This window comes from Bacteroides sp. NGMCC 1.200775 (assembly GCF_040798045.1).
Classification (GTDB): domain Bacteria; phylum Bacteroidota; class Bacteroidia; order Bacteroidales; family Bacteroidaceae; genus Bacteroides; species Bacteroides hominis.
Map to the genome: position 1 here is coordinate 14663 of NZ_JASCQK010000005.1, position 57671 is coordinate 72333.

Sequence of the window (57671 nt, forward strand, 5' to 3'; positions counted from 1 at the left end):
TATAGGTCTGCAATGTGTCTTTGATACGATTATTCACTTTAATATCATAGTATATGAATAGAACTTTTATTACGCGAGAGTGTCTCGGTAAAGCCTTATGGCTGTGTTTGTGCCTTTCGATAGCAGGATGTGCGGAAGATGACAGAATGACTCCCCTGTCTGCTGACAGCGGGGATACTGCCGACGAGTTAATCCCCATCCAAATCAGTCTGACGGGTGACAACGACTATCATTCTTCCTCTTTTAATGACGCTTCGACCCGTAACCACTCTCCCCTGATCGCCGAATGGGTGGGGGTAAAAGCTTTCTCCCCTACACGCACGGGAGAGCAACCGGACTATGAAGGTCCCCGGATAGCCTCGATGGAACTGACGGAAGATACCCTACCCCGTGCAAATACCCGTGCAACAGTATCTTCAGGAGTCTATTTCCGGCTAATTGTTTTCTGGAAGTCCGGAAATAACTATGTCTTCCAGTCGGCGGCCGATTACACCTCAAATGGTACGGGCACTCCTGTACTCAAACAAGGGAAATTGCTGACACGCTCGGGAACGATACGTGTAGTTGGTTACTCCTTTAATACCGCTACAGCTGCCGACTTGGGAACTATGCCTTCCACGTATGCCTACAACAGCAGCACAGTTTCTATCCCTAACATGAGCAAGGACTTCATGACCTTCGATTCCGGAGATATAACGAATGTAAACAGCCTCAGCCACAACCTTCCGGTGAGTTTCAGTCAGAAGTTGTGTAAACTGACAATTTCCATTAGTCCCACCGGATACCCGAGCAATGCGATCAGTAATTGCACGGGTGTATACGTAAAGCAAGGGGGAAACTCCACATCATGGACAATCGGTCCTTCGAGCAATGTGGTAGCTGCCAACACGAATAATACGGCAGCATTCAATCCGAACACGACCCTGAGTACAACCATACGCATGGTTCCGTTTGCAGGGGCCAGAACGATTACAGTGCATTTCAATACGCTGACGGTAGGAGGACGGATTGTGAACAACAACACCGAAATCACGTCCACCCAAAGCGTACAGTTGAAAGAGGGAATGAGCTATACACTAAAAATACAGTTTAAAAAAGGTCCCGGCATCAATGTGTTGGAGAGTGATATTAATCTTACGCAAAACGGATGTACGGCTCAGGATAAGAAAGACCTGGCCAAATTAATATGGGCGGATGGGAATCTGAAAAGTACAGGAGCGAGTAATAATTATGTGTGGACTACTTCAACTGATTATGGATATTATTATACTTGGAATCAAGATTATAATAGAAACAATATAGATCCATGCGCAAGACTTAACCCTACGACATATGGTTCAGGATGGCGAACACCATCGATAAACGAATTGACTAAACTTTCTCGATGTACAAATAAAATAGTGACTAATAAGGGCGTATGGTTTATGAATAACAGCAAAGGAATCTTTCTCACTGTAGCAGGAGCAAGAGGAGAAGGAGGATGTGGTACAGTAGGGACACATTTTGTCGGAGAAGTTGGCTTTTATTGGAGTAGTGATAATAATAATAGTAATAATAATTGGGCGCGTAGGCTTGTTCTTGATGCTCGATCTACACTTAGCATAGAAATACAAGCTGATGGTCCGAAAGGTGACGGGCATTCTGTCCGTTGCGTAAAAGGTACCAAACAATAATATTCACTTTTAAACTTAACAAATCATGAAAACCGAACTCAAAGGCTGGCTTGCGGACAATACCGTGACCACCGACAACAAAGAAGACAAAATCCTGATATTGGAGAGCGCCGGAAACCTGACGCTATCCGATGTACTGGATGAAATGAAGAAAGAAGATACCGGTTTGCGGGCAGAGACTTTAAAGCATGCCGTCGATCTTTTTCAGCGCACAGTATCGGAATTGGTACTGAACGGATACTCTGTCAATACGGGGCTTTTTCGTGCCGTACCACAGTTTCGCGGGGTAATAGACGGTGGAGTATGGAATCCCGAGAAAAATTCTATCTATGTTTCCTTCAATCAGGATAAGGATTTACGTGAAGCTATCGCACGGACCGGCGTGAAAATTCTGGGAGCCAAAGGTGACTCGGCCTACTTCATCGGCGGTGAAGACGCCGCCACCCGTGCTACGGACGGTAGTGCAACTGCGGGACGTAACTATCGCCTGCAAGGAAAGAATATTAAAGTAACAGGCACAGACTCTGCCGTAGGTATCGTATTGATTGACGAAAAAGGCACAGAAACGAAGTTACCGATGGATATGATTGCCATAAACAACCCCTCGGAAGTATTGGTGCTACTTCCTGCCGACTTGAAAGACGGAACCTATGAGCTGCGACTGACCACACAATACTGCCACAGTTCGCAGACAATGCTAAAAACGCCGAGAACTGTCAGTCGATTTATCAACATCGGCGCATCTCAAGGAGATGGCGATGGTGATATTGTAGATGATCCAACGGCCTAACAGTAAACATACCGGCACATTTCATATCGTGGGGCTGTGTCAAAACTCTTTTTACCACAGATTACACAGATTATCACAGAATAAGAATGTTGATAATCAATAACTTAAAAATTGCTCTATGTTACTCTGTGTCCTCTGTGGTGAGTTTCGACACACCCTCCAATTTTGTATAATGCGTATACAGCATTATCTACGGCTCGTATACTACTCTATATACGTACTGTATACAGAGTTGCATACGGTGCGTAGACAGAACGATCTGTTTCCCATATTCAGTTAGCCACCATTGCCTCTGTCGGAGTGACCCCATAAAGTGTACGGAAACATTTAGTGAAATAGGCGGGCGAAGTAAAACCGGTCATATAAGCTATCTCACTGATATTATACTGCCGGGCTTTAAGCAAAAGCATTGCTTTATTGAGCCGGTAATTCCTCAGGTAATCAGTGGGTGAAACCCCGAACAGTGTTTTCATCTTCCGGTAAAGGTGCACCCTCGACAATCCCAAATGTTCACTCAGGTCTTCGATGCTGAAATCGGAGTTTTCATATTGCGTGTCGACAATGCTCAGCAGCTTGTCCCTGAACAACTCGTCTACCTTCATCAGTTTGCATACCTCCACATTGTCCATCGTACCGGCCCGGAGATTCTTCATATAAGCTTCCTTCATCTTTTGCCGTTCCGAAATCATGTTGATGATACGTATTTTCAGGAAGTCGATGTTGAAAGGTTTGGGAATATACTCGTCCGCCCCTTCGGCAATGCCGTAAATGCGCTGGCTGTCTTCGGACAAAGCAGTCAGAAGTATGATAGGGATATGGCTGAAAGCAAGATCGTTCTTCACCCGGTTGACCAACTGGAAACCATTCATACCAGGCATCAGCACGTCACTCAGAATCAGGTGGAAAGCGACATCCTTCCCCAACAGGTCCAACGCTTCATTGCCATTACCCGCCACTTCGACCCGGAAATTGTCGGACAGCTCCTTCCGCAGGCTGTATCGCACATCGGGGTCGTCTTCCACCACCAGAATATGATAATCGTAGGTCGTGGACAGCATTTCATTCACTATCGTCGTATCCACTTCCATGTCATGATAACTCAGATTGAAACGGTCGGTCTCTTCCAGTATATATTCGTGGGTATAGTGAGCCATATCTTTGTAAAGCCGGACGCTGAACAAGGTATATTCTCCGGGCTGGCTCTCTACACGAATTTCACCGTCATGCAAATCGACGTATTCTTTCGAAAGATTAAGTCCGATGCCGAAACCTGCCGTACCGAATGTCTTATTACCGGTATAAAACCGCTCGAAGAGATGCTCCATGCTCTCTTTTGAAATCCCCCGCCCATGATCCTCCACTTCCACCAGAACAGTTTCTGCCTCACCGATAACCCTGACGGAAATATCTCCGCCGCCATCCGAATATTTAAAAGCATTCGAAATGATATTCACCAATACCTGCTCTATCTTATTGACATCGATATGGATATTCAGCTCGTCGATGTTGGTGCAGAACTGATAATGGATCTGCTTCTCCTGAGCAATACCGGTAAAGTAATCGAAGACCTCTCTGACCATTCCTATCAGATCTACCTGACGCAGAATCAGTTTCATCTTGTCGTTGTCAATCCTGCGAAAATCGAGTATCTGATTGACAATCCGGTAGAGCCGGTCTACGTTCCGCTTCATCAAAGCCACATCTTCCTGAATAGAAGGATCGAGCCTGGAGTTTTTAATCAGTTTGTTTACCGGCCCCAGTATTAACGTAAGGGGAGTACGGATTTCGTGGGAGATATTGGTAAAGAACTGCAGTTTCTGGTTCGAGATGTTTTCTATCTGGTTATTCTTGACCGCCAGTTCCTCCTTCTGCGCCTCTACAAGCTGGTTTTTATCATACAGTTCTTTGTTTTTGTTCTTGATACGAAGATTCATGTACATGACATATCCCAACAGAGGGATAATGAGTAACATCAACGCCAGGATCAATATGGTGGAGTTGCGCAGGAACTTGAAACGAGACAGCAGATTGTCTTCTTCCTGCTTCTGGCGGTTGATCCGCTTCTGGTAATGGTTCAGTTGTTCGGACTGTGCCAGAATGGTTTTTGCGTTTCCCCGGTTAATGATAGCGGTATTCAATACGTAGTTTTTCTTCACCTTCTCCCCATTGATAATGGCCATGGCCACCTGAATGGAGATAGCTCCTCCGGTAGGATACTGAAAAGAGGCTTCCAATTTCTCGTCGGCTACAGCCTGCAACCCGGCTCCATCACCATATACTCCGTCGATACCTATAAACCGGATACGTCTGCCGGACACAGAGTCACGCTTCATAATGACATCACGTGCAGCAAGAGCCATCACATCATTATGGGCATACACCAAGTCGATATCTGTAAAAGCAGGCAGCTTGCTGACAGCATCGTAAGCACTGTTATAGTGCCACTTACCAAAAACCTGGGTCACCCGGAAGTTTTTGTCGCTGCGGAGATGGTCAATAAACCCGTCATGGCGTTCCATGGCGGGCGAAGAGCCTTCCAGTCCCCATATTTCAAGTATTTGGGAATTGGGAGAAAGTTGTCCGTTGATATATTCGCCGATGGCAGAACCGATGTTGTAATTATTGGCGCCGATAGAAACCGTATATTCATCCGACTGTATCTTACGGTCGTGGATAATGGTAGGAATGCCTTTCCGGTAGGCTTCCACTGCCACGTCGGTAATGGGAACAGCTTCGTTGGGTGAAATGATAAGTACATCCACATTCTGCGAGATCAGTTTACGGATCTGGGCTACCTGCCGACTGCTGTTATCCATTGCATTATATACTACCAACTCCACGTTGCGGTAATTGGAGGCCTCAATCTGCATTTCGAGCAATACGGCTTCGCGCCAGGAATCGGAAGTGCACTGAGAAAAACCGATAACATATTTTCTGTCCGCCTCTTCCTTCCGTTGGCAAGAAGACAGGAATACGAACAGGCCTGCAAAAAGCAAAATGCCGAACCGAAATAGATTTGTGTTTTTCATGCTGTGTTCTCCTTAGTAATACGTATATAAGACGTCCTGAAGCAAAGAAACAGGACGCCTTATCAAAAGAAAATGTTCGTTACCAGATGGATTTTACCGAGAACACTTCCAAGTTCTTGACTTCTATGTTGTTACCCCAGAAGTGAAGTCCTTCGCGATTTCCTTCACGCGGGCTCCGTTTCATCGAATACGAATAAGCTCCTCCGTCGATGAAGACTTCGATGGAGGTACGGTCGATGTATATGTCGGCTGTCAGTTCCATACTGGTGCGGTCGTCGGGTGAATAGAACACACCGTTTATCAGATTGGAGTTCATGTCATAATCCACCAGAGGCTGTCCGTAAAGATTCAGTCCGGCACTGGTGGCATGTGATAACTTGATGGTAGTCCGTATCCGCAAACAGTCTTTATCGGAAAATGATTGCAACCGCCCGTTGGCTGCATCAGAAGTAAGTGATGTCCAGTTTCCTACCGGCCGGAACAGTTGCTCTGCCTCCCTGACAGGAACACTAAACAAACGGACTCCCTTTGAAGTAGTACGAAGAGTCAGTTCATTGGGCAGCAGCATCATTCCGTTGAACGGCATACCATCGTGTGAAATTCGTCCCCAGCCTATCTGGATGCGACGTCCGTCACTGGCAGGCAGGTTGCTATAGGTTTGGGCAGCATACATACTTCCTGTATAATAGTAGTACTTACCCGCCTCCGGAGTAAATGTCTGACCATCGAACGATCCCAGCATATAAGTACCCGAGGCTCCGTACATCACCCATTTCGTGTGATTCTTATCTCCGTCAACCGGCAGCTCAAACAGTTCGGGACATTCCCAGAAACCGGTAACATGGCTCTTGTACTCCCAGTTCTTCAGGTCGGAAGAGTTATAGATGGAATGTCCGTCCCGCTCGTTGAGCACCATCACCCAATGTTTGCCGGGTGCGTACCAGAAAACTTTCGGATCACGTGTGTCTTTACTATTCCATTTTGCCTTTGAGTCTATCACCGGATTGCCTTCGTATTTGGTAAACGTACGTCCCCGGTCGAGGCTGTAGGCAATGCACTGCCGCTGTTTCTCCGGATTATCCACTGTATAGGCGGCTACCAGTGCGGGCTCTCCTTTTTTATTAAATCCGGCGGTATTATCATAATCGATCACGGCCGAACCGGAGAAGATGGTTCCCAGTTCATCGGGGTGCAAAGCATCCGGCAGTTCCTCCCAATGTACCAGGTCACGGCTCACGGCATGTCCCCAGGTCATGTTCTCCCATTCCCGTTCGTAAGGATTATGCTGATAGAAAAGATGGTATTCACCTTCATAGTAAACCAATCCGTTAGGATCGTTAATCCATCCGCGACGGGTAGTGAAGTGAAATTGCGGACGGTTCTTCTCTTTATACAGGCTGTCTTGCCCCGCAATCACATCGTCCTGATAGATCTTCTCCAATCCGGCAGACTCTCCTTCATAGCTGATTCGGAGTGTCTTGCCTTTCCAGGAAGAAACATCGCAAAATACCCAATAATCGGGTTTCCCGTCGGCCAGGCGAATCACGAAATTACGTTCCGGAGCCCCTTTCACCTCGAATGTCATTTTCTTCCGGTCCATTTGGTGGGACACGGGAAGGTTGATATACTTCTTCGTAATCTTCAGCGTAACATCGCCGGCAAATGAAGCAAACAGGTTACCGGCAAGCAGCGTTGCGGCAAGAAATAATTTTGTAGTCAAATGCATAGTTTTATTTTGTTAGTTAATAATGGAAAACCTGAGTGCAATTTTACGCATTTTTTCAGGGATAAGCTATCACTCAGCGTACAAAACGTATCACTCAAGTTACCCGAAAGATATTCCCAATGGAAGCGACCGGCAGAGAATGACGGATTTAGCAAAGTTTATCACGGATTCAGCCAGAACCGGTAACCATAAAATGACCATCTTTGCAGCATATTACATTTTATATTATATCTGATCATCATGAAACATCTTACAAACATTTGCAAAGCAGCCTGTGGAGTCTGCCTGGGTGCAGCCTTATATGCCTGTACATCTACTGCCGTACAGACGGGGCCCCTGCCTACCAAAGGGCAACAAGCCATGATTGACCGTAAATACGGCATGTTTCTCCACTTCGGCATGAACACTTACCTCAACGTGGAATGGAGTGACGGCACTGCCCCCGCCTCAACGTATGCCCCTCCTGCCGACATCGCGCAGAAAGCCGCACAATGGGTGAAGACAGCCAAAGAAGCCGGAATGCGCTCCATCGTACTTATTACGAAACACCACGATGGCTTCTGCCTTTGGGACAGTAAATATACCGACCATGACATCGCCAATCCGGGCATCAAGCACAAAGTAGACATCGTACGCGCCGTATCGGATGCCTGCCACGAACAGGGAATCGCATTTTCCATATATTATTCTCTTTGGGACCGCCATGAACCCAGCTATAAGGATTCCGACAAATATAAATACATCGGGTTTATGAAAAATCAACTTGAGGAGCTGATGACCCAATATGGAACCGTACACGAACTCTGGTTCGACGGTGGATGGGACCGTAAAGTGGAAGACTGGCATCTGCAAGAGGTATACGATTACGTCAAAAAGATGCAACCAGAATGTCAGATATCTACCAACTGGACTATCGGCAAACGTCCGGTAGACATGCAGGAGGGCGATTCAATCATCTACTTCCCGTCTGACTTCCGTTTATGGGACCCGTTTCTCCCGGTAAAGGATGATCCTAAAATATATACACATAGCGGGAAGCAATACTATCTGCCTTTTGAAAGCACACAGACCATTTCTGTCCTTGGCAGTTGGTTCAATCATCCGGAAGACAGTACCGTACGTGAACTCGACGAGTTGGAGGAAATATTCTATGTGGCAACATCCAATGACAACTGTTTGCTACTGAATATCCCACCGGACACCAACGGCGAACAAAGCCCCAAAGCAGTGGAGCGCATCAAAGAACTGGCCAAGCTGCTGGGTATCGATTCCGGTAAACCGTTCCCGAAAACGTTGAAGCGTCCCCAGTCTATCACGACCGATGCACGGGCCGAAGCAAGCAGCACACTCAAAAACGACACCCTCCATTACGGAGCCAATTATGCAGTGGACAGTGACGTTACAACCTCCTGGATCAGTGCAGACTCCGTCGGCTCCATCACTGTCACTCTGGACAGGGAAGCCAGTTTCAGCAAGTTCTTTATAATAGAATCAGAGAACAGCATCCGGAAGTTCTCCGTCGAGGCAATAAAGGAAGGAAAAGAGATACAGGTTTACCAAAGCGAAGTATTGCCACTCACCAATTCCAATAGTTTCATGGGATACGGAATCATCGAATTCACACTTCCCGAAGTATTGACAACCCGACAGTTCCGTATACAAATTCAACAGTCCGACGGACATCCCAGCATCTATTCCATCCGTTTAAAATAGTCCGACTGTCCCAATATAAATGGATAACGTATAAAAACACGTTATCCATTTGTTTTTTTAGCCCCAAACATTTACCTTTAAACCCGCATAAAAACAATGTGTTTGCCTCAAACGATACATATGCCAATCTCAAACACGACATACACCTTTTCATTATCTATGCTCTACGCCGGCTTCAAGCGTGTAGAGAACTGGTGGAATTTCAGGAATGTCATCAGTCCGTTTTACCGCCTGTACTATATTGAGAACGGACGAGGAAGAGTATATATAAATAATGTGGTTTATGACCTTTTACCGGGCCAATTGTTCCTAATCCCCAAGTTTGCCTTCCACAGTTATGAATGCGATGACTTTATGGATCACTATTATATCTGTTTCTTTGATGATTTGAACGGAGTGCCGGGAGTGCTCAATCCACTTCAGCTAAACTTGCAACCGGAAGCCGCTCCGATGGACTTCTCACTGATAAAACGTTATCTGGAACTTAATCCGTACAAGTCATTACAGGTTGTAGACCCACAGAGTTATGACAATACCAAGTCACTTTATGAAAACAGGACCGAGAAAAATCTATCGCAGTTGTCCCACACCATAGAGAGTCATGGAATCCTGCTGCAACTTTTCTCCCGCTTCATTACAGAAGCCAGTATGAGTCAACTACACGGCAGTAACTCATACATCAAACTGGACGAGGTGATACAATACATCCACAAGAACCTCGACAAACGTATTACGGTAATCGAGCTATCCGAGCGGATGTGTCTCACCCCTGACCATTTCTCGAAAGTATTCAAAAAGATAATCGGTGTGCCTCCCTGCGAATACATCCAGATGAAACGTATCGAACGGGCACAAGCCATGCTGATCTCTTCGAAACTCAATATCATGCAGATAGCGGAATGTGTCGGCATTTATAATCCTGCGCAATTCACCCGCCTGTTCAGCAAGCTGACCCAATGTTCGCCCAGAGAATACCGGGCGAAACAATTGAATGATATCACTTACTTACGGAAGAAAGATTCAGCTTCTCACGCAAGCGGTTCAGAATCGTGATATCTTCTTGCCTCAGTTTGCCGTCACGACCGGGAGGGCAGTTTAAAATCAAAATATTGTCATTCCTGGTACATTGACGGTATAGTTTCGCCAACTCGTCAACAGACTTGAAGTTTGTATCCGTAGTATGATAAAACCAACGGTCACTAATACAAACGGTCGACTCCCAAGGCATATAATAATCTTTGCCGTCATGGGTAAACAGCTTCGGGTCATCGTCTGCCGGCAGGTACGGATCGCCCAGTCTGAAGTCACTCGGAAAATAACGAATCGGATATCCCGCCCGTTGATCACCCGGCAACACAGGATGCGCATCCGCATTTTCAGGTGAACCGATGCTCCAGTTGATGCCTATCTGGCATTCGGGTTCTTTCGACTTGATGGTTTGATAGATATCCATCACCGGCCAACGGTAATTCTGTTTCACCCATCCTCCGTCAAACCAGAACTCAACAATAGGAGTATGCTTTCGTGCAATGTCGACCAGTTCGGCGAGTTGCCGAAGCATATACTCATTGTATCCGGCATCTTTACTCCGGTCGTCAACGTCCCGGTTCATTTTGCGGTCCCAAAGTGAGTAATATAACCCAAGCCCAATTTTATACTTTTTGCAAGCCTTGGCCACAGCTTCTACCACATCGGTTTTGTTTCCGGAAGCAGCCACATCGTAATCGGTATACTTACTGTCCCAAAGACAGAACCCATCGTGATGTTTAGTGATCAGAATCACATATTTCATACCCGCATCCCTGGCGGTTCTTATCCACTGTTCGGCATCAATGGCAACAGGCGCATACGAGGAAGCCGGCTTGGAACCGTCCGTCCACTCTTCATTATGGAAAGTATTGATGCCAAAGTGAATGAACATGCCATACTTACGTGCGATCTGCTTCTGTTGCGCCTTGCTGGGAAGGTCAGAGGGAACAGGAAGAATCAGTTTTTGTGCATGAGCACTTATGCCCAGCATCATTAAAAGAAAGCTGCTTAAAAAGAATCTCTTCATAACTAATAATAAACTTGATGGTACATCACAGGATTATTCTCTACACAGCACAAAGATACCGGACATCCCGAAAGGTAACTTTTCAAAAAACGGGGTATTATTGACTGTTTTAGTGTTATTGGGTAAGAAGATAACGACGGACAGGCGATAACAGAATCGTAACATCTTTGTCACCCAGCGTTCAAACAACTGTAAAAGTGACGAAACTTCCTCCCTCTACTTTTGCAACAAATTATTAACGCATACTAACAAATATGAAACGAATTCTGAAACTGGTATCATTCGTTCTTTTATTATCGAACATGGGCAGTCATCTCTACGCCGATGAAAAAGCAAACGTAGTAAAACAAGGTACGATCCGGGGACGTATCATCGACACATCCAAACAGACATTACCGGGGGCCTCGATCTACATCGAGAACCTGAAAACAGGAGTAACCAGCGACGTAAACGGTTTTTATACCTTCGCCAATCTCAATCCGGGAACTTACACCGTAAAAGTAAGCTATGTGGGATATGCTCCCGTAGAAATGAAAATAACGATTCCCGAAGGCAAGACGCTCGAAAGAGATGTCATACTGAATGAAGGGGTCGAATTGCAGGAAATTGTAATAGGCGGTGCTTTTCAAGGCCAGCGCCGCGCCATCAACTCACAAAAGAACAGTCTGGGCATCAAGAATGTGGTTTCTGCCGATCAGGTAGGTAAGTTTCCGGACTCGAACATCGGAGATGCGCTGAAACGCATCTCGGGTATCAACGTTCAATATGACCAGGGTGAAGCCCGTTTCGGACAGGTACGCGGTACATCGGCAGACCTCAGTTCTGTCACGATCAACGGTAACCGCATCCCATCGGCAGAAGGTGATACACGTAACGTGCAGCTTGACCTGATTCCGGCGGATATGATTCAGACCATCGAAGTGAGCAAAGTGGTAACCTCGGACATGGACGGCGACGCCATCGGAGGATCGATCAATCTGGTCACCAAGAACTCTCCTTATAAACGTACGCTGACAGCCACAGCCGGTTCCGGCTACAACTGGATCAGCGAAAAGGCACAGCTGAACCTGGGATTGACTTATGGCGACCGCTTCTTTAATGATAAACTGGGAGTCATGCTATCGGCTTCGTATCAAAATGCCCCTTCGGGTTCGTACGATACGGAATTCCTCTGGGAGAAAGACGATAAAGGCAATGTATACATCAATGACTATCAGATACGCCAGTATTATGTGACCCGCGAACGCCAGAGCTATTCGGCAGCCCTGGATTGGGACATCAACGAAAACCATAAACTGATGTTCAAAGGTATTTTCAATAACCGGAACGACTGGGAAAACCGGTACCGCACTACTCTTAAAGATCTGGACGAAGAAGGCAAAGCAACCGTACGCGTACAGACTAAAGCCGGCACACCCGACAATCGGAATGCCCGTCTGGAACGCCAGCGCACAATGGACTTCACATTGGGCGGGGAGCATCTGTTCGGACCGCTATCTATGGACTGGAACGCCAGTTATGCCCAAGCAACCGAGGAGCGTCCGAACGAGCGTTACATCGACTTTCAGCTCAAGAAGCAACAATTCGATATGGATCTGAGTAACGAACGCGAACCATTGGCTACTCCGAAGCCCGGCTCTACGATGACGCTGAACAAGGATTTCGGCCTGAAAGAACTTACCGAACAACAACAAGACATCAAAGAAGAAGATCTGAAATTCTCCATGAACTTCAAGCTTCCGTTCCAAAACGGAAACAAACTGAAGTTTGGAGCCAAAGTAGTGCGCAAAACCAAAGACAAGGAGGTGGATTTCTATGAATATACCCCGAAAGATGAAGATGCATTTATGACCCACAGCCTGCAAAATACGGTAGATCAGACTAACAAAAACTTCATGCCGAGTAACAAATACAAGGCAGGTGTTTATGCCAGCAAAGAATATGCAGGCTCACTGGATCTGAACAATCCTTCCCTCTTTGACAAAGAACAGGTACAGGAAGAACTGGCGGGCAACTTCGAAGCACGCGAGACTGTAAGCTCGGGATACATCCGCTTCGACCAGAAACTCACCGACAACGTGGAGCTGATGACAGGACTACGCATTGAGAATACCAGCCTCAGCTATACCGGACGGACGTATGACGATGAAACAGACCAAACCTCAAAGACTGCCCGAGAAACAAACAGTTACATCAACTTCCTTCCGTCACTCCTTATGAAGTGGAACATAAATGAAGATTTCAAGGTACGCGGTTCGTTTACCCAGACGCTGTCGCGCCCGAAGTATTCCGCCCTGGTGCCCAGCGTCAACATTAAACGTTCGGATAACGAAGTGACAGTGGGTAATCCCGGCCTGAAACCGACTCTTTCTTATAACTTCGACCTGAGCGCGGATTATTACTTCAAGAGTATCGGCCTGGTCAGCGCAGGAGTATTCTACAAGAAAATAGACGATTTCATTGTCAACCAGGTGGCTACGAACTACGAATACAACGGCAACCTATACAACCGCTTTATCCAACCCAAGAATGCAGGCAATGCCAATCTGATAGGTATGGAACTCTCTTACCAGCGTGATTTCGGATTTATCGCTCCTGCCCTGAAATGTGTCGGCTTCTATGGCACGTATACTTTCACCCACTCCCGTGTAGAAGACTTCAACTTCGAAGGACGCGAGAACGAAAAGGACCTGAGCCTGCCGGGCTCTCCGAAGCATACCGCCAACGCGTCACTTTATTTTGAGAAAAGCGGGCTGAATCTCCGCCTGAGTTATAACTTTGCCTCCGCCTTTATTGACGAGATGGGTGAAGACGCCTTTCACGACCGCTATTATGACCGTGTGAGCTATCTGGACGTAAACGCCAGTTACACTTTTGCAAAACACTACACCCTCTATGCCGAAGCAAACAACCTGCTGAATCAGCCGCTCCGCTATTATCAGGGGACAAAAGACCGTACGATGCAGGCGGAATATTATGGCGTAAAGATTAATGCCGGGTTTAAGATCAACTTCTAACCGGCTATCAGAGGAGGTTGAATCAACGGTGCACCGCTGATTAAAAAACGGTGCACCGCTCCTTTAGAAACGGTGCACCGTGGGCCTGAGATTAAAACCGTCTTCTCGCATCACTGATGAAAAAACGTATTCAATTCATTAATAATCAATATAAAAAACCATATTTATGAAATTAAAGAACTTACTGACACTTCTGTTTATCTTCATCGGGGCGGTAGCCTCAGCCCAGATCAGGGACTACTCTATATTCGACAAGAAGTTTAACTTCTATATTGCCAACGATCTGGGACGTAACGGCTACTACGACCAGAAACCAATCGCCGAATTAATGGGAACCATGGGCGAGGAAATAGGCCCTGAATTTGTACTGGCTCCCGGAGACGTCCATCACTTCGAAGGAGTACGCAGCGTGGACGACCCGCTTTGGATGACCAACTTTGAGCTGATCTACAGTCATCCGGAGCTGATGATCGACTGGTATCCTGTGTTGGGAAACCACGAATACCGGGGTAATACACAGGCTGTACTGGACTACAGCCGGGTGAGCCGCCGCTGGACCATGCCTGCACGTTATTACACCAAGACGTTTGAAGAAAAAGGTGCCACCATCCGCATTGTCTGGATAGATACCGCTCCCCTGATCGACAAATACCGCAACGAAACCGAAACTTATCCCGATGCCTGCCGGCAGGATATGAACGGACAACTGGCTTGGCTGGATTCTGTGCTGACTGCTGCCAAAGAGGACTGGGTAATCGTTGCCGGCCATCATCCTATCTATGCCGAAACACCGAAAGACCAGAGTGAGCGCGGTGATTTGCAAAAACGGCTCGACCCTATCCTGAGGAAGCATAAGGTAGATATGTACATCTGCGGACACATTCACAACTTCCAGCATATCCGTGTACCGGGCAGTGATACCGACTATATCGTAAACTCTGCCGGATCGCTGGCGCGTAAGGTGAAACCGGTTGAAGGTACTCAATTCTGTAGTCCCGAACCGGGCTTTTCTGTATGTTCTGCCGATAAAAAGGAATTGAACTTACGTATGATCGATAAAAAAGGGAATATACTCTATACAGTGACCCGAAAGAAATAAATCACTCTCTCTTGAAAAATACACAACTTTCAAAGAGCCGGCTTCTTCGCGACGAAAGAGCCGGCTCTGTTTTATGGGACACAGGAACCGATTACGCAAACTGACACTGGGTTTTAATCTTTAGGAATATATAAGATAGAATCAGTCTCTATATCCTCTATAATAAATCAGAACCTGAAAGCTCTGTGGTACTCCTGCTTCTTCACTCTGCAATGAATCGGAGAACCGACTCTCAGAGAGGTTCTATTTATCAATATTCAAAAACAAATCAACAACCTATAAAATGTATTCTATAATTACCAAAATCGATTTAAGGGCGTTTACCCTCCGAAAAATTGAGATCACGACGACGATTTTTTGTCATCGAGACGATGTTTTGTTGAGATCGTGACGACGGTATATCGCCCTCTGGACGACGATTTTCAATTTTCCTGATTTTGTATAAAAAGAAAACCGCTACGGGTAGCGGTTTCTAATGGTATTATGTCTTGATTTTTACTTATCTTGATTTCTGCCTTTTTTTAGAGGATCTATCCAGATACTGACCAAGCGGGCGGGATTCTTCTTTTTAATCTCCGTAAAGATAGGAACAATCGTTTGAGAAAGCAAAAAAACAGGGCGAAAACTTATTTCTTACGATAAAAGACATAGAGTGTGCCATAAAGTATTTATTCTTAATTAACCGGAAACTTAACCACTTGGGATCCTCCGTGGTGTGAGTTTTTGACTCATCCGCTTACTACTGCTTATCGGTTTTAGGTCTCAGATCATCTTTCGGAATGGTAGACTCGTTACCGTCACGCATAGCCATATAGTGAGGTGACATGATTTCGACGCCCGCTTCATTAAAACGATCCTGAATGTTCTGATGCAGATCCGAATAAATTTGCGCCAACTTATCCGCCTCGCGAATATAAGCATTGATCTGATAAACCGGATACCAGTCGCTTAATGACGTTTCAAGTACAAACGGACGAGGATCATCAATCACTCCGGGAGTATTCAAGGCGGCTTCTATCAGCAACTGGTGCACCTGACGCCAGGGAGCATCGTAACCGATGGTCACCTCTGAGTGAATAATCAATCCGTATTCGCGCGCCGAAGAGCTATAGTTCACCGTATGGGACGACATGATAAACGAGTTGGGGATTGTCACCACTTCATTCTTCGGTGTCCTGATCCTGGTCACCAAAGGTGTTTTCTCTATCACGTTCCCGGTAGTATCATTCAGCTGGATGCGGTCCCCTAACTTGAAAGGACGCATATAGGTAATGACGAGTCCCGCAATGATATTACCGATCACCGTACTGGACCCCAACGAAACGATCAATCCGACGAAGACCGATATTCCCTGAAACACCCCACTTCTGGATCCCGGCAAATAAGGATAAATCATCGCAATCATAAATGCATAAAGCAAAAAGCGGATAATATGGAAAGTAGGCATTGCCCAGTCGGGATAAAAACCGCCGAACTTAAGCCGCCCAGCTTCAATCTCACGGGACAGATAGTGAACAAAACGCACCAGATATTTAATAGCATACCAGATAATAAAGATGGTGAACAGATTGGGAATATAATCGACGATGCCTACCAAAATATCCTTCACCGGATTCCAGATATACGAAAAGATCGTGTCGGCCAACCCCTTGGTCTGCGGAAAAATAACAAATAGAAGCGGAACAGTAATCAACAACTGGAGAAACACCAGCACGTAACGCAACAGGTTGGAAAGGAAGATCAGCAAATTAACCTGCCGTTGTGTGTCCAGCAGTTCATAGTCCTGAATGGAAATGGGTTTCAACTTTGTGTCCTTCAGCTTCTGGATACGTACTTTCAGCTTACGGAAAAGCCAGGTAGTAAGCCGGAACAAGAGATATTGCCCCACCAATACTAAAACGAAATAGAGAATCCGTTTACCCAATTGCCAGAAGCTGTGTTCCTCTTTCAGTTCCTTCAGCTTCTTCACCACCACAATACGCTTATCTGCCGCCAGTTGCTCACGGGAACGTCCTTCCCACAACCCGTCCTGGTCGGTAAACGAAGCAATGACCTTATTGCCATACATCAAATCGGACACTATATCACTGCTCTCTATATATACCGAATCGGGATGCAGCGTAAACCGTCTACCCAATTGGGTAATGGCCGCGTCAATCATTTCAGCCCTCTGCAACGGAGTATATCCTCCACGCTTGGTGTAGAGATAAAACAGCGTATCACCCTCAACCACCACCGGTACGCCCGGAGTGAACTGACGGAGCGAGTCGATGCGTGCTTTCTGCTGTGCCAGCTTCACAGAATCGGCAGCAAAGGCCTTCAACCTCAACTGCTCCATTTCCATACGCATATTGGCTTCATTCAGACGTGCCTCTTCCAACTCCCTTTTCATATTTGCCATCCGTATGGAATCCGAATCATTCCGGACCGTGGTATGGGTAACGGCACTGTCTCCGGTCAGTATCTCCCGGACAGCTTTCCCTAACTGGGCAAACATACTGTTGGCCACTAACAGAAACAACAAAAGGCTGAATAATCTGTTCTTCTTCATATCAAAAACTCATATAGTCATTGTCACTAAAATGGATAAACGTGCCAAACATACAGATTGTTTTTGACATAGCATAGAGTGAAATCACTATATTTGCACCCGAATCAGTAATTTAAGGTATCAACATGGATATATTACTACTTATCGGAGGATTACTCCTTATTTTAGTGGGCGCCAACTGCCTGACGGATGGAGCTGCGTCCGTAGCCAAACGTTTCCATATTCCTTCCATTGTGATCGGACTGACCATTGTAGCTTTCGGGACATCGGCACCGGAACTGACGGTAAGTGTATCATCCGCCCTGAAAGGCAGTGCGGACATCGCTGTCGGCAACGTTGTGGGAAGCAACATTTTCAATACCTTGATGATCGTGGGTTGCACAGCCCTCTTCGCTCCCATTGTAATCACCCGGAACATCTTGAGAAAAGAAATTCCCTTGTGTATTCTTTCTTCCATTGTTCTGCTGATATGTGCCAACGATGTCTTTCTGGACAAAGCTTCCCGTAATACATTAAGTATTTCAGACGGATTGATTCTGCTCTGCTTCTTCACTATCTTTTTGGGCTACACATTTGCCATAGCTTCTCGTAATACGAACGACGCCCAGCCACCGGAAGAAGAAATCAAAAGCCTTCCGATGTGGAAATCCGTACTTTTTATTCTGGGCGGATTAGGCGGACTTATCTTCGGAGGACAGTGGTTTGTAGAAGGAGCAAGTAACATTGCCCGTAATCTGGGCATCAGCGAATCCGTTATCGGACTCACACTCGTAGCCGGAGGCACCTCCCTGCCCGAACTGGCTACCTCCATTGTGGCTGCCTTGAAAAAGAATCCCGAAATAGCCATCGGCAACGTCATAGGCAGCAATCTGTTCAATATCTTCTTTGTGTTGGGGTGCAGTGCCTCCATCACCCCCTTACAGTTGGCAGGCATCAATAATTTCGATCTTTTCACGTTGGTCGGATCAGGCATCCTGCTCTGGTTTTTCGGATTATTCTTCGCCAAACGCACCATCACACGGATCGAAGGAAGCATTCTGGTCTTGTGCTATATAGCCTATACAACCTATCTTATCTATCAGATCTGAAAACATTGAGGCACACAGTTTTTAGTTTCTGTACGTGGTAATTTAAAGATTATCACGTATCTTTGCTGCCTCATCATAAATACAAGTTATGGCCATTACAATTAAAAAGGTATCGACGAAAAGAGAACTTAAGAAATTCATTCGTTTTAATTACGAATTATACAAAGAGAATCCCTATTCCGTACCTGACCTCTACGACGACATGCTGAACACATTCAATAAGAAGAAAAACGCGGCTTTCGAATTTTGTGAAGCCGAATACTTTCTGGCTTATAAAGACGGGAAAATCGTAGGGCGCATCGCAGGTATCATCAACCACCGTGCCAATGCCACCTGGAACAAGAAAGATGTCCGTTTCGGTTGGATCGATTTCATCGACGACCTCGAAGTATCTTCGAAACTCTTGCAAACCGTAGAAGAATGGGGCAAGTCCAAAGGAATGGAAAATATTCAGGGTCCCCTCGGATTTACCGACTTTGATGCAGAAGGCATGCTGATCGAAGGATTCGACCAACTCAGCACCATGGCCACTATCTATAACTATCCCTACTATCCGCAACATATGGAGAAACTGGGATTCGACAAAGACGCCGATTGGGTGGAATATAAAATCTTCATTCCCGATGCCATTCCCGAAAAACATCAGCGCATATCCGATCTTATCCAACGTAAATATAACCTCAAGGTAAAGAAATACACTTCATCCAGAAAGATCGCAGCCGATTACGGACAAGCCATCTTCGAATTGATGAACGAAGCTTACAGCCCGCTGTATGGCTACTCTCCCCTCTCCCAACGCCAGATTGACCAATACGTAAAAATGTATCTCCCGATTGTCGACCTGCGGATGGTGACCCTGATTACCGATGCGGAAGACAAACTGATCGCCGTAGGAATTTCAATGCCTTCACTTTCAGAAGCATTGCAGAAATCACACGGACGATTACTCCCCCTCGGATGGTATTATCTGCTGAAGGCATTATTTATGAAACGACGAGCCAAAATGCTTGACTTGCTGCTTGTAGCCGTAAAACCGGAGTACCAGAACAAAGGTGTTAATGCTTTGTTATTTTCCGATTTAATTCCGGTTTATCAAAAATTAGGTTTTATCTTTGCAGAAAGCAACCCCGAACTGGAAATGAACGGAAAAGTTCAGGCACAATGGGAATACTTTAAAACCGAACAACATAAACGACGTCGTGCGTTTACTAAGAAGATAGACTAAAAACAATGGAAGAGAACGAACTGATACCTGTAGACAACAACCCTGTAGAATATACAGACGACAACATCCGCCACCTGAGCGACATGGAACATGTGCGCACCCGTCCGGGTATGTACATCGGTAAGCTGGGCGACGGTTCGCATCCCGAAGACGGAATTTATGTCCTTCTGAAAGAAGTTATTGACAACAGTATCGACGAGTTCAAAATGCAATCCGGCAAGAAGATTGAAATCAGAATTGAAGAGAATCTTCGTGTCAGCGTACGCGACTACGGCCGTGGTATCCCACAGGGAAAACTGGTAGAAGCAGTCAGTGTGCTGAACACCGGTGGTAAGTATGACAGCAAAGCATTCAAGAAGAGTGTCGGACTGAACGGTGTCGGCGTGAAAGCTGTCAATGCCTTGAGCTCAAACTTCGAAGTACGTAGTTACCGGGATGGTAAAGTGCGTTGCGCCACCTTTACCAAAGGTGAGTTGATAACAGATCACACCGAGGATACCGAGGAAGAAAACGGTACTTACATCTTCTTCGAACCCGATAATACTTTATTTCTGAATTATACTTTCCGTCCCGAATTTATCGAGACGATGCTGCGCAATTATACCTACCTGAACACCGGGTTGGCAATTATCTATAACGGGCAGCGGATTCTTTCGCGTAACGGTCTGGTCGATTTGCTGAATGATAATATGACAGCTACCGGACTCTACCCCATCGTCCACCTCAAGGGAGAGGATATCGAAATTGCTTTTACCCATACAGGACAATATGGCGAAGAGTACTATTCATTCGTCAATGGACAGCATACCACTCAGGGAGGTACCCATCAAAGTGCGTTCAAAGAACACATTGCCCGCACTATCAAGGAATTCTATAATAAGAACCAGGACTATACCGACATCCGTAACGGATTGGTAGCCGCCATTGCTGTCAATGTGGAAGAACCCATGTTCGAGAGCCAGACTAAAATTAAACTCGGCTCTACCAACATGTCGCCGGGTGGCGTTACTGTAAACAAGTTCGTTGGCGACTTTGTAAAACAAGAGGTAGACAATTTCCTCCACAAGCATGCGGATGTAGCCGAAATCATGTTACAGAAGATACAGGATTCGGAAAAAGAACGCAAGGCTATTGCCGGAGTTACGAAACTGGCACGTGAACGTGCTAAGAAAGCCAATCTGCACAACCGGAAACTGCGTGATTGCCGTATCCACCTGAACGATGTGAAAGGCAAAGGGCTGGAAGAGGAATCGTGCATCTTCATCACCGAAGGTGACTCGGCAAGCGGTTCCATCACCAAAAGCCGGGATGTAAACACACAAGCTGTATTCAGCCTCCGTGGTAAACCACTCAATTCTTTCGGCCTGACCAAGAAAGTGGTTTACGAAAACGAAGAATTCAATCTGCTGCAGGCCGCATTGAACATAGAAGACGGCATAGAGGGATTGCGTTATAATAAAGTGATTGTAGCGACCGATGCCGATGTGGACGGTATGCACATCCGCTTGCTGCTGATCACTTTCTTCCTCCAGTTCTTCCCCGATCTGATCAAGAAAGGACATGTATACATCCTTCAGACTCCTCTTTTCCGCGTACGCAACAAAAAGAAAACACTCTATTGCTATACCGAAGAAGAGCGGGTGAATGCCATCAAAGAACTTAGCCCGAATCCGGAAATCACCCGGTTTAAAGGTCTGGGAGAAATCTCACCCGACGAATTCAAACACTTTATCGGTAAAGACATGCGTCTTGAACAAGTGTCGTTGCGCAAAACAGACACGGTCAAAGAACTCCTTGAATTCTATATGGGTAAGAATACAATGGAACGGCAAAACTTTATTATTGACAATCTGGTTATAGAAGAAGACATCGCATAGACATGAGAAGAGCCATCTTTCCGGGAACGTTCGACCCGTTTACTATCGGACACTATTCTGTTGTACAACGAACCCTGACATTTATGGATGAAGTTGTCATCGGTATCGGTATCAACGAAAATAAAAATACGTACTTCCCGATAGAGAAACGTGTGGAAATGATTCGTAAGTTTTATAAAGACGAACCCCGGATCAAGGTTGAATCTTACGATTGCCTGACTATTGATTTTGCCCGTCAGGTAGATGCCCGATTTATCGTCCGTGGCATCCGTACCGTGAAAGATTTCGAATACGAAGAAACCATTGCCGATATCAACCGGAAACTGGCAGGAATCGAAACCATTCTGCTGTTTACCGAACCGGAACTCACTTGTGTCAGTTCTACCATTGTACGCGAACTGCTGGGCTATAATAAAGATATCAGTATGTTTATTCCCGAAGGGATGGAAATGTAATAAATCCATGTGATCATGAAAAAAATAATATACCTGCTTATCGGCTTGTGTTCCGTTTTAGGATTACAGGCACAAAACTTCGGCTCACCTGCCATGCGAAAATTGCAACTGGCAGAGTTCGCCATCTCTAATTTATATGTAGATACGGTCAATGAAAACAAACTCGTTGAATCGGCCATTATCGAAATGCTGGCACAACTCGATCCTCATTCCACCTATTCGGATGCCGAAGAGGTTAAGAAAATGAACGAACCTCTCCAAGGTAACTTTGAAGGAATAGGGGTACAATTCCAGATGATTGAAGATACGCTACTCATTGTACAACCGGTGAGCAATGGCCCTTCCGAAAAAGTGGGTATTCTGGCAGGAGACCGCATCATCGCAGTTAACGATACTGCCATCGCAGGAGTCAAAATGAGCACAGAGGAAATCATGGGACGTCTGCGGGGTCCCAAAGACTCGAAAGTAAATCTGACCATTATCCGGAGAGGTGTGAAAGAACCACTTTTATTCAACGTAAAAAGGGATAAAATCCCCATCCTCAGTCTGGACGCTGCTTATATGATCCAACCCAAAACGGGATACATCCGTATCAACCGTTTCGGAGCAACCACTGCAGAAGAGTTTCTGAAAGCCCTGAAAGAGTTACAGAAGAAAGGAATGAAAGACTTGATTTTAGACCTGCAAGGCAATGGAGGAGGTTACCTGAACGCTGCCATCGACCTGGCAAATGAGTTTCTGGGACAAAAAGAACTGATTGTTTACACGGAAGGACGTTCTGCGCAACGCAGTGAGTTCTTTGCCAAAGGTAACGGAAGCTTCCGTAACGGACGCTTGGTGGTATTGGTAGATGAATATTCGGCCTCGGCAAGCGAAATTGTAACAGGAGCCATTCAGGATTGGGACCGGGGTGTCGTAGTAGGACGCCGTTCTTTCGGAAAAGGATTGGTTCAACGCCCGATCGACCTGCCCGACGGCTCCATGATCCGCCTGACCATAGCCCGCTATTATACTCCTGCAGGGCGTTGCATACAGAAACCTTATGATAGCAACATCAACGAGAAGCCGGGAAAAGGAAAGAGTAGCGAAAGCAGTATCGATAAATACAATCAGGACCTTATCGACCGTTACAATCACGGCGAAATGGTAAGTGCAGACAGTATCCACTTCCCGGACTCACTAAAATGCCAGACTAAAAAGCTGGGACGCACCGTCTATGGCGGCGGAGGTATCATGCCTGATTATTTTGTTCCGGTTGACACGACTCTGTATACTGATTACCATCGTAACCTGGTAGCCAAAGGGGTAGTAATCAAAACGACTATGAACTTTATTGAAAATAACCGCAAGGCTTTATTGGATAAATATAAGACCTTTGAGAAATTCAATGAGAAGTTTGAAATAGACGACCAGATATTGAATTTCCTGAGAGAGGCTGCCGACAAAGAAAAGATAGAGTTCAACGAAGAGCAGTACAACAAGGCTTTACCACTGATTAAGGCCCAATTAAAAGCTCTGATAGCCCGTGACTTATGGGATATGAATGAATACTTTCAAGTAATGAATGCTACCAATAAGAGTGTGGAGCGGGCACTGGAAATCTTAAATGATAAAGAATACGAGAAAATATTGAAATAATGATTCTCTAACGGAGAGTTATGAACGGTGAATGATAATCAGTCTACGCTTTTGGCAGAGTGTGCATCATTCACCGTTTATTGTTAATAATTTATGGTAACCTGCTTTTTCTCACCGAACAACCATTTATTGAGCCAGCGATTCACATAAATATTGGCTACCGCGCAACCGGCACCTATCACAGCTCCTGCCGCTACATCCGACGGGTAATGCACACCTTCGTTCATTCTTGAAAAGCCCACAGAACATGCCCAAAAGGCTGACGGAGCTATCACATACCACTTAGGATAACGGATACTCAAAGAAGTAGCCAACGAAAAGGCGGCTGCTGTATGTCCGGAAGGAAACGAAGGACTCGATTCATGGCTGCGCGCATTCACCCGATCCGGATAACGGTCATATGGCCGCTCACGGTCAAAAGCATATTTCATGCCATATGTAATTACAACTGCCTCGGCTACACTCGTCCCAATATAAATAGCATCCTTCAATAACTCTTTATCTTTATCAATCCCTGCATATACAGCCATCGCCACCGGAACACCTACTGCGATATAAGGTGCCGATTTAGAAAAAGCCTTGCTATAATTCCTCGCAAACTTACCATCAAGACTGTTTATTTTATGTAACGTATTGATATCCCAGTTCTGAGCATACCCTCCCATCGAAGAAAGCACACAAAAACAAATAAGCACAAATTTCTTCATTTTTCTACTAATTTACTATTTTGCAGCAAAGATAGATTAAAAAGACAGAGTTTTCGCAAAAAAAACCTATCTTTGTTCCCCAAGTATTATTTACCCTGACACCTAACTTTAATTCATGGCCAGAGAAACTCTTTGTAATAGACAGACAGATTGTGCGCAATGTCCCAAAGCTACAGAAGGCATACTTGTTCATCGGACGTTTCCCAAAGGACAACATTTCCCGGCTGACAAATGCACACAAAACTGTATTCTGTTTATGCTACAAGGAGAGTTATTGATCAACAGCGAAGAGTATCCCGGCACAATGTTACGCGAAGGACAGTTTATCCTCCAGTCCATCGGTTCAAAATTAGAATTATTGGCGCTGACAGACGTAAGTTATGTAGTGTATTGGTTCAACGAACCACCTTTGATCTGTGAGCAACATTATCAGGAAATCCTGCAACAATCAGAATCACCCTTAACTTATACGCCTTTGGTAATGACCCAACGTATTACCAATTTCATGAAAGATATTTGTGATTACCTGAGTGAACAGATTCCTTGCGGTGCGTTTATCGATCTCAAATGTCAGGAACTTATGTATCTGATTACCTGCTATTACCCGTCACCCCAATTAAGTAGATTCTTTTATCCCATCAGCAGTTATACAGAAAGCTTCCAATATTTCGTCATGCAAAATTACGAAAAAGTGAAAAACGTGGAAGAGTTCGCACACTTGGGAGGCTATACAACTACTACCTTCCGCCGCTTATTTAAGAATATGTATGGAGTGCCGGTATACGAATGGATTCTGAGCAAGAAAAGAGAAGGCATCCTGGAAGATCTCCAGCACACCAAACAACGCATCACTGAAATCAGCAATCGTTATGGTTTCGATTCCTTATCACATTTTGCACATTTCTGCAAGGCTTCTTTTGGAGACTCCCCGCGTGCCCTTCGTACACGTGCAGCCAAAGGTGAAAAAATTACTACTCTAAAAACAGAATAGAAACCGCCCTTTGCCTGACAAAAGAGAAACGGTCCGCTATTTGTCACCTAGTAGTAAGCAGACCTTCTGTTCCAATACCCTCCATTATATACCAGGACGATAACCATTACCACAAAACTTTATAAACATCCACTTCCTTGATGAAGCTTTTATTGGTGAGTTATTCCACGAATTATTTATTTAACAGTGCTCTAATTCGCCTATTCATCGGCTTCTCAAAATAATAGTAAGAGAGCAGGCTTAACGAGACGATGACACAAAATAGAATCGGAATGGAAACATACCAGACTATATGAAAGTTATTTTCTTTCTGCCACTCCGCATAAGATAACAAAACAAAAAGATGAATCAGGTAAAAGCTAAAGCTAATCTCTCCCCCAATCACTAAAATACGATTGGACAAAAGACGTGAAACCCATCCCTTTTGCAGAGAGAAACTGATCAGGATGAACGCGATCGGCAGCCAATAGTAACAAGAATACCGATATACTTTAGGAACTTCAGCAGCATATAGATAGAATACCAAAAATAAGACGATCGATATTATTTCAATAATACTTCCTTGGAAAGATGTGATGTTTTTATTTTTCAAACGGTCGTACAGTTGAAACAACAACATGCCGACTATAAAATCCGGAAATCGAGCAATCGGATTAACATACCAATATCCTTTTATATCACTTTCCGGAGTAAAATACATACCGACAATAACCAATATAGCGGAAATTAAAAATACACAGAACAAACCCTTATAGTTTCTTGCTATCGGCACCAGAAATGGAAAACAGAAGTAAAAAAGCTGCTCGCAACATAAGCTCCACGAAGGACTGTTAAATGAAAAAAAGTAATCAGCTTTAGGTATATAGGCATTTGTTAATGTGAGTGAAGCCAAAAAGTGCTTGCTCCAATCCGCAAATCCCGATGCAATTACATAGCCTCCTAAAGCGGCAGCAATCAATAAAGTCAGGACATGCAAAGGATAAATACGGGCTATGCGCGCTACCCAGAAAGACCGTTTGGTCATTTTGCTTTCACTTAGTTTCTTTTGATAATTGTATGCTATAATAAAACCGCTTAGTACGAAAAAGAAACTAACACCGACAAAACCTTCTTTAAAAAAATGAAGATTGAAAAAGTCGTCTATTACATAACAATGTGCTCCAAAAACCATTAAAGCAAATATAAGTCGCAAAGAGGTGAGTGTGTTTATCATAAATCTGGTATTGCCTGTTTCTTTTGATCATTCCTTCTCTGGGATGCAAAATTAAGAAAAGAACAGTTCAAATATGCACTAAACAACTTCTTTTTATACAGATTAAGGTTAACTTCTTAAAAACAAATAATTTACTCTTCTAACAGATTCACAATAAATCACTTATAAACACAACCGGCAATCCTTTGCCAGGTTTCCTCATGGAGTGCTTTCAGTCAATCAGTTACTATTTTACCGGCCCTATTTATCCTGTTCCCTCCGGCCACTTCGGATTAAAGAATTATTTCTTTAATTCTTTGGTTAATCAATGTATTTCGTGTACTTTTGCACAATGAGAAAGAAGGCTCGTAAAACAGAAATTATAGTTCTAACAATTAAATAATTTAAAATCAATCATTTATGTGGTTAAGTAATTCATCTGTAGGAAGGAAAGTGGTGATGAGCGTTACCGGTATCGCCCTTGTCCTGTTTCTAACGTTTCACATGGCGATGAACCTTGTTGCGATCATCTCGGCTGAGGGTTACAACCTGGTTTGTGAGTTCCTGGGAGCAAACTGGTATGCGTTGGTAGCTACGCTGGGCCTGGCTGCCCTCTTCGTGATTCACATTATCTACGCTTTCTGGCTGACAATCCAGAATCGCGCAGCACGTGGTAGCGAACGTTACGCCGTAGTTGACAAACCCAAAACCGTAGAATGGGCATCACAGAACATGCTGGTGCTGGGTATTATCGTTATCTTAGGTTTGGGCCTTCACCTCTTTAATTTCTGGGCTAAAATGCAGTTACCGGAATTGATACACAACATGGGAGGAGTAGCAGACACAACTTATGCTGCCGATGGTGTTTATCACATCATGAACACTTTCTCTAACCCCGTATACGTAGTGCTGTACCTCGTTTGGCTGGGCGCCCTTTGGTTCCATCTGACTCATGGTTTCTGGAGCTCTATGCAATCTCTGGGCTGGAACAACAAGATTTGGATCAACCGCTGGAAATGCATCTCCAACATCTATTCAACCATCGTTGTTGTATGCTTTGCTCTGGTAGTAGTCGTATTCTTCGTTAAATCGTTGGCATGCGGTGCTTGCTAAATTGTAAATTGTAAATGATTAAATTGTAAATAGCATTATGACTAAGATAGATTCAAAAATTCCTGAAGGCCAGCTCGCCGAAAAATGGAGTAACTATAAAGCTCATCAAAAACTTGTTAACCCTGCCAACAAACGTCGCCTTGACATTATCGTTGTAGGTACCGGACTTGCCGGGGCATCTGCCGCCGCTTCTCTGGGCGAAATGGGTTTCAGAGTATTCAATTTCTGTATTCAGGATTCACCCCGTCGTGCTCACTCCATCGCAGCACAGGGTGGTATTAACGCAGCTAAAAATTACCAGAATGATGGTGACTCGGTTTACCGTCTTTTCTATGATACAATCAAAGGCGGTGACTACCGCGCACGTGAAGCCAACGTTTACCGTCTGGCCGAGGTATCAAACGCTATCATTGACCAATGTGTAGCTCAAGGTGTACCTTTTGCACGCGATTACGGTGGCACACTCGATAACCGTTCATTCGGTGGTGCACAGGTATCCCGTACGTTCTACGCCCGTGGCCAGACCGGACAGCAGCTATTGCTGGGCGCTTATTCAGCATTGAGCCGTCAGGTACAAAAAGGTACTGTTAAACTTTACACTCGTTATGAAATGCTCGACCTCGTTGTTATCGAAGGACGTGCACGCGGTATCATTGCCCGCAACCTCGTAACCGGTGAAATCGAACGTTTCGCCGCTCATGCTGTAGTAATCGGCACAGGTGGTTACGGAAACGCTTTCTTCCTTTCTACAAACGCGATGGGGTCCAACGGTTCTGTTGCCATCCAATGCTACAAAAAAGGTGCTTACTTTGCCAATCCTTGTTTTGCTCAGATTCACCCGACCTGTATCCCGGTACACGGTGACAAGCAGTCTAAACTGACATTGATGTCAGAGTCACTTCGTAACGACGGTCGTATCTGGGTTCCGAAGAAGATTGAAGATGCCAAAGCATTGCAGGCAGGAACTAAAAAGCCGACTGAAATTCCTGATGAAGACCGTGACTTCTATCTGGAACGCCGTTACCCCGCATTTGGTAACCTTGTTCCCCGTGACGTAGCTTCACGTGCTGCCAAAGAACGTTGTGACGCAGGTTTTGGTGTCAACAACACCGGTTTGGCCGTATTCCTTGATTTCAAATATGCCATCGATCGTCTGGGTGAAGATGTAGTTCGCGCCCGTTATGGTAACCTCTTCGACATGTACGAAGAGATCACTGACGAGAACCCGTACAAGACTCCGATGATGATATTCCCTGCTATCCACTATACAATGGGTGGTATCTGGGTTGACTATGAATTGATGACCTCTATCCCGGGTCTGTTCGCTATTGGCGAAGCTAACTTCTCTGACCACGGTGCCAACCGCCTGGGTGCATCTGCATTGATGCAAGGTCTGGCTGACGGATATTTCGTATTGCCTTATACTATCCAGAACTATCTGGCCGACCAGATTCAGGTACCACGTTTCTCTACAGACCTGCCCGAATTTGCGGCAGCAGAGAAAGAAGTGAAAGATAAAATCCAGAAGATTAAAGCTGTAAACGGAAAACATTCTGTTGACTCAATCCACAAGAAACTGGGTCACATTATGTGGGACTTCGTAGGTATGGCTCGTACTAAAGAATCTCTGCAGAAAGCTCTGACAGGTATTCAGGAAGTGAAAAAAGACTTCTGGACCAACGTTCGCATCCCGGGTGAAGTAAACGAACTGAACGTAGAACTTGAAAAAGCCCTCCGCCTGATCGACTTCATTGAAGTAGGTATGTTGATGGCTCGTGACGGTCTGAACCGTGAAGAATCTTGCGGTGGACACTTCCGTACAGAATATCAGACTCCGGAAGGCGAAGCATTGCGCGACGATAAGAACTTCTCTTACGTAGCATGCTGGAAATACACCGGTGAAGATTCAGAACCGGAATTGATCAAAGAAGACTTGAACTATCAATTCGTGAAAGTTCAGACTCGTAACTACAAGTCATAATTCGGTTAATCAATTAAAGGAAAACAAAAATGGATAAAAATATATCATTCACGCTGAAAGTATGGCGTCAGAAAAGCCCTAAAGCGAAAGGTGCTTTTGAAACATACCAAATGAAAGATATCCCGGGCGATACTTCATTCCTCGAGATGCTGGATATTCTGAACGAACAGATCATCAATGATGGTGGCGAACCTATCGTATTTGACCACGACTGCCGCGAAGGCATCTGCGGTATGTGTTCTCTTTACATCAACGGACACCCACACGGACCTGCAACTGGTGCTACTACCTGCCAGATGTATATGCGTCGTTTCAAAGACGGAGATACTATCACTGTTGAGCCGTGGCGTTCTGCCGGTTTCCCGGTAATCCGCGACTTGATGGTTGACCGTACGGCCTATGACAAGATCATGCAGGCCGGTGGTTACGTAAGCGTAAACACAGGTGCTCCTCAGGATGCCAATGCCATTCTTATCTCTAAGGACATCGCTGATGAAGCCATGGACGCTGCCGCATGTATCGGTTGTGGTGCTTGTGTAGCTGCTTGTAAAAATGGTTCTGCCATGTTATTCGTATCAGCCAAGGTTAGCCAGCTGAACCTGCTTCCACAAGGTAAAGTAGAAGCTGCCCGCCGTGCAAAAGCAATGCTTTCTAAAATGGATGAACTGGGATTCGGTAACTGTACAAACACACGTGCTTGTGAAGCAGAATGCCCGAAGAACATCTCCATCAGCAACATTGCCCGCTTGAACCGCGATTTCATCATCGCAAAACTGAAAGACTAAGCAAAACTTAGCATTTGATTAATAAGTAGGAAAATTCCCCGCCGGCATCGGCGGGGAATTTTTTTTATATGAAAAGTATTATTTCTTACGATGTCTACGATACCAGATAATGAAGCCGGTCAGGGGAAGTGAAGCACCTATCAGGCTTGCAAAGAACATTAGAATTTTACCGGGAAGCCCCCAGATACGTCCGTCATGAATTTCCAGATTCATACGACGGAATTTATCAGCAGCAGAAGCCTCGGTATATTTACCGGCATAAGGACCCGATCCTTTCAAAGGAACCAGTGTATATTGATCAAAAAACAAATTATCCGTACGGTAGTAAGAACCTCTCTTATGCACAACACTGACACGGAAAACTCCGTCAGCCTGCCCGGGCAAAGCAAAATAAAAGGTTTTGGCAGCAGGTTCTTCACTGCGTAACCGCGTATAAAGTAGGTCCAAAGGCGCCTCTACACGACTGCCCACCTGTAACGTATCAGATAAAGGAAGCACATAAGGCTTCAACTCTTCACCACCGGATGTAATGCCATATACGGCCTTACTAAACCAGTTCAAACTAAAGATCAATCCGGTAAAACACAAAATGAACAACAGAAAGGACGCATAGAAACCTACGATATTATGCAGATCAAAATTCAACTTTGAAAATGTACAAGGACGTCTCATTGTCAGTCGTTGTACAAGCGCCTTACGTGTCCAGCGCCTGGGGCACCAAAGCACAATACCCGTTATCAGGGTAATCAGGAAAATCAATACACTGTAACCAACAATAGGACTCCCGATCTCCCGTGGAAGCCACAAAGTGCGATGCCCGCCAAGCACAAACCGGAAGAAATCAAAATCACCGCTCTTCTTTATTACCGATTTCAATACCCGTCCATCATATGGATCGATAAAAACCGTGCTCATACCCATCTCCGGACGATAATAATCCACCCATACCGCATCTGATTCTTCTCCGTAAGTGATGGCTGTGGCAGACGCTCCTTCCATGACAGAATCTGCAATGGCAAGTATACGGGAAGGTAACAAAAACTCTTTCTCTTGCGGGTCTACAAAACGCCAGGGCTGCATGGCATCGGTTATTTCGTCTTTGAATGCATACAGACAACCGGTGATACAAACAATGAAAACGACTATTCCCGAAAGCAATCCAAGCCACAGATGCAGTTTTGCACAAGCCTTCCGAAAAGTTTTGCCCATCTCTTATCAATCCAAGCGGAAGAACCCGCCAACAAACGTAGTTGATACTTTGGCACCTCTGACTGCAGTAGCTGTCTGAGGATCTACCTGATATATATAAGTACCTTCTGAGGTAGTTACCGGACGATAGACATAGCCTCCATCCACCAAAGCGGCAAAACGTCGCCCACCATCTCCGTTATGCACCGGAATCTCTTTAATATCACGTACCGTTTTGTTATTAAGATCGATGATGCAACACTTCAGGCTTTTATCTCCCCAACGGTCAGCCGACGTTTGCGGACTGATGGTACTGACCTCAGCAAATACCAAACCATTGCCGATATATTTGATATGGGCAGGCTTCAGACCTCCGGAAACCGTTTCAAAGTCAAAATAATAGTCATCGAAACGCGTTTCACCTTTAGGGATGCGAAGGAAAGCAGCATTCTTGGTGCCCTGCGAGAATCCGTTAGCTATGGCAGAATTAGACATGATATACATGTCACCGGACTCTACCTTAAAAATGCCGTTAAACGCATTCCACGAACCGGCAGGGCCGGTACGCGTATCTTTCATCAGCGTTTTAAACTTCATATCCGGATAAGAATATACCGCAACAAAAGTAGTATCCGTATATAAGGTTTCAAAATTTGTAGGGTTCATCGGGAAATAGGTAACATATACATTGCCTTCGCTATAACACATACCGGTGATACTCGGCCATTCGAGCTGGTTCAGTGGAAATACCGGAGTCCGGACCTGGGAGGTGATGGAAACATCACTGATATTCACCGTATATAAAGTCATCTTGTCTCCACTCTCCTTATTGGCCGGAAGCTCCAGACCGATCATAGCCTGTCCGTCCATTTGAGTAAAGGCATTCAGCGAACTATTAAAGACAAAATCTCCACGCTCTGCCAGGTAGCCGGCTGCATCACGCACAATTCCTGTTGCACTGGTCAATCCCAGTCCACCTATACTAAATATGGTTTGCTCTCCTTGCTCATAATCACGGTATCCGTTCTGCTCAATCCCTTTACCCACCGCATTGATCGTACCGGACATCAGCTCAGATGCAGTAACCACGTAGTAAGTGGTAGTTCCATTTGAATTGATACCCAAGCTAAGCACATAGGGAGCAAAAGGGGGTTCCTCGTTCCCCAACCCCTCTTCTTCGCACGCCGTAACAGTCAATAAAGTGCAGGCAGCAAAGAAATACATATAAATTCGATAAATTGTATTCATCAGACTTTTTTTATTTGCTAAAGAAATATCTTAGTTTCACATTGAAAGCACGGCCGGGTTTCTGTAACCGGTAGTTATCATATAATTTCTGATTGGTCAGATTGGTACATTCAACGACAACACTGTACTTCCCGTTATCCATTGAATATCCCAGTGCCAGGTCGTGCGAAAACTGTTCGGGGATCACCTTCTTGGAGCTTTTCGCTCCCAGCCCCGGGAACGAAAGATAATATGAATGAATGTAATTCAGATTATAATCAAACGTCAGTACGGAGTTTCGCCAAAACAAATCATGGAAACGGAAGCCTGCATCGGCATTGGCAAATAAATACGGAATGTTTGGCAAACGCTCTTTGTAGGTAATGTTCTCTGTGATACCTTCACCCACAAAGCTATCTTTAGTCTTTTCATACCGCTGTTGGTCTGTAATATCCTGATAAGTGAAATTGGCCCCCATATGGAACAGATCTTTATAGTTGTATCTGACGGCTGCCTCCACGCCTTTGGTCAAGACCTTGCCCAGATTCTCGTAACCCGTAGTCGGGTTACTGGTCAGGCTGACTCCTTTCAGGATGAAATCCGTCGTATAACGATAAATAAAATTTCCGTCGGCCGAAAGCTGGTGTGCCCCGAAAGTTCGAATGAAGCTCAATCCCAGATTCAGGTTCCGGCTGCTTTCCGGCTTCAAATCCGGATTCCGTTGCTGAATTAATCCGTCTCCAAACATCTCAATACTTTCCGGCAAACGATAAGCATGCTCATAAGAGAATTTCGCCTGCAAAGAAGGCAAGATATAATAAGTAGCGGCTGCGCCATAACCAAAGTTGGTCTTGTGGTCCCGTACCTTCTCCCAACGGGCATTTTCGGTATATTCATCCAGCCGCTTATAGGTAGAGCTATATAACTTATACATCTTCCCAAACACATTGGCATTCCAGCGGTCATAACGAATCTGCCATCCCAGCCCGGTAATGTTCTTGGTCAGCTGTTGAGGTACATTGTTGTTTTCGTCATCCGGACGTACTTTATCATTCATTGTTCTTCGCATTGCAGAAACAACATGATTCAATATCAATGATTGGTGAGTATCGATCACATAACTGATGTTTCCGTTCCCCAGCCATTCGCGGTTCTTGATTTTAGAATCTGTATAATACCCTTCATCGGCCGAAGTAGATGGAACCGACTCTCCCAACCAGTTGTAGCGGCGGGTGATCGTATCCACATTAAAAGAATTTACCGAACTATACGTTCCATAAAGTGACAGCGAAAGCCCGTCAAGAAACAAGTCGTCTTTCTTATAACGGATAGAAGGGATAACAGACTCACTTTTCATTTTCACTCCGCCGTAGACAGCATCCATGGTAGCACCCGTCTGCACATCCTTATCGTTCTTTGACACAATAATGCCCGCAAGCAGATAATCTGCAAAAGGTTTACCGGTTATTCCCGTTTCCAGGCGGATACCGCCCGATTGATAGCCATCATGAAAGCGTTTCACCCATCGTTCGTCCACCTTTTTATTGGTAGCAAGGTCTATGATGGGTGCAAATACCTTATAATCATTATCCGAATAGTTATAGAATGCATTGGCGCGGACAGTAAATCCGGTCTTCAAATGGGTATAAGCCCCATTTACCGAGACTTTATGAGTATTGAAAGATCCAAACGAATAAGTGGCATCCAGGTAATTAGCATCTTTGCGGCTGACAATATTCACTGCCCCTCCCAGGGCATCAGCACCCAGGTTCACGGGTAATACACCTTTATATACCTCTACACGCTCTGCCATGTTGGCGGAGATATTGGCCAGATTAAATGATGATCCGAAGTTGTCCATCGGTATACCATCCAGAAAGAATTTCACCTGATTGCCCGAAAACCCGTTCAGGCTGAAATTATAGTTGGATCCTACCCCACCTTCTTCACGGATGCGGACGCTCGATACATTATTCAGCAATTTATTAAGGGGAGCAGCACTATTATAGGCCTTTTTGATATCAAGTACCGATATGGCATACGCCTGTTCCTGCTGACGACGAGCCTCGGATTTCCCAATCACTTGCACTTCATCCAGTTCTTCCGCCTGAGTATCAATCTCTATGTCCGGAATCCGATTTACCGTCCCGGCAATCACACGCACCGGCACTTTCTTAGTCTTTACTCCTATGCCCGATACGACAATAGTCTGATTACCCGCCGGCACATCATTAATATGATAAATTCCTTTTTCATTGGTATATCCGCCGATATAAACACCTTCAATAGCAACGGCAACCGGATAATAGGGCTGTTTCTCCCGATCGACGATTCGACCTGTAACCGTACCCTTACTTTGTTGTTGAACACCGGCATGTAAAACGCTTATAGACAAAGCAGAAAAGAAGCATAACAGAAATATTCTGTACAACAATTTGTGGTTCATCAATCACTATGTTTAATTAGGGCGCAAAGGTACAACCCTATCCATAGAGGGGCAATCACTATATATAGGTATTCCGAAAAGGATGGATACCTACTTTCTGCGAGCAGAACAGCTATTTATCCTTGGGATTCCGAATTGCCCGGGGCGAAGCACCGAACGACTTCTTACAAAAATTGGAGAAATGGGGCAAAGACTCAAAACCATATTTGTAACAAATCTCCGAAATGGTGGCATTGGTATGCTTGAGATCATACATAATCCCCTCCTTACGGCGTTTCAGCATCCATTCGTAGACCGGTTCGTGGAAGATGGTATTAAAAATACGACGGAATGTAGTTACGCTATATCCTCCCATATGGGCCAGTTCCTCTACGGTTTTCACCCTCATATAGTTTTGCAGAACAAAATACTGAAAGCTATTGGTATATTGTGAGAGCGGATGAACCAATGAAGACAGGTCATAGTCTGAATAATAATACCCCAAAATAAAAGCAAGTTCTTTCCGTTTGAGTGATAACAGCTCCCGACAAATTTTATTTTCACTCAAATAGTTTTTCGATCCTTCAAGGAAATATTGCAACTCCGGGATAATTTTGAGAGGTGAGTAAATCAACGGTGCCGGAATTTCATTCATAATGTAGTTATAGCGTTGTTCACAAAAAAGCTCCGGCTGGTTAAAACTGTAACACACACACTCTACATCTGTCATAGCCAATACTTCCAACTTCGATCCGATGGCTTGAAGAATAAACTCTCCGGCACGTAACATCGTTCCGGCATATTCCTGACTATTGACTAATATCTCCCCTTTTAAGAGGAAAATCATCAGGTTCTCTTCACACTTCTGGGCAGGACGATGAAAACCTCTCGGATGAGAAGCATGCATAATGGCATTATCAACAGCCTTGGGACATATCTGACAGTTCATCTTATCTCCACAGAAGGAGTCGGACATAGCGCGTTGTGTTTTGTTTATGTTGCCGACAAATGTAGGAGATTTTTTTGAAAAAACAATTAAGAAAGAAGAAAATGGCATAAAAATAGGTTCATCCGACAAATACGTAACTGGATATCTTTCTCAATAGGATTGGTAATCAGAAGATTATATTTACCATAGTTTTCTTTTCAATGTAAAGGTATTTACCCCGGCATGTAAAAGCATTTACCTCGGCATGTAAAGGCATTTACCTCGGTGCGTAAATGAAGCCGGCATGCAATGCAACGGATACCCTCCCATGGGATGCATCAACTTATTTGGAATTAGGTATTGCTTAATCTATATTTAAAAACTGCAGGATTCAAGTATAAGACATAAATCCTGCAGTTTTCTATTTATACAAAAGGATGGACAGTGCCATGGGGAACAATATTTAAATTTTCAGGGAATATCATTTTAATGTCCTACAGTTTATAAAACTCAATTAGCAGGAGTCTCAACCTCATTATTATTCTCGGTATCTTTTGTCCAGTCATCAACAGCTGTTACTGCCCAAGCTATAGAAGTAGCGTCATTAGTCAGCGCCAATGTATAACGTACCTTTTTACCCATTTCCCATTTACTCTGTCCATCACTACTAATCATAATTTCCTTGCCAGTAGTAAAAGCATCGTAAACAACATCATCATTTTTATCCATTACTTTATACTTCACAAGTATCTTCGCTGTATTAGATAAAGTTTGCGGTAACAACATCATTAAGTCAGTGGTATCTAAAGCCTTCACAGTAGTTCCATCGCCAGCCACTTGATTAGCAGTACTAGTCGTACTTAATGGGTAAGTATAGGAAGCAGTAGCAGTTGTTGGATTAGTCCAGCCAGTACCATAATCATAAGTTGCTTTACTGCCAACCCCAGAAATAGAAATCTCTGTTACCTCATAAGTCAACCCATCATTAACTTTAGATTTTATTGAGAAATTGACTTGAGTGAGAGCATGTGAGAATGTGAAATTTACTGTGGCGTCAGTTTTAGTTAAATCATTAACTTTTGAAACCAACAAGTCCTCTTGATCTTTAACATTAGAAGGTACTTCATAATCAGTTATTGCAGGATAAGTGCCAGTAGATTCGGCTGCTAACTCCGTAACTTTTGTTGAGGAATATGCAAAAAATTGTATTTTGCCCTCATTAGGCCAATAATAGGTCTTAGTTCCATTCCAGTTTGAGCCATCAACACTCCATGTAATAGATTCTTTCTCGATAATGTTTTTTGCCAATGTACCGACACCCATTGCTGCATCACCAGTATTATACGCATATACCGTAAACCCATTGGTCTTCAAAAGAGCTAAATCTGCCGATACAGCTCTTGTCGTTTTACTAACTACACTGTTGAACCCAATCTCCGCATTCTGTGCAGCCTTTTCAATCTCTTCATTCTGTGAGCAACCCGTAATTGCCATTGCAGCAACTGCTGCGAATAAAATCTTCTTCATAATAGTATGTTTTTTTAAGTTATTAATGTTTTATCTGTATGTATTCCTTTTTTCTTATCCAACGGGCAACTCCACATTTGTTTCGTCGTCCCAGTCTCCTACATCACCGCCAATGCCGCCACCTCCACCCGGAGGTACCTCCACATCGTCTACTTTTATTTCGTCTTCTATTTCAACTTCAACCAATGTCGGCGGTTTCGTTTCATCTCCTTCTCCTCCTTCACCACCACCGGTAGGTTCTTGTACGGCTTCCGTTATATTAATCTTCACTTCCTGCACCGACTTGTCCACCTTAATAATCATCAGGTTCATCATCACCGGAAGTTCGGTCTCGGCACGGCTAAGAACAACTTCGGGTAGCCCAAAAGTGGTAAATACCCCTTCTATCTTTCCGCCTTTCACGTTCAGATCAATATTAATCGGACAGGCATCACACATGGCATAACCTTTTCCTAAAAAATAATGGTCTGCCATCCCACCGACACTCCCTATCACAGTAGAAACATTACTCAACCCCTGTGCTTTGATGCTAAAAGAGTAAGTTCTGACTACCAGCCTTGGTTTCAGTTCCAGCGTCAATGTCTCCTCACTATTTCGTACATCCAGATCATCTATGTTTATCACATAAAGCGGATCCGGCCCCCAAACCATCTTTTCTGTTCCGGCAACCCCAAACTTACAGAGATTGGTGTAAGCCTGAATGGTTTCATAAGATTCTTCTCCACGAATCAAGACCGTTTCTGTATCGTAATTGTAAACCACAACCGAGTAATGTCCGGGAGGTACCGGTACCTCTCCACCGGTTGCCGACAAATATGCACTCTTCTTTTTACCTCTTCCATCTTTCGGATAAAAGATAACCTGCATTCCCTCCGGTAGTTTCTCTGTCACTCCTTCCCAGTTTAGCGCGATCCGTACTCCACTAACCGGATAATCATCCAGCAGTTCCCGCCGGCTGCATCCCGTCATCAGCAACAACGGGCAGAAAAGCACAAAAAGCAACTGTCCTATATCTTTCATCCATCTCTATCTCCTTGCCGTTATAAGCCAGACCAATGATACCTTGGCTTTGGTAGGCCCAATAAAATTGTAACGTCCGCTATTTGTCCAGACTAACGAGCCTTCGTAAGGAGTATACTTACGGTATTCTGTTGTCAAGTATCCCACTCCCACACTAAACTCAAACGAAAGATGGCGGGCTACCTGTTTCGCATATCCATACGTAAACCCCGAGGCTGCATAATACTTTCCCTGATAACCATCTCCCTTAAACTGGAAGTCGTAAATACCTCCTTCTGCATAACATCCCAGAAAATGTCCTGTCAGCCTGCCGTGTTTCCGGCGATTTCCTAACCAGCAACGTCCTTCCACCCCTCCCGAAAGCAGCTGATAGCAGAACTCTTCTCTGCTGTTCAGCCACCAGGGACATTTGTATTCAGTATTCAAAGACCAACGCTTACCTAATGGTATTTCCACTTCTATATTGGGTGCCAATGCCAAGTCATAAAGCAGATTGTTCTTCACGGCCAATACCGTTTGCCGCCGCACCTTCTCCGATTCCATTACTGATTTTTCCCTATTTACCATGACAGGCTCTCCTCCGGCAAGTTTACCGGGAAGCGGTTTAGCAGTTTCCACTCCATATACCGGCTTTACTTCTTTTACCGTCATTGCCGGAAGCCGTTTTCTTTGCGGTACCGACAGTTCCGGTAATATCCGGTTCGCAATGTAATGGTAAGCTTTTCCTCCGTTAAGCCGACGCAATAAAGACTCACATCTTACAGGATCATCACGATGGTAATCCAATAACATCAGTACATCTCTCTGATCGGGCACCTGTGAATCTGCAGCAATCTTCTCGTACAAAACAGACCAGTCTATTTTTTGAAAATCGAACCCTTCTTTCCTTATGGCATCCGTCATCGTCATCATCGCAGAACCTTCACCCGGCAAAAAGAAAAGGATCCCCCAAAAGATGAATATATAGATGCGATTCTCCATAGTTGCTCTATTTGTATAAAGCAAATATAGAGCTTTGAAATTAAACGAAATACACTTAATCTAACTAAATAAAGGGCCTGGTTTGTTGTGTGAAACGATTGGAACGATTTTGCAAGTTTGACGGGGTTTATCCTTCCCTAAAGACTGCTAAATAAACAGGAAGAAGAGACATTATAAAGGCATATCCGTGAAAAACCGTGAAGGAATTCAAAAGAGAGACAATATTCAGGGAAATATTTGGAGAATCATCCGAAGAGAATTACATTTGTATTGTGATTTTTTTCATAGTATTAGATTTAAGGTTAACAAAAGGTTGGAGTCAGGCGTGACTCCTTTTTTTTGCCCCTTTATTTAAGCAACTGATAGACTCCTCCCGCCAAGACCCGGATTACTCCTTTCATTTCCAGCTCAAACAGAATGACACTGATCTTATTGATAGGAATATCAGCCTGCACCATCAACGCATTGATCTGCAAATCTCCCAGCCGTCCGAGAATATCTACAATCTTCAGTTCTTCGGCAGATAAATCAGGGAAAAGATTCCGCTGTACGGTTGTCGGTTTAATAGTATGTGAACCGGTATCCCACCCCATTGCCTTCACAAAATCCGCCGCAGACTCCAACAAAACAGCCTTATTGTCCCGTATCAGCTGATTGCATCCTTTCGAATATTCATCAGTGACCCGCCCCGGGAAAGCAAAACAGTCGCGATGATAACTCCCGGCAATATCCGCCGTAATCAGAGAACCGCCTTTAGCGGCAGACTCCACCACAATAGTGGCATCGCTGATACCGGCAACAATACGGTTCCGACTGATGAAGTTATGTTTATCCGGATTTGTTCCGGAAAGAAATTCAGTTAACAGTCCACCCTGCCGGAGCATATCAATGGCTGTTTTACGATGTAACGAAGGGTAAATACGGTCCAGCCCATGAGCCAATACCCCCACAGTAGGAAGCTCGACAGCCAGTGCTGCCCGGTGGGCATTGATATCGATCCCATAAGCCAATCCGCTGACAACAAGTACATCCGGACATAAAGCCTGCAAATCCTGCAGGAAGCTAACGCAAATTTGTTTCCCGTAATCCGTTGCATTACGGGTCCCGACCATATTAATAATGTGGAAAGCATTGAGATCGGCTTTTCCTTTAAAGAATAATACGACGGGAGCATCATCGCATTCACGCAGTCTGGAGGGATAGCCCTCATCTGCCATCGTAAGGCAAGAGATACGGTTATCCCGTACAAACTCATATTCCTGTTCGGCACGCTTCAATGCCTGTGGAGAATCCAATGCTGCGACAACTGCCTGATTCACTCCGGGTAAACGATCGGGCAATTCAGTCCGGTAACGGAATACATCGGCAGCACTCCCTATACCGTCTACCAGACGTTTGGCACCTATATGCCCAACGCCCGGTATTTGCGTCAGTGCAATACTGCATATCCGTTCTTCATCGGTGCTCATTGCAGGTAAGGCGCGAAAATCCGGTCGAATAATTCACTATCGCTCAAACGTCCATTTACCACACATACCGTTTCCACCGTCGATTTAACGACAACCTTATTATCGCTTTTCCGGAAGATGTCCTGATAGAACACATATTTGATACCTTCTTTCTTCATATACAATTTGGAAACGAATTCATCACCACTCTTTAATGGGGTTTTGAAGGCCATATTAATACGGGCTACCACCGGGTCCACTCCCTCTTCGTGCAGTTTTGCAAAACTTACGCCTACCGATGAAAGAAACTCATGACGGGTATGTTCCAGATAATGTTGATAATTAGCGTTATTCACAATGCCTTGCAGGTCGCACTCGTAGTCACGTACCTTTAAAGTAAGTTCATAGATATACTTTTCCATCTTTATTCCAGTCCTTTAAATTTTTTCAGTTCTTCGGTCGAAACCAATTTATACAGTTTGTCACTCGGACGTATCTTATCCAGCTTCATAGAGAAGTGCTCTCCCTTCTTCACGGTTTCTACCGGTTTCAGGTCCACACGGGCCTCATCGAGCGTAGCAAACACAGCTCCGGTAGTAGGGCCGGTAATCAACAGCTTATCGCCTACACTCACTTCAGCCGCTTCCACCAGGAATTCGGCTACACCAATGTTGGAGAAGTATTTAATACCTTTCCCCACATAGATCTTACGTTCGGTTGCCGCCGATCCGTAATTCTTAGTCCATTCTCCCAGACGCTGTCCCAGATAGTAACCGTCCCAAAAGCCCCGGTTGAATACCGTTTTCAAGCGTTCATCCCACGCCGCAATCTTCTCGTCGGTAAACGTACCATCCAGACAGGCCTGAATAGCCTGCTTATAACACTCGACAACAGTACGTACATATTCGGGCCCACGGGCACGGCCTTCAATTTTGAATACACGCACCCCGGCATCCATCATTTTATTCATGAAATGAATGGTCTTTAAATCTTTGGGCGACATGATGTACTGGTTGTCAACCTCAAGTTCCACATCGGTATCCTTATCACGGACAGTGTAAGAACGACGGCAGATCTGCATGCAGGCTCCCCGGTTGGCAGAATGATTCATTTCATGCAAAGACAGATAGCACTTGCCCGAAACAGCCATACAAAGCGCTCCGTGGCAAAACATTTCGATACGGATCAGCTCTCCGCCCGGTCCACAGATATGTTCTTCCTGAATCTGACGATAGATCTCCGCTACCTGTTCCAGATTCAGTTCGCGCGCCAACACCACTACATCGGCAAATTGCGCGTAAAACTTCAAGGCTTCTGCATTCGAGATATTCAATTGCGTAGACAGATGCACTTCCTGGCCAATCTTGTTGGCATAACTCATCACCGCCACATCGGCGGCAATCACAGCCGAAATACCCGCTTCCTTGGCCGCGTCGACAATGGTACGCATCAGTTCAACATCCTTGTCATATATGATGGTATTCACCGTCAGATAACTCTTCATTCCATGTTCGTCACAGGTCCGGGCTATCTCGCGCAAGTCCTCAATGGTGAATGTATTGGCCGAACGTGCACGCATGTTCAGATTCTCAATACCAAAATAAATAGAATCGGCTCCCGCCTGGATGGCTGCCGCGAGCGATTCGCGTGAGCCAACCGGAGCCATTATTTCAAAGTCACTTATCTTATACATAGTTACCAATTATAAGTTACGAGTCCGCAACTACTGAATATATCCTTTTTCTTTCAGGTTTGCCACTATCTCCTGGGCAATCCCCATTCCGATCTGCTGACCCGCTTCCATGGCCTCGGCAGTCATCACCGGAGTGGACTCGGCCAGCTTCTTTCCCACAGGAGATTCATAGAACTGGGTAATCTTTTTCAGGTCGTTTATCGTCAGATACCTGTAATAAATAGATACATATATATCCATAAACTGTGTGTTTGCCTTTTCGGACAACTGCTCTTCAAAAGTTTTCCAGAATTCATCCGGAACGTTCGAATAAGTATGTTTCATCATCCCGATCATCTGCGGAACCATCGATTTCACAGTAGTCATAGCGCCCGAGGCCTCGAGCATCTTGCTTAACGCCTCTTTATAAGCAGCATCCTGAGCCGAAACGGAAGTGGCAGACAAGATAAAAGTCAGGCACAGAGCAATGGAAAATAGTCTTTTCTTCATAATTTCTATCCAGTTAAATAAATGAATGGAGTGCAAAGGTAGGGGTTTTTTCCGTACTTTTGCAGCCAAATAATGAATAGAAAATCGTAAAAAGATGAAAATAGGCCACATAGACCTGGGTGAACGCCCTGTATTTTTGGCTCCGATGGAGGATGTCACCGATCCCGCTTTCCGCCTGATGTGCAAAAAGTTCGGAGCCGATATGGTATACACAGAGTTCGTCTCGAGTGATGCTTTGATACGTTCCGTCAACAAAACAACTCAAAAACTGACCATCTGCGACGAAGAACGTCCCGTCGCCATTCAGATATACGGTAAAGATACGGAAGCCATGGTTGGCGCAGCCCGGATTGTAGAAGAAGCACAACCGGATATATTAGACATCAACTTCGGCTGTCCGGTAAAGAAAGTTGCCGGAAAAGGAGCAGGCGCCGGTATGTTGCAGAATATCCCGAAGATGCTTGAAATAACCCGTGCCGTAGTAGATGCAGTCAAAATACCCGTTACTGTAAAGACCCGTCTGGGATGGGATGCGGACCATAAAATCATTGTCGACCTGGCCGAACAATTACAGGATTGCGGTATTGCGGCATTGGCCATTCACGGACGTACCCGGGCACAGATGTATACGGGCGAAGCGGACTGGACCCTGATAGGGGAAGTAAAGAACAACCCGCGTATGCATATACCGATCATAGGAAATGGCGACGTAACTTCGGCTACCGGTGCCAAGGAGTGTTTTGAGCGGTATGGAGTAGACGCTATCATGATAGGACGTGGCAGCATCGGCCGCCCATGGATATTCCGCGAAGTGAAGCATTATCTTGAAACCGGAGAAGAATTGCCGCAGGAATCCTTTGAGTGGTATCTGAATGTATTGCGTGAAGAGGTGCTGAACAGTGTAGCCCGCCTGGACGAGCGCAGAGGGATTATCCATATCCGCCGCCATCTGGCAGCAACTCCTTTATTCAAAGGAATACCCAACTTCCGGGAAACACGCATCGCCATGCTGCGAACAGAGTCGGTAGAAGAGCTTTTCCGGATATTCGATGGACTTCACCCCATCACTTAAACATCGGCACTGCAAACCATTTCTTGAACATCTTTGTCACCAGCACATACAGCACGAAAGCAGAGATAAAGCCCGCAATCGCATCAATCAGATAATGTGCCTGAATATAGACAGTAGCTCCGCAAAGCAACAGATAGAGCGGCAACAGGCAGGCAAAAAGTTTCTTGCTGCCACGCCAAGCCATAATCATCAGAATAGTCGAAACACCGACATGCGAACTGGGAAAAGCCGCCGTAGGACGCTCTCCCACTTGTTGCGAACCCTCTACCAGGCTATAAAAGAATCCATGCTGATAGCCGGGGCCCGGAAGCAACTCCTGATTGTGATTGAAATAATCGCCAATGGCAGGAAAGACACCTTGTGAGACAGAATCCATACCAATGGCAGGGAAATAGAACTGAGGACCGGCAACCGGAACGAATATATAAATAAGGTAGTAGATGAAAAAGCAGGTGACCAGTACAAACGACATCTTCTCAAACAGATCGAACCGATAGATGAAATAGAACAACGTCACCACCAGAATCATCGGATAATATGCGAAGTACCCCATATTGAAGGGTTCACTCACCCACATTTGCGGAAACGCGTGGCAAAACCATACGGCAGGTTGCCCTCCGAACATCCACTGTTCGGCCGTAGCAAAAAGATGATCCAGGTTGGGGAAGACACGGTTGAACTCAAAAGTATCCGGATACCAGTATGACAAAAGACTCATCTGGATAGCGATACGCACAAAAGCGGAAAACTTACATGGAGCCAACCGGTAGAGATACATCAGCAAAAAAGTCATTGCCGCAATCACTGCCCTGTCCCACAACATGTGGAGCGGATGGTCCATCCGTTGAAACATGAATAAAATCAAGATAGAAGTTAACAGATTATATATCAATGTTATCTTCTCAACAGCAAACAAGCCCTTACGGCTTTCTACACGTTTAAATAAATCTAAAGCCATCCTTCGTTCTTATACCAGGCAATCGTTTCCTTCACTCCCTTTTCCAAATCGTATTCAGGAGCATATCCCAGTTCTTTCACAGCCGGAGTTATGTCGCATTGCCAATTTCTTTGTTTCATTATTTTATATTTGTCCGAATTCAGTGTGCTGCTCTTTCCCGAACGGGTCGCTATAAATTCGGCGAGCAAAGATACGACTTTTAGCACAATTAACGGACATTTGATGTGAATAACCAACGGATCACCCAATTCTTTTTGAATCAGATCGGAGAAAGCCCGGCTTTTATACACCTTCCCGTCAGACAGGAAGTAAGCGCGCCGGGAAACCTCCTTCTCGATTCCCAGGAAAATGGCCTGTACAATATCTTTCACATACACAAATGTCAGATCCTGCCGTTTATATCCCACGGAGAAATCCGTATGCTGCCGGATGGACTTCGCCATCAGGAAATAGTCTGCCTCACGAGGTCCGTACACTCCCGTCGGACGGTAAATGACATACGGAAAACCGGGCAGGCTCTGGATATAAAGTTCCGCTTTCAGCTTACTTAATCCGTAAACCGTATTCGGAGCCGGAGTATCTTCTTCACGGATAGGAGTATAATCCTTTTCACGTATCGGACCGAATACACTCAGGGTACTGATATAGATAAACTGCTTGGGAATCATATTAAGCTCGCGCAACGTATCGACAAAATATTTGGTCTGCAGATAGTTGACACGGTCGAAGTCGTTCTTGTCCGCACACTTGGTCACGCCGGCACAATGGACGATATAATCGAATTTATTGTACGTACCTTTATGGCCGGACAGTTGTGCCCGCAACTCATTGGGGTGTGCAAAGTCCAACTCAAGGAAGTGAATCTTGCGTTCTTTCAGGTATTTCTTACTGCTGGATGCACGGATCCCCGCCCAGACACCAAACCTGCGTTTCAAAGCTTCCTGAACAATGAAACTGCCGATAAATCCGCTTGCTCCGGTAATTAGAATACTCTCCATAAAATTCAGATCAAATGATAATTATTTCGTTGGTTCCACATGAATGCCTACATGGGTTCCTTTCCCAAACATCTCTTTTAGTTTATTTTCGATAGCAGTAGCCGTGCCATGCGCCTCTTCCAGCGTTATCTTCCCATCCATGCGGACATGAATTTCGATGGCATAATAACTGCCGATCCTGCGGGTACGCAAATGGTGGGGCTGACTCACTCCCGGAAAAGAGAGTACGGTCTGTTCAATCTCTTTCTCGACATCGTCCGGCAAGGACTTTTCAAGCAGTTCGTCCACACAAGGAATCAGCAACTGCACAGATACCTTCATAATAAAGAAACTGACTACCACTGCGGCAATCGGATCGAGTACCCGCCAATGATCTCCCAGCAAAATGGCCCCTCCAATACCGATAGCCGTTCCGATGGATGATAACGCATCACTCCGGTGATGCCAGGCATTGGCTACCACGGCCTGAGAATTTAACTTCTTGCCCTGAATCACGGTATACTGATACAGTATCTCTTTTGACACAATCGACACCAATGCCGCCACCAATGCCACTACACCGGGAGACTCCAACTGTCCGCCCTGCAAAAAAGTATAAATGGAAGAGGCACCATTCCAGAAGATACCGAAGCCGACACACAAAAGTAACAACCCGATGATGGCCGTAGCCAATGTTTCATATTTGCCGTGCCCATAATCGTGCCCCTTATCTTCGGGCTTCCCGGCGATACGGACAAAGACAATGACAACAATATCGGTGATGAAGTCGGATAGTGAATGGACAGCATCGGCCAGCATAGCCGCACTATGCCCGGCAATTCCGGCAAAGAATTTAAAAACGAGCAAAAGGAAGTTCACGATACTTCCCACGATCGTTACTTTATAAATTCCCTTCTCCCTGGAAGACTTTTCACTTTCCATTTGTTAGATTATTCATAATGTGAGGGGCAAATGTACATGAAAATCTTGAATTATTAATATTTAATCGCTTACTTTGTACTGATTGATATAAAACGAACCGATTATGGCTAAAAAGAAAGAAAAAAAAGCCGGCAAAAGAATGAAGAAGAAAGAACTGTCAAAGGTGGTTCTCGATTTCTTCCATGCCAAACAAGACGAGGTTATCAGCCTGAAATATATTTTCTCGGAACTGAAGTTAACCACTCATCCGCTAAAAATGCTCTGCATGGATATCCTGTCCGATCTCCTGGCCGATGACTACATTACCGAAGTAGATAAAAACAAATATAAACTAAACAATCACGGTGTTGAGATGACCGGAACTTTCCAACGTAAAAGCAACGGGAAGAACTCGTTTATCCCCGAAGGAGGCGGAGACCCGATTTTTGTCGCCGAGCGTAACTCCGCTCATGCGATGAATAACGATAAGGTGCGCATCGCCTTTTATGCCAAACGTCGCGGACGCGAGGCCGAGGGAGAAGTGATCGAGATACTGGAACGCGCCAACGATACATTTGTCGGCACACTGGAAGTGGAGAAATCATATGCCTTCCTCGTCACGGAAAACCGTACGCTTGCCAACGACATCTTTATCCCTAAAGATAAACTGAAGGGCGGAAAGACCGGCGACAAGGCAGTGGTAAAGGTCACAGAGTGGCCGGACAAAGCTAAAAACCCGATCGGACAAGTGCTCGACATTCTTGGCAAAGCCGGTGACAATACGACTGAGATGCACGCTATCCTGGCCGAATTCGGATTGCCATACGTCTATCCGCAGTCGGTAGAAAAAGCCGCAGATAAGATTCCCGCAGAGATTTCCGCCGAAGAAATAGCCCGCCGCGAAGACTTCCGGAAAGTAACCACCTTCACCATCGACCCGAAAGACGCCAAAGACTTTGACGACGCTCTTTCCATCCGCCCGTTGAAGGACGGACTTTGGGAAGTCGGCGTACACATTGCCGACGTGACGCATTATGTCAAAGAGGGAAGCATCATCGACAAAGAAGCCGAAAAGCGTGCAACTTCCGTTTATCTGGTAGACCGCACCATACCGATGTTGCCCGAACGTCTCTGCAACTTCATCTGCTCGCTTCGCCCCAACGAAGAGAAACTTGCTTTCTCTGCCATATTCGATATCACGGAAAAAGGAGAAGTGAGAGACTCGCGCATTGTACACACGGTCATCGAATCGGACCGCCGCTTCACTTACGAAGAGGCGCAACAGATCATCGAAACCAAAGAGGGTGACTTCAAGGACGAGGTACTGATGCTCGACACCATAGCCAAGGCCTTGCGTGAAAAGCGTTTTGCGGCAGGAGCCATCAACTTCGACCGTTACGAAGTGAAATTCGAAATCGATGAAAAAGGAAAACCCATCAGCGTTTACTTTAAGGAATCCAAAGATGCCAATAAGCTGGTAGAAGAGTTTATGCTGCTTGCCAACCGCACCGTAGCAGAGAAAATAGGCAAGGCACCCAAAGGAAAGAAGGCCAAAGTACTGCCTTACCGTATCCACGACCTTCCTGATCCGGAAAAGCTGGACAACCTCGCACAGTTCATCGCCCGTTTCGGTTACAGACTTCGCACAAGCGGAACCAAGACGGATGTCTCTAAATCGATCAATCACCTGTTGGACGACATACAAGGAAAGAAGGAAGAGAACCTGATTGAAACCGTATCTATCCGTGCCATGCAGAAAGCGCGTTACTCTACGCACAACATCGGTCATTATGGACTGGCTTTCGACTATTACACCCACTTCACCTCTCCTATCCGACGTTTTCCGGACATGATGGTGCACCGGTTGGTAACCAAATATATGGATGGCGGACGCAGCGTATCGGAAACGAAGTACGAGGATCTGTGCGACCACAGTTCGAACATGGAACAGATTGCAGCCAACGCCGAACGTGCTTCCATCAAATACAAACAGGTGGAGTTCATGAGCGAACATCTGGGACAGACTTATGACGGAGTGATCTCCGGCGTAACGGAATGGGGACTTTACGTAGAACTGAACGAAAACAAATGTGAGGGCATGATACCTATCCGCGATCTGGACGATGATTATTACGAGTTCGACGAAAAGAACTACTGCCTGCGCGGTCGTCGCAAGAACCGTATCTACAGCCTGGGAGACGCGATCACTATCAAAGTGGCACGGGCCAATCTGGAGAAGAAACAACTGGACTTCGCACTGATAGAGTAACATTTTGTCAAAATGATAATCGGGACCCGCTCAGATTGCCTTATTTCTGGCAAGAGTACGTCCGCAAAGAAAAATCGCCTTCCACACGGATCGGCGATTTTCTTTTTATTATCCGGATAAGGGAAGTTGGCACAAAAGCGAAAGCATAAGTACATAGAAGCCGGACAAAGAAAAAGAAATAAAGGATATAAGGAATCATTTTATCTTTTCCTAAGCGCTCGCCATTCGGAAGCAACCAGAGAAATATATGGATTCACGCCGCTCCGAAACACCGGTAAAAGAAGATGTGAAACAAAAGACCTTTATTTTTCTTCAAAAGAAGTAAGCATTTCACCCGAAAGAAGTAAGCATTTTCGGAAAGTGCTTACTTCTTTTCGAGAAAAGCAAGGGGCTTCAACCCGAAAAGCCTGGGTTTCCGATCCCCTAAGCCCGGCTGTTGGAGTCCAAAAATCTGTTTTTGTGTTCCTGTGCTCCCTATCAGCCCGATAAAAGAGAAAGTACATGTAAGCGGAAACAGCCATTTACTCACTTTTTGAAATGAAACACAGACAAAACGTAGCAACCGGATTATCCGAAGAGTCTTAATATATAAAACTCATTCCGGTAATGTATCCAAGGTGCCGTGCAATTCTTTGATGAAGTGTAAATGCGACAGTTCCTCTTTTTGCCATATATATTCGTACTCGCTTATTAACTCAGCTCATCTCCGCTTCATCATTTAGCATTTCAACAATAAAACCAATTTTCATTCGGTCATCGGAATTAAAAACAGTATATTTGCCGCTAACTAAACAAAGTCGTAATACGGAGTAAAGCAACTCAATAAAAGAACATCACAAACATGCTTGGAATAAAACTGATCATAGCAATACTATTTGTAATCATCGCATTACTCAGCATCTTCTTTGTAATTATCAGAGCAATCAAGAATAATAAGAACTGGAAAATAATAGAACCTGAACTTATAAAGAAAGTTCAAAAGTCCACCGGGCAAGAAATTATACATACAATGACTTTAAACGCCAGCGACTCAACTGACTTCTCCAACGGCAAGGGTTTCTTACTATGGATAGCATTTACATCTGACTACACAGCTTTTATCAATAAGAGCTATATTGCCGATAGCGGTAATGGACATGTTTATCTTTCAAGAAGAATGGATACTTCAATGAAAAGATTAGAGAAAAGATTTATGGAACTTGAGTTCAGGAACAAGGAATCCGCAGAAATAATAAAATTAGACGTACTGGTCCGTCCCAAAGATATAGAGATACTAAGCGCATTTATTCCCAATAAAAAATCTTTGTAAAGATTGACAGTACAAAGACCGATCGGGCAACCCTGTATCGAACGTACTTTCATCCGCTACGGCAGATAAAGGCAGAATGCAGATATTCCAATTATTTATTATCACAAAATAAACCAAGAAATCAATGAAAAAAGTTATTCTTTTACTCTTACTCGGAGCATGGGTATTCACAAGTGTTGCTCAGGAAAAGGTATTTCAAGTAAACGAAGTGTCCGTCATTAACTATGGTGACGGACGGTTGCTGTTCCGGGAACTGAACGAGGAAAAAACACCGTTACAGGGCGAATACCGCATCATCGACGGCTATCATTCGGAATATATCCTGGCTTCTTTCAAGAATGGCATGTACGACGGGCTGTATCGCCATTTCAAGAGGAATGTTCTTGCGGAGGAAAGCACATACAAGGATGGATGGAGAGAAGGCTATCGTAAAACATATTATGGCGACGGCAAAACCCTGCAGGGCGAAGGAACGTTCGTGGAAGGAAAGTTGCACGGTGTCTGTAAGTCATACTATCAAAATGGAAAAGTCGAAACGGAGGTCTGCTATAAAATGGGAGACCAGGACGGACGCGACCGCAAATACAATGAGGAAGGAAGCCTCGTGCGCGATACTTATTATAAAGATGGCAAGCCCGATGGAAATTGGGTGGAGCATCTGTCCGGTAGTATTGATTTCACCCGTCGCAGCAGCTATAAAAACGGATTGCTGACGGGCGAATATTCTGAAACGCTAAAGAATGGAAATCTCCGTAAAAAAGGTACTTACAAGGAAGGCAAAAAAGACGGAATCTGGATCGAATATCGCCGTGATACGGGCATCCCCGAACGTTCGACTACCTACCGGGCAGGGGAAAAGACAGGAGAAGAGATTCGCTATTTCACTGATGGAAAGCCCGAAAGCTCCAAAAATTACCTGAATGGCAAGTTGGAAGGCATTAGCCGCGAATATTATTATAGCAACGGCCAGCTAAAGTCGGAATTCACCTACAAAGCCAACAAACAGCATGGCCCTTTTAAATATCTGAACGAGGACGGAACCGTCCGCGAAGCAGGCCGTTACGAAAACGATATGCGGAAAGAGTAATTCTGCCGGAACCAGTATGGAAGGCGGTTTTACATTTATAGATAGGAATATGAATAAACACATTTGTTTTTATGAATAGAAAGTGGATCTTAATAACATTGTGCATTATACTACTATCCGGTTGTATAAATTTTGGGAAACGTTCGTCCACTCCGAAGACTCAATCACCCGGCAACGAAACCGAACAATCAGAACACGCCATCAGTCAGCATTGGATTGGGAGCTATTCTTTATATATCCTCTCAGGAGAAACCATTCAAGAAGATGCCAGCAACATCGGAGTCGGTTATGATTTTGAAATTCAGGATTCGATGGTTTCTTTTACAGCAGAGGGCTTTCAGACGTTTTTCGTGTGTGAATGCTCGATCCGGGAAAGCAAAGATCAGTTGTTGTTACTCTACAAAAGAAAGATTGAAGAGACTACTACCGTACCTTTTAGAAACGAGGGCGATACGGTTGCCCTGATTACCTGCGAACAGGGAAAATATTATGTGCAAAGCCCGGTCATTCCGGTTGCCGGATGGGTTTACAATCAAAAGATATTGCTGGAGAAGGAGCCGGTTAATACATCAGAGGAATCGGATCATGGCTCGATCCCGGAAATAACCTATTGGCACGAGGACTTTGAATATGGCACTGAAGAAGATCATTTAGACCGTTGGGTCATTCCCATTGACGGAGCTGAATTTTTAGCTGCATCGGCTAACTATAAGAACATACAGCCGGACAGCACGGTTCAGTTACCCACTGATCAAGGGAGCTATTCTGTTTCACTGGAAAATGGGCACACAAAAGTGTTATCCGATTGCTATGAACAATCCGATGCGTATCGTAAATACCTATACAAAGGATATCTTGCAGAAATGAATTGTTATGTATTCGAATACGAAGGCCTTGAGTGGGAAGGAATTTCATACGTCTCTAAAGCGAACGGGGAAGAATACGGTCTCCGCACCCAAGCTTTGTTCTCTTTGAATCAGAATTGTTATTGTGTGGATGCATGCACCGAGCTTGAAGGCGAAAGAGCCGGAATTATAAAGGTATTTCAGGTCTCAGGCGGCGAATTCAAATTCATGTTCGGCTTATGGTCGGACAAGATATTCCCGCAAACCGTTTGCTGGAAGGATAACATCACTCTTTATGTGAAAGCCCTCCGGGAGGAAAATGGCGCAGATCAAACTTATTACTATAAGATACCTTTGGATCAGGTACAATGATTCATTTTTGGTAAATGACCGATAAAGAGGCTATCTCAAAATTTTATTTTTGAGTTCAGCCTCTTGTTTTATTGTCTATTGCTTTTCTTACCTAATCTTTTTATACTCTTTTCCCTCTTATTCTTTTATAATAAAGCAATCTTGTAATAATAACATCGTTCGCCCGACTATAAAGTAAAGATTAAAACAAATGAAGTCGAACAAAAATGAATTTCTGAAGATGTTGACTGCCTATCAGGGGATTATCCACAAGGTAAACCGGGTATATTTCAGATCGGAAGCGGACAGAGAGGACAACTTTCAGGAAACCGTCTATCAGCTCTGGCGATCTTTCCCGGCATTGCAGAACAAGGAGAAACCCGCATCGTGGATCTATAGGGTAGCAATCAATACCTCTATTTCGAAAATAAGAAAGGATAGTCGCATCGAGTTCCATGACTCGCCGCCGGAGGGAGAGACCGTTGACCCTTGGGAACAGCAGGAACAGGACGAAAACTGGCAAAGACTTGTCAATGCCCTTCAAAAACTGAATGAAATAGACAAGTCTATCATGCTGCTTTATATGGAAGACTATAGTTATGAAGAAATAGCAGAAATAGTGGGAATGAGCAGCTCCGCCGTCGGCGTAAAGATTCACAGGCTGAAAAGCCGATTACAAAAACAATTTAAAAAGTAAAGCATCATGGAAGCACATGACATTAAAGAAACCTGGAAAGCGGGAGTGGAAAAGAATATCAAACCGTATCCCGAAGAGAAACTGAACGAGATGGTAATCAAATCCGCGAGAAAATCAATCAAGACAGTGTATCCCGGAACCGTCTTCCGACTCGTTGTGGTCGCCGTGGTTGTTTACCTTATTGTAATGCTGTTTATAAGAGAGCAAAGCATGGAAAGAGCGTACGTGGATATAGCCGCTTTGGCCGTATTGTCCGTTTCCTATTTCCTTTGGGAACGTTCCGCTTACAGAATGCGGAAATACACCAACGGCATGGCTGTAAAGGAATGGTTGGAATACCGGATAAAAGAAGTTGAGAAAAGCGTAAAGTTCAATACCAAATATGGTTGGATCGTATATACGTGTTCCTTTCTCTCGGCAATGGGCTTCTATGTGTTCTATCTGATGGCAATGAATATAACTCCCGGTATATTGAACGTCGTAGTTGTCCCACTCGGCATAGCCATTTACCTGCTGATCATAGACCGTTCTTTAGGACGGAATTACCGGAAAACCCTCCGTAAACTGAAAGATTTATATAAACAGTTTGAAGTGGAGGATTGAAAACAACTATATCAAGGAAACGAATCATCATCGAGCAGGCACAGGCACTTACTGTAAGCACCGGTACATCCCCATCCGACCGGAAATCAGAAAGCAAAAAAACAAGTAGACCCGGTCGGTCGGAAGATGAAAGTCGGAAAGACGGACTTTTATCTTCCGGCCGATCCCGGAAAAGAGGAAACATTATTATCCCAAGCATCCATCAACGTTCTTGCTGAAAGGTGAAAAAGAGAAATGACGCCGCTTCAGAGACAGCCGGTCATTGCCCCATGCCGGACTACCGCTTAACCGTAAAGACCTGACTCTGACCTGCCGGAATTACAACTTCCTTCACCTTCCGCCCGATCTTCAAACGGCAGGCATTTCCCTGTTCGGAAAATACCTTTACCACAGTTTTACCTGATTTACTCCAGGCAATATCTATAATAAAACCACCGCGGGCACGCAGCCCCGTAACCTTTCCTTCTGCCCATACATCGGGTAATGCCGGCAGAACGTCTATCACACCGTCATGGCTCTGCAACAACATTTCCGCCACACCGGCAGTATACCCAAAGTTACCGTCGATCTGGAAAGGGGGATGTGCATCGAACAAATTCTTATATAATCCCCCATGCCGATTTACTTCCGGCCCGAAGTCGGTGGGGGTGAATAAATTCCGTATAATACGGTAAGCGTGATTTCCATCGTGCATACGGGCCCACATGTTGATCTTCCATCCCATACTCCAGCCCGTAGCTTCATCTCCACGCAATTCGAGCGTACGGCGGACTGCACTGACAAGTTCGGGTGTCTTGCCCGGTGTTATTTCACATCCCGGATGGAATCCATACAAGTGTGACAAATGGCGGTGGTGCGGTTCTACTTCATCAAAGTCTTCACTCCACTCCATAATCTGCCCCCGCTTTCCGATACGGTAAGGCACCAGTTGCTTTGCTCCCATTACGTGCAGCAAGAGAGTATCGGCAGGAGGAAGAATAGAATCGGCAGCTAAAATCGCAGCTGCTTCAGCCGTATTGCTGAAGAGTTCACGAATAATGGCCATATCCATCGCCGGAGCCGGAGCTACGGCCGAAGTTTTCTTTTCCGGAGTCAGAAACTGATTCTCGGGTGAAACTCCCAACGGAGTTTGCCACATCCCGTCTTTTTCCACCAGCCAGGCGTTATAAAACCGTGCGGCATCGCGCATCAGCGGATAGGCGGTCTCACGGAGAAACTTCTTATCCCCCGAAAACAGGTAATGATCCCACAAATGCCGGCAAAGCCAGCCGGCACTCATATTCCACATAAACCAGGTAGGTTCACCGTCTGCCGGTCCCGACTCACGCCAGATAGAGGTGATATGATGGGAAGTCCAGCCGGGAAGGTTATACATCTTTGTAGCTGTAGCGGAACCATTGACCGCAAGTTCCCGAATCAGTCGGAAAAGCGGTTCACTGCACTCAGGCAGTCCGGTGGTTTCGGCCGGCCAGTAATTCATCTCAGTATTGATATTAATGGTATAACTGCTGCTCCATGCCGGAACCACATCCTTATTCCATATACCTTGCAGATTGGCGGGTTGTCCGCCTTCACGTGAAGATGCTATCAGCAGGTAACGCCCATACTGAAACAAAAGTGCTGCCAGAGCATTGTCCGGATTGTCCCTGAATCCGATAATACGGCGGTCGGTAGGCAGACCAGAATAGTCTTTCTCCGATTTCAAAGTCAACGCCACACGACCGAACAGCCGTTGATAGTCCGCCAAGTGACGTTTCTTCAGATCTTCATAAGGCAGTTGCCCGGCAACGGAAAGAATCGTATCCAACTTGGCCTGATAATCACTGCCGTCCTGTGAAGGACTTCTATCAAAGCCATTATAGCTGGTGGCAGCAGCAACCAAAAGAATTATTTCACCCTCTCCGCTCACTTTCAACTGATTGTCTTGCAAGGTGGCATTTCCTTTCAGTACCTTCACCCGGCTTTGGAAAAACATCCCTTTGCCGCCAACCTCATCGGCATACAGCACTTGTTTGTCGGTCTTTCGGCGTCCGTGACTATCGAAAAGTTCCGGATGGCGATCTGTCAATCCGTTCTTTTCGAGGAAGTCCAGCGTCCGCCGCTCTACACAACCCGGAGCCTGTCCCGAAAGAATCAACTCTTCACCCGTACCATCAACTTTCGCTGTCGGATGCTCCGATGTATAGCTCACCGCTACATTTACAGGCGACCGACGTGAAGCAGAGATACGAATCACCATTACCCGGTCCGGATTGGATATAAAGTATTCACGGGTATAGCGGATGCCTCCTGCCTGATAGCGAATAGTATGTACGGCATCTTGCAGATTCAGTTCACGCACATAGTTTTCCACCTTTCCCTGAACATCAAAGCTTAGAAAAAGGTCGGCCAGAGGTTGATAGCTCTGCGAAAGCCTGCCTTGCCAGTTCCGGGTTATCAATCGGTGGGCACCCGCATAATCGCCATGGTTCAACAAGGCAAGCACTTCATTGTATACACTTCCGATAGAAGGTACGCCAACACCGGAAAAAGGTTCACCGCTATATAGTGTGCTTTCATTCAGTTGCAAATGTTCTCTCCCGGCATCTCCGAATACCATCGCACCCAAATATCCATTTCCCAAAGGAAGAGCTTCATTCCAGTTGGCAGCAGGCTGCCGGTACCAAAGCGAAAGATTATTTCCGCCGAACAACAGGCAAGCTTCCAGTAAACAAAAAAGAGTGGTAAAAATGTGTTTCTTCATAACTATCAGGGTTAATTCATTTCAAAAACTGTATTTCTATATTCCCGGAAGGCAAAGTTATTAAAATAAATTTCCATCTTTGTATTCCTATCAAGAGAATATAGTTATGAAGACAGTAATCATTGAAAACAAAGAGCAGGTAGAAGAAATTATCTCCCGTTGCGATATTTGCTTTGTCGGTATCACCGACCTGGAAGGCAACCCTTA

44 protein-coding genes (1 of these 44 cut by a window edge) are annotated in these 57671 nt (G+C 45.1%); 23 read left to right on the forward strand and 21 right to left on the reverse strand.

Annotated features, from left to right (window positions below; all coding sequences use genetic code 11):
- The first annotated feature begins 53 nt into the window (after positions 1 to 53).
- Together QK890_RS13890 and QK890_RS13895 are read left to right on the forward strand one after the other, a co-directional pair.
- A complete protein-coding gene (locus QK890_RS13890; protein WP_032540904.1) occupies positions 54 to 1673 on the forward strand; it encodes an FISUMP domain-containing protein in 1620 nt (539 codons plus the stop codon).
- A gap of 25 nt (positions 1674 to 1698) precedes the next feature.
- A complete protein-coding gene (locus QK890_RS13895; RefSeq protein WP_032531514.1) occupies positions 1699 to 2463 on the forward strand; it encodes a DNA-binding domain-containing protein in 765 nt (254 codons plus the stop codon).
- Between the two features lie 272 nt (positions 2464 to 2735).
- Here QK890_RS13895 and QK890_RS13900 read toward each other — a convergent pair whose 3' ends face one another.
- On the reverse strand, positions 2736 to 5492 hold the full coding sequence (locus QK890_RS13900) for a substrate-binding domain-containing protein (RefSeq protein WP_032540905.1): 2757 nt from the start codon (positions 5490 to 5492) through the stop codon (positions 2736 to 2738).
- A gap of 79 nt (positions 5493 to 5571) precedes the next feature.
- Positions 5572 to 7218 (reverse strand): glycoside hydrolase family 32 protein, encoded by a 1647-nt coding sequence (locus QK890_RS13905; protein ID WP_005782940.1) that lies wholly within the window; start codon positions 7216 to 7218, stop codon positions 5572 to 5574.
- A 240-nt stretch (positions 7219 to 7458) separates the two neighbouring features.
- Between QK890_RS13905 and QK890_RS13910 the strand changes: the two genes are divergently transcribed.
- Positions 7459 to 8931 (forward strand): alpha-L-fucosidase, encoded by a 1473-nt coding sequence (locus QK890_RS13910; RefSeq protein ID WP_050550278.1) that lies wholly within the window; start codon positions 7459 to 7461, stop codon positions 8929 to 8931.
- Positions 8932 to 9051: 120 nt separating this feature from the next.
- A complete protein-coding gene (locus QK890_RS13915; protein ID WP_032540907.1) occupies positions 9052 to 9984 on the forward strand; it encodes an AraC family transcriptional regulator in 933 nt (310 codons plus the stop codon).
- Here the strand turns inward: QK890_RS13915 and QK890_RS13920 are convergent.
- The gene (locus QK890_RS13920; RefSeq protein ID WP_032540908.1) at positions 9929 to 10987 is read right to left on the reverse strand and encodes an alpha-L-fucosidase; all 1059 of its coding nucleotides are present in this window, start codon (positions 10985 to 10987) and stop codon (positions 9929 to 9931) included. The genes QK890_RS13915 and QK890_RS13920 overlap by 56 nt on opposite strands.
- Before the next feature lie 254 nt (positions 10988 to 11241).
- Here QK890_RS13920 and QK890_RS13925 point away from each other — a divergent pair, with 254 nt between their 5' ends.
- Both QK890_RS13925 and QK890_RS13930 read left to right on the forward strand, forming a co-directional pair.
- Positions 11242 to 14004 carry a TonB-dependent receptor gene (locus tag QK890_RS13925; protein WP_032540909.1) on the forward strand — a complete coding sequence of 921 codons (2763 nt, stop codon included), beginning with the start codon at positions 11242 to 11244 and terminating at the stop codon, positions 14002 to 14004.
- 166 nt (positions 14005 to 14170) lie between these two features.
- On the forward strand, positions 14171 to 15103 hold the full coding sequence (locus tag QK890_RS13930; protein ID WP_005782938.1) for a metallophosphoesterase: 933 nt from the start codon (positions 14171 to 14173) through the stop codon (positions 15101 to 15103).
- A gap of 739 nt (positions 15104 to 15842) precedes the next feature.
- On the opposite strand, the gene QK890_RS13935 is transcribed toward QK890_RS13930, so the two are convergent.
- Entirely contained in the window at positions 15843 to 17654 is a 1812-nt protein-coding gene (locus tag QK890_RS13935; protein ID WP_005822472.1) for a mechanosensitive ion channel family protein, read from the reverse strand.
- A gap of 125 nt (positions 17655 to 17779) precedes the next feature.
- Between QK890_RS13935 and QK890_RS13940 the strand changes: the two genes are divergently transcribed.
- From QK890_RS13940 to QK890_RS13960, 5 genes are all read left to right on the forward strand, one after another.
- Positions 17780 to 18742: a calcium/sodium antiporter gene (locus QK890_RS13940; protein WP_367627413.1), complete on the forward strand. Its 963-nt coding sequence runs from the start codon at positions 17780 to 17782 to the stop codon at positions 18740 to 18742.
- An 88-nt stretch (positions 18743 to 18830) separates the two neighbouring features.
- The gene (locus tag QK890_RS13945; RefSeq protein ID WP_032540912.1) at positions 18831 to 19967 is read left to right on the forward strand and encodes a hypothetical protein; all 1137 of its coding nucleotides are present in this window, start codon (positions 18831 to 18833) and stop codon (positions 19965 to 19967) included.
- A gap of 5 nt (positions 19968 to 19972) precedes the next feature.
- Complete coding sequence (locus QK890_RS13950; protein ID WP_005782933.1) at positions 19973 to 21844, forward strand: DNA topoisomerase IV subunit B; 1872 nt, start codon at positions 19973 to 19975, stop codon at positions 21842 to 21844.
- Between the two features lie 2 nt (positions 21845 to 21846).
- The gene (gene coaD / locus QK890_RS13955) at positions 21847 to 22299 is read left to right on the forward strand and encodes a pantetheine-phosphate adenylyltransferase (RefSeq protein WP_032540913.1); all 453 of its coding nucleotides are present in this window, start codon (positions 21847 to 21849) and stop codon (positions 22297 to 22299) included.
- 15 nt (positions 22300 to 22314) lie between these two features.
- On the forward strand, positions 22315 to 23937 hold the full coding sequence (locus QK890_RS13960) for a S41 family peptidase (protein WP_005822473.1): 1623 nt from the start codon (positions 22315 to 22317) through the stop codon (positions 23935 to 23937).
- An 83-nt stretch (positions 23938 to 24020) separates the two neighbouring features.
- On the opposite strand, the gene QK890_RS13965 is transcribed toward QK890_RS13960, so the two are convergent.
- The gene (locus tag QK890_RS13965; RefSeq protein ID WP_005782927.1) at positions 24021 to 24644 is read right to left on the reverse strand and encodes a phosphatase PAP2 family protein; all 624 of its coding nucleotides are present in this window, start codon (positions 24642 to 24644) and stop codon (positions 24021 to 24023) included.
- A 115-nt stretch (positions 24645 to 24759) separates the two neighbouring features.
- Between QK890_RS13965 and QK890_RS13970 the strand changes: the two genes are divergently transcribed.
- A complete protein-coding gene (locus tag QK890_RS13970; protein ID WP_032540914.1) occupies positions 24760 to 25635 on the forward strand; it encodes a helix-turn-helix transcriptional regulator in 876 nt (291 codons plus the stop codon).
- A gap of 172 nt (positions 25636 to 25807) precedes the next feature.
- Here QK890_RS13970 and QK890_RS13975 read toward each other — a convergent pair whose 3' ends face one another.
- On the reverse strand, positions 25808 to 26848 hold the full coding sequence (locus tag QK890_RS13975; protein WP_032540915.1) for an acyltransferase: 1041 nt from the start codon (positions 26846 to 26848) through the stop codon (positions 25808 to 25810).
- 399 nt (positions 26849 to 27247) lie between these two features.
- Between QK890_RS13975 and QK890_RS13980 the strand changes: the two genes are divergently transcribed.
- Genes QK890_RS13980 through QK890_RS13990 form a run of 3 tightly spaced genes read left to right on the forward strand, consistent with a single transcriptional unit; the run spans position 27248 to position 30706 of the window.
- Complete coding sequence (locus QK890_RS13980; RefSeq protein ID WP_005782920.1) at positions 27248 to 27940, forward strand: succinate dehydrogenase/fumarate reductase cytochrome b subunit; 693 nt, start codon at positions 27248 to 27250, stop codon at positions 27938 to 27940.
- 37 nt (positions 27941 to 27977) lie between these two features.
- Positions 27978 to 29921 (forward strand): fumarate reductase/succinate dehydrogenase flavoprotein subunit, encoded by a 1944-nt coding sequence (locus QK890_RS13985; protein ID WP_005782919.1) that lies wholly within the window; start codon positions 27978 to 27980, stop codon positions 29919 to 29921.
- A gap of 29 nt (positions 29922 to 29950) precedes the next feature.
- Positions 29951 to 30706, forward strand: coding sequence for a succinate dehydrogenase/fumarate reductase iron-sulfur subunit (locus QK890_RS13990; RefSeq protein WP_005782917.1), 756 nt, complete (start codon positions 29951 to 29953; stop codon positions 30704 to 30706).
- A 78-nt stretch (positions 30707 to 30784) separates the two neighbouring features.
- Here the strand turns inward: QK890_RS13990 and QK890_RS13995 are convergent, their stop codons facing one another.
- From QK890_RS13995 to QK890_RS14045, 11 genes are all read right to left on the reverse strand, one after another.
- Positions 30785 to 31915, reverse strand: a complete 1131-nt coding sequence (locus QK890_RS13995) for a PepSY domain-containing protein (protein WP_032540916.1) — start codon at positions 31913 to 31915, stop codon at positions 30785 to 30787.
- 6 nt (positions 31916 to 31921) lie between these two features.
- Positions 31922 to 33142, reverse strand: coding sequence for a DUF4374 domain-containing protein (locus QK890_RS14000; protein WP_032540917.1), 1221 nt, complete (start codon positions 33140 to 33142; stop codon positions 31922 to 31924).
- A 10-nt stretch (positions 33143 to 33152) separates the two neighbouring features.
- Entirely contained in the window at positions 33153 to 35567 is a 2415-nt protein-coding gene (locus tag QK890_RS14005; protein WP_032540918.1) for a TonB-dependent receptor, read from the reverse strand.
- 112 nt (positions 35568 to 35679) lie between these two features.
- The gene (locus QK890_RS14010) at positions 35680 to 36522 is read right to left on the reverse strand and encodes a helix-turn-helix domain-containing protein (protein ID WP_032540919.1); all 843 of its coding nucleotides are present in this window, start codon (positions 36520 to 36522) and stop codon (positions 35680 to 35682) included.
- Between the two features lie 462 nt (positions 36523 to 36984).
- Positions 36985 to 38001, reverse strand: a complete 1017-nt coding sequence (locus QK890_RS14015; RefSeq protein ID WP_032540920.1) for a fimbrillin family protein — start codon at positions 37999 to 38001, stop codon at positions 36985 to 36987.
- 54 nt (positions 38002 to 38055) lie between these two features.
- Positions 38056 to 39021 (reverse strand): DUF5119 domain-containing protein, encoded by a 966-nt coding sequence (locus tag QK890_RS14020; RefSeq protein WP_044301712.1) that lies wholly within the window; start codon positions 39019 to 39021, stop codon positions 38056 to 38058.
- Positions 39022 to 39027: 6 nt separating this feature from the next.
- On the reverse strand, positions 39028 to 40002 hold the full coding sequence (locus tag QK890_RS14025; protein ID WP_044301710.1) for a DUF3575 domain-containing protein: 975 nt from the start codon (positions 40000 to 40002) through the stop codon (positions 39028 to 39030).
- A 347-nt stretch (positions 40003 to 40349) separates the two neighbouring features.
- Positions 40350 to 41471: a DNA-processing protein DprA gene (dprA, locus tag QK890_RS14030; protein WP_367627414.1), complete on the reverse strand. Its 1122-nt coding sequence runs from the start codon at positions 41469 to 41471 to the stop codon at positions 40350 to 40352.
- On the reverse strand, positions 41468 to 41872 hold the full coding sequence (locus QK890_RS14035; protein ID WP_005782900.1) for a thioesterase family protein: 405 nt from the start codon (positions 41870 to 41872) through the stop codon (positions 41468 to 41470). The genes dprA and QK890_RS14035 overlap by 4 nt, the downstream gene beginning before the upstream one ends.
- 2 nt (positions 41873 to 41874) lie before the next feature.
- Positions 41875 to 43116, reverse strand: coding sequence for a peptidase U32 family protein (locus QK890_RS14040; protein WP_005812518.1), 1242 nt, complete (start codon positions 43114 to 43116; stop codon positions 41875 to 41877).
- Positions 43117 to 43173: 57 nt separating this feature from the next.
- Positions 43174 to 43632 carry a DUF2059 domain-containing protein gene (locus QK890_RS14045; RefSeq protein ID WP_005822479.1) on the reverse strand — a complete coding sequence of 153 codons (459 nt, stop codon included), beginning with the start codon at positions 43630 to 43632 and terminating at the stop codon, positions 43174 to 43176.
- Between the two features lie 94 nt (positions 43633 to 43726).
- On the opposite strand from QK890_RS14045, the gene dusB reads away from it, so the two are divergent.
- The gene (gene dusB, locus QK890_RS14050; protein ID WP_005812515.1) at positions 43727 to 44704 is read left to right on the forward strand and encodes a tRNA dihydrouridine synthase DusB; all 978 of its coding nucleotides are present in this window, start codon (positions 43727 to 43729) and stop codon (positions 44702 to 44704) included.
- Here the strand turns inward: dusB and QK890_RS14055 are convergent.
- From QK890_RS14055 to QK890_RS14065, 3 genes are read right to left on the reverse strand one after another with little or no spacing between them, the layout of a single operon-like run.
- Positions 44697 to 45662 carry a phosphatase PAP2 family protein gene (locus tag QK890_RS14055; protein ID WP_005782893.1) on the reverse strand — a complete coding sequence of 322 codons (966 nt, stop codon included), beginning with the start codon at positions 45660 to 45662 and terminating at the stop codon, positions 44697 to 44699. The genes dusB and QK890_RS14055 overlap by 8 nt on opposite strands.
- The gene (locus tag QK890_RS14060) at positions 45653 to 46660 is read right to left on the reverse strand and encodes an NAD(P)-dependent oxidoreductase (RefSeq protein ID WP_186993716.1); all 1008 of its coding nucleotides are present in this window, start codon (positions 46658 to 46660) and stop codon (positions 45653 to 45655) included. Before QK890_RS14060 ends, QK890_RS14055 begins: the two co-directional genes overlap by 10 nt.
- A 21-nt stretch (positions 46661 to 46681) precedes the next feature.
- Positions 46682 to 47581, reverse strand: coding sequence for a cation diffusion facilitator family transporter (locus tag QK890_RS14065; protein WP_005782889.1), 900 nt, complete (start codon positions 47579 to 47581; stop codon positions 46682 to 46684).
- Positions 47582 to 47684: 103 nt separating this feature from the next.
- Between QK890_RS14065 and rnr the strand changes: the two genes are divergently transcribed.
- From rnr to QK890_RS14095, 6 genes are all read left to right on the forward strand, one after another.
- The gene (gene rnr, locus QK890_RS14070; RefSeq protein WP_165016808.1) at positions 47685 to 49829 is read left to right on the forward strand and encodes a ribonuclease R; all 2145 of its coding nucleotides are present in this window, start codon (positions 47685 to 47687) and stop codon (positions 49827 to 49829) included.
- 841 nt (positions 49830 to 50670) lie between these two features.
- Positions 50671 to 51138 (forward strand): hypothetical protein, encoded by a 468-nt coding sequence (locus QK890_RS14075; RefSeq protein ID WP_186993714.1) that lies wholly within the window; start codon positions 50671 to 50673, stop codon positions 51136 to 51138.
- A gap of 124 nt (positions 51139 to 51262) precedes the next feature.
- Positions 51263 to 52225, forward strand: coding sequence for a toxin-antitoxin system YwqK family antitoxin (locus tag QK890_RS14080; RefSeq protein WP_186993713.1), 963 nt, complete (start codon positions 51263 to 51265; stop codon positions 52223 to 52225).
- 71 nt (positions 52226 to 52296) lie between these two features.
- Positions 52297 to 53442, forward strand: coding sequence for a DUF5991 domain-containing protein (locus QK890_RS14085; protein WP_367627415.1), 1146 nt, complete (start codon positions 52297 to 52299; stop codon positions 53440 to 53442).
- A gap of 190 nt (positions 53443 to 53632) precedes the next feature.
- On the forward strand, positions 53633 to 54118 hold the full coding sequence (locus QK890_RS14090; RefSeq protein WP_005782877.1) for an RNA polymerase sigma factor: 486 nt from the start codon (positions 53633 to 53635) through the stop codon (positions 54116 to 54118).
- Positions 54119 to 54124: 6 nt separating this feature from the next.
- Positions 54125 to 54721: a hypothetical protein gene (locus QK890_RS14095; protein WP_122143215.1), complete on the forward strand. Its 597-nt coding sequence runs from the start codon at positions 54125 to 54127 to the stop codon at positions 54719 to 54721.
- Between the two features lie 277 nt (positions 54722 to 54998).
- On the opposite strand, the gene QK890_RS14100 is transcribed toward QK890_RS14095, so the two are convergent.
- Entirely contained in the window at positions 54999 to 57464 is a 2466-nt protein-coding gene (locus QK890_RS14100; protein WP_122143217.1) for a glycoside hydrolase N-terminal domain-containing protein, read from the reverse strand.
- A gap of 106 nt (positions 57465 to 57570) precedes the next feature.
- On the opposite strand from QK890_RS14100, the gene QK890_RS14105 reads away from it, so the two are divergent.
- Positions 57571 to 57671 carry the start of a pyridoxamine 5'-phosphate oxidase family protein gene (locus QK890_RS14105; protein WP_005782870.1) on the forward strand. The gene runs 373 nt beyond the window's last position, so the window shows 101 of its 474 coding nt (coding positions 1–101); the start codon lies at positions 57571 to 57573; its stop codon lies beyond the right edge, outside the window.

Excerpts from the sequence above, each read along its gene's own strand:
- QK890_RS13890 (WP_032540904.1), top strand. The coding sequence starts at position 54 with ATGAATAGAACTTTTATTACGCGAGAGTGTCTCGGTAAAGCCTTATGG.
- QK890_RS13895 (WP_032531514.1), top strand. The coding sequence starts at position 1,699 with ATGAAAACCGAACTCAAAGGCTGGCTTGCGGACAATACCGTGACCACC.
- QK890_RS13900 (WP_032540905.1), bottom strand. The coding sequence starts at position 5,492 with ATGAAAAACACAAATCTATTTCGGTTCGGCATTTTGCTTTTTGCAGGC.
- QK890_RS13905 (WP_005782940.1), bottom strand. The coding sequence starts at position 7,218 with ATGCATTTGACTACAAAATTATTTCTTGCCGCAACGCTGCTTGCCGGT.
- QK890_RS13910 (WP_050550278.1), top strand. The coding sequence starts at position 7,459 with ATGAAACATCTTACAAACATTTGCAAAGCAGCCTGTGGAGTCTGCCTG.
- QK890_RS13915 (WP_032540907.1), top strand. The coding sequence starts at position 9,052 with ATGCCAATCTCAAACACGACATACACCTTTTCATTATCTATGCTCTAC.
- QK890_RS13920 (WP_032540908.1), bottom strand. The coding sequence starts at position 10,987 with ATGAAGAGATTCTTTTTAAGCAGCTTTCTTTTAATGATGCTGGGCATA.
- QK890_RS13925 (WP_032540909.1), top strand. The coding sequence starts at position 11,242 with ATGAAACGAATTCTGAAACTGGTATCATTCGTTCTTTTATTATCGAAC.
- QK890_RS13930 (WP_005782938.1), top strand. The coding sequence starts at position 14,171 with ATGAAATTAAAGAACTTACTGACACTTCTGTTTATCTTCATCGGGGCG.
- QK890_RS13935 (WP_005822472.1), bottom strand. The coding sequence starts at position 17,654 with ATGAAGAAGAACAGATTATTCAGCCTTTTGTTGTTTCTGTTAGTGGCC.
- QK890_RS13940 (WP_367627413.1), top strand. The coding sequence starts at position 17,780 with ATGGATATATTACTACTTATCGGAGGATTACTCCTTATTTTAGTGGGC.
- QK890_RS13945 (WP_032540912.1), top strand. The coding sequence starts at position 18,831 with ATGGCCATTACAATTAAAAAGGTATCGACGAAAAGAGAACTTAAGAAA.
- QK890_RS13950 (WP_005782933.1), top strand. The coding sequence starts at position 19,973 with ATGGAAGAGAACGAACTGATACCTGTAGACAACAACCCTGTAGAATAT.
- coaD (WP_032540913.1), top strand. The coding sequence starts at position 21,847 with ATGAGAAGAGCCATCTTTCCGGGAACGTTCGACCCGTTTACTATCGGA.
- QK890_RS13960 (WP_005822473.1), top strand. The coding sequence starts at position 22,315 with ATGAAAAAAATAATATACCTGCTTATCGGCTTGTGTTCCGTTTTAGGA.
- QK890_RS13965 (WP_005782927.1), bottom strand. The coding sequence starts at position 24,644 with ATGAAGAAATTTGTGCTTATTTGTTTTTGTGTGCTTTCTTCGATGGGA.
- QK890_RS13970 (WP_032540914.1), top strand. The coding sequence starts at position 24,760 with ATGGCCAGAGAAACTCTTTGTAATAGACAGACAGATTGTGCGCAATGT.
- QK890_RS13975 (WP_032540915.1), bottom strand. The coding sequence starts at position 26,848 with ATGATAAACACACTCACCTCTTTGCGACTTATATTTGCTTTAATGGTT.
- QK890_RS13980 (WP_005782920.1), top strand. The coding sequence starts at position 27,248 with ATGTGGTTAAGTAATTCATCTGTAGGAAGGAAAGTGGTGATGAGCGTT.
- QK890_RS13985 (WP_005782919.1), top strand. The coding sequence starts at position 27,978 with ATGACTAAGATAGATTCAAAAATTCCTGAAGGCCAGCTCGCCGAAAAA.
- QK890_RS13990 (WP_005782917.1), top strand. The coding sequence starts at position 29,951 with ATGGATAAAAATATATCATTCACGCTGAAAGTATGGCGTCAGAAAAGC.
- QK890_RS13995 (WP_032540916.1), bottom strand. The coding sequence starts at position 31,915 with ATGGGCAAAACTTTTCGGAAGGCTTGTGCAAAACTGCATCTGTGGCTT.
- QK890_RS14000 (WP_032540917.1), bottom strand. The coding sequence starts at position 33,142 with ATGAATACAATTTATCGAATTTATATGTATTTCTTTGCTGCCTGCACT.
- QK890_RS14005 (WP_032540918.1), bottom strand. The coding sequence starts at position 35,567 with ATGAACCACAAATTGTTGTACAGAATATTTCTGTTATGCTTCTTTTCT.
- QK890_RS14010 (WP_032540919.1), bottom strand. The coding sequence starts at position 36,522 with ATGTCCGACTCCTTCTGTGGAGATAAGATGAACTGTCAGATATGTCCC.
- QK890_RS14015 (WP_032540920.1), bottom strand. The coding sequence starts at position 38,001 with ATGAAGAAGATTTTATTCGCAGCAGTTGCTGCAATGGCAATTACGGGT.
- QK890_RS14020 (WP_044301712.1), bottom strand. The coding sequence starts at position 39,021 with ATGAAAGATATAGGACAGTTGCTTTTTGTGCTTTTCTGCCCGTTGTTG.
- QK890_RS14025 (WP_044301710.1), bottom strand. The coding sequence starts at position 40,002 with ATGGAGAATCGCATCTATATATTCATCTTTTGGGGGATCCTTTTCTTT.
- dprA (WP_367627414.1), bottom strand. The coding sequence starts at position 41,471 with ATGAGCACCGATGAAGAACGGATATGCAGTATTGCACTGACGCAAATA.
- QK890_RS14035 (WP_005782900.1), bottom strand. The coding sequence starts at position 41,872 with ATGGAAAAGTATATCTATGAACTTACTTTAAAGGTACGTGACTACGAG.
- QK890_RS14040 (WP_005812518.1), bottom strand. The coding sequence starts at position 43,116 with ATGGCTCCGGTTGGCTCACGCGAATCGCTCGCGGCAGCCATCCAGGCG.
- QK890_RS14045 (WP_005822479.1), bottom strand. The coding sequence starts at position 43,632 with ATGAAGAAAAGACTATTTTCCATTGCTCTGTGCCTGACTTTTATCTTG.
- dusB (WP_005812515.1), top strand. The coding sequence starts at position 43,727 with ATGAAAATAGGCCACATAGACCTGGGTGAACGCCCTGTATTTTTGGCT.
- QK890_RS14055 (WP_005782893.1), bottom strand. The coding sequence starts at position 45,662 with ATGGCTTTAGATTTATTTAAACGTGTAGAAAGCCGTAAGGGCTTGTTT.
- QK890_RS14060 (WP_186993716.1), bottom strand. The coding sequence starts at position 46,660 with ATGGAGAGTATTCTAATTACCGGAGCAAGCGGATTTATCGGCAGTTTC.
- QK890_RS14065 (WP_005782889.1), bottom strand. The coding sequence starts at position 47,581 with ATGGAAAGTGAAAAGTCTTCCAGGGAGAAGGGAATTTATAAAGTAACG.
- rnr (WP_165016808.1), top strand. The coding sequence starts at position 47,685 with ATGGCTAAAAAGAAAGAAAAAAAAGCCGGCAAAAGAATGAAGAAGAAA.
- QK890_RS14075 (WP_186993714.1), top strand. The coding sequence starts at position 50,671 with ATGCTTGGAATAAAACTGATCATAGCAATACTATTTGTAATCATCGCA.
- QK890_RS14080 (WP_186993713.1), top strand. The coding sequence starts at position 51,263 with ATGAAAAAAGTTATTCTTTTACTCTTACTCGGAGCATGGGTATTCACA.
- QK890_RS14085 (WP_367627415.1), top strand. The coding sequence starts at position 52,297 with ATGAATAGAAAGTGGATCTTAATAACATTGTGCATTATACTACTATCC.
- QK890_RS14090 (WP_005782877.1), top strand. The coding sequence starts at position 53,633 with ATGAAGTCGAACAAAAATGAATTTCTGAAGATGTTGACTGCCTATCAG.
- QK890_RS14095 (WP_122143215.1), top strand. The coding sequence starts at position 54,125 with ATGGAAGCACATGACATTAAAGAAACCTGGAAAGCGGGAGTGGAAAAG.
- QK890_RS14100 (WP_122143217.1), bottom strand. The coding sequence starts at position 57,464 with ATGAAGAAACACATTTTTACCACTCTTTTTTGTTTACTGGAAGCTTGC.